Annotated in this window: 40 protein-coding genes (2 of these 40 running past the window's edge); 18 read left to right on the top strand and 22 right to left on the bottom strand. The window is 46.5% G+C overall.

The window, feature by feature from the left end:
* A protein-coding gene (locus BLU98_RS06405) for an efflux RND transporter permease subunit (RefSeq protein ID WP_092723167.1) crosses the window boundary here: on the bottom strand, positions 1–432 show its beginning. It extends 1905 nt beyond the left edge of the window; 432 of the gene's 2337 nt are visible here — the first part of the coding sequence; it begins with the start codon at positions 430–432; its stop codon lies off the left edge, out of view.
* 243 nt (positions 433–675) lie between these two features.
* Between BLU98_RS06405 and BLU98_RS06400 the strand changes: the two genes are divergently transcribed.
* Positions 676–16149: a DUF8696 domain-containing protein gene (locus BLU98_RS06400; RefSeq protein ID WP_092723165.1), complete on the top strand. Its 15474-nt coding sequence runs from the start codon at positions 676–678 to the stop codon at positions 16147–16149.
* Complete coding sequence (locus BLU98_RS06395) at positions 16146–17183, top strand: PorP/SprF family type IX secretion system membrane protein (protein WP_092723163.1); 1038 nt, start codon at positions 16146–16148, stop codon at positions 17181–17183. The genes BLU98_RS06400 and BLU98_RS06395 overlap by 4 nt, the downstream gene beginning before the upstream one ends.
* Before the next feature lie 10 nt (positions 17184–17193).
* Here the strand turns inward: BLU98_RS06395 and BLU98_RS06390 are convergent, their stop codons facing one another.
* The 6 genes from BLU98_RS06390 to BLU98_RS06360 form a co-directional block, all read right to left on the bottom strand.
* The gene (locus BLU98_RS06390) at positions 17194–17847 is read right to left on the bottom strand and encodes a hypothetical protein (RefSeq protein ID WP_092723161.1); all 654 of its coding nucleotides are present in this window, start codon (positions 17845–17847) and stop codon (positions 17194–17196) included.
* Positions 17847–20573, bottom strand: a complete 2727-nt coding sequence (locus BLU98_RS06385) for an OmpA family protein (protein ID WP_092723159.1) — start codon at positions 20571–20573, stop codon at positions 17847–17849. The genes BLU98_RS06390 and BLU98_RS06385 overlap by 1 nt, the downstream gene beginning before the upstream one ends.
* On the bottom strand, positions 20558–21553 hold the full coding sequence (locus tag BLU98_RS06380; RefSeq protein ID WP_092723157.1) for a PorP/SprF family type IX secretion system membrane protein: 996 nt from the start codon (positions 21551–21553) through the stop codon (positions 20558–20560). The genes BLU98_RS06385 and BLU98_RS06380 overlap by 16 nt, the downstream gene beginning before the upstream one ends.
* Positions 21554–21566: 13 nt before the next feature.
* Entirely contained in the window at positions 21567–23909 is a 2343-nt protein-coding gene (locus BLU98_RS06375; RefSeq protein ID WP_139173856.1) for a T9SS type B sorting domain-containing protein, read from the bottom strand.
* A 101-nt stretch (positions 23910–24010) separates the two neighbouring features.
* Positions 24011–25501, bottom strand: a complete 1491-nt coding sequence (rpoN, locus tag BLU98_RS06365; RefSeq protein WP_092723151.1) for an RNA polymerase factor sigma-54 — start codon at positions 25499–25501, stop codon at positions 24011–24013.
* Positions 25502–25586: 85 nt separating this feature from the next.
* A complete protein-coding gene (locus tag BLU98_RS06360; RefSeq protein ID WP_092723149.1) occupies positions 25587–26804 on the bottom strand; it encodes a DegT/DnrJ/EryC1/StrS family aminotransferase in 1218 nt (405 codons plus the stop codon).
* Positions 26805–26859: 55 nt separating this feature from the next.
* Between BLU98_RS06360 and BLU98_RS06355 the strand changes: the two genes are divergently transcribed.
* A complete protein-coding gene (locus BLU98_RS06355) occupies positions 26860–27519 on the top strand; it encodes a DsbA family protein (RefSeq protein WP_092723147.1) in 660 nt (219 codons plus the stop codon).
* A gap of 72 nt (positions 27520–27591) precedes the next feature.
* Positions 27592–28224 (top strand): DUF1579 domain-containing protein, encoded by a 633-nt coding sequence (locus BLU98_RS06350; protein WP_092723145.1) that lies wholly within the window; start codon positions 27592–27594, stop codon positions 28222–28224.
* Positions 28225–28308: 84 nt separating this feature from the next.
* On the opposite strand, the gene BLU98_RS06345 is transcribed toward BLU98_RS06350, so the two are convergent.
* Positions 28309–28866, bottom strand: a complete 558-nt coding sequence (locus BLU98_RS06345; protein WP_257574756.1) for a DinB family protein — start codon at positions 28864–28866, stop codon at positions 28309–28311.
* A 201-nt stretch (positions 28867–29067) separates the two neighbouring features.
* Between BLU98_RS06345 and BLU98_RS06340 the strand changes: the two genes are divergently transcribed.
* From BLU98_RS06340 to BLU98_RS06300, 8 genes are all read left to right on the top strand, one after another.
* Positions 29068–29472 (top strand): DUF5606 family protein, encoded by a 405-nt coding sequence (locus BLU98_RS06340; protein ID WP_257574754.1) that lies wholly within the window; start codon positions 29068–29070, stop codon positions 29470–29472.
* Positions 29473–29606: 134 nt separating this feature from the next.
* Complete coding sequence (locus BLU98_RS06335) at positions 29607–32501, top strand: serine hydrolase domain-containing protein (protein WP_092723272.1); 2895 nt, start codon at positions 29607–29609, stop codon at positions 32499–32501.
* Positions 32502–32552: 51 nt separating this feature from the next.
* The gene (locus BLU98_RS06330; RefSeq protein WP_092723143.1) at positions 32553–34283 is read left to right on the top strand and encodes a DUF4836 family protein; all 1731 of its coding nucleotides are present in this window, start codon (positions 32553–32555) and stop codon (positions 34281–34283) included.
* 30 nt (positions 34284–34313) lie between these two features.
* Positions 34314–34961: an ATP-binding cassette domain-containing protein gene (locus tag BLU98_RS06325; RefSeq protein ID WP_092723141.1), complete on the top strand. Its 648-nt coding sequence runs from the start codon at positions 34314–34316 to the stop codon at positions 34959–34961.
* Positions 34962–36173, top strand: coding sequence for a transporter (locus tag BLU98_RS06320; protein ID WP_092723139.1), 1212 nt, complete (start codon positions 34962–34964; stop codon positions 36171–36173).
* A gap of 280 nt (positions 36174–36453) precedes the next feature.
* Entirely contained in the window at positions 36454–36936 is a 483-nt protein-coding gene (locus BLU98_RS06315; RefSeq protein WP_139173855.1) for a hypothetical protein, read from the top strand.
* A 665-nt stretch (positions 36937–37601) separates the two neighbouring features.
* Positions 37602–38393 (top strand): sensor histidine kinase, encoded by a 792-nt coding sequence (locus tag BLU98_RS06305; RefSeq protein ID WP_092723133.1) that lies wholly within the window; start codon positions 37602–37604, stop codon positions 38391–38393.
* Entirely contained in the window at positions 38390–39037 is a 648-nt protein-coding gene (locus tag BLU98_RS06300) for a response regulator transcription factor (protein ID WP_092723131.1), read from the top strand. Before BLU98_RS06305 ends, BLU98_RS06300 begins: the two co-directional genes overlap by 4 nt.
* Positions 39038–39044: 7 nt before the next feature.
* Here BLU98_RS06300 and BLU98_RS06295 read toward each other — a convergent pair whose 3' ends face one another.
* From BLU98_RS06295 to BLU98_RS06275, 6 genes are all read right to left on the bottom strand, one after another.
* Entirely contained in the window at positions 39045–41192 is a 2148-nt protein-coding gene (locus tag BLU98_RS06295) for a peptidase domain-containing ABC transporter (RefSeq protein ID WP_092723129.1), read from the bottom strand.
* Positions 41189–42235, bottom strand: coding sequence for a beta-barrel domain-containing protein (locus BLU98_RS06290; protein ID WP_139173854.1), 1047 nt, complete (start codon positions 42233–42235; stop codon positions 41189–41191). Before BLU98_RS06290 ends, BLU98_RS06295 begins: the two co-directional genes overlap by 4 nt.
* Positions 42236–42342: 107 nt before the next feature.
* A complete protein-coding gene (locus tag BLU98_RS06285; protein ID WP_257574753.1) occupies positions 42343–42828 on the bottom strand; it encodes a CPBP family intramembrane glutamic endopeptidase in 486 nt (161 codons plus the stop codon).
* 109 nt (positions 42829–42937) lie between these two features.
* Positions 42938–43135: a ComC/BlpC family leader-containing pheromone/bacteriocin gene (locus tag BLU98_RS06280; RefSeq protein ID WP_092723123.1), complete on the bottom strand. Its 198-nt coding sequence runs from the start codon at positions 43133–43135 to the stop codon at positions 42938–42940.
* 11 nt (positions 43136–43146) lie between these two features.
* Positions 43147–43320 (bottom strand): hypothetical protein, encoded by a 174-nt coding sequence (locus BLU98_RS17740; protein ID WP_257574752.1) that lies wholly within the window; start codon positions 43318–43320, stop codon positions 43147–43149.
* A gap of 80 nt (positions 43321–43400) precedes the next feature.
* Positions 43401–43673, bottom strand: a complete 273-nt coding sequence (locus BLU98_RS06275) for a hypothetical protein (protein WP_092723121.1) — start codon at positions 43671–43673, stop codon at positions 43401–43403.
* A 107-nt stretch (positions 43674–43780) separates the two neighbouring features.
* Here BLU98_RS06275 and porZ point away from each other — a divergent pair, with 107 nt between their 5' ends.
* Complete coding sequence (porZ, locus tag BLU98_RS06270) at positions 43781–46069, top strand: type IX secretion system anionic LPS delivery protein PorZ (protein WP_092723119.1); 2289 nt, start codon at positions 43781–43783, stop codon at positions 46067–46069.
* Positions 46070–46077: 8 nt separating this feature from the next.
* On the opposite strand, the gene BLU98_RS06265 is transcribed toward porZ, so the two are convergent.
* The 5 genes from BLU98_RS06265 to BLU98_RS06245 all read right to left on the bottom strand — a co-directional run bounded on the left by BLU98_RS06265 (position 46078) and on the right by BLU98_RS06245 (position 51164).
* Positions 46078–46425 (bottom strand): hypothetical protein, encoded by a 348-nt coding sequence (locus tag BLU98_RS06265; protein ID WP_139173853.1) that lies wholly within the window; start codon positions 46423–46425, stop codon positions 46078–46080.
* A complete protein-coding gene (locus BLU98_RS06260) occupies positions 46391–46915 on the bottom strand; it encodes a YncE family protein (RefSeq protein WP_139173852.1) in 525 nt (174 codons plus the stop codon). Before BLU98_RS06260 ends, BLU98_RS06265 begins: the two co-directional genes overlap by 35 nt.
* Before the next feature lie 11 nt (positions 46916–46926).
* The gene (locus tag BLU98_RS06255; protein ID WP_092723113.1) at positions 46927–47112 is read right to left on the bottom strand and encodes a hypothetical protein; all 186 of its coding nucleotides are present in this window, start codon (positions 47110–47112) and stop codon (positions 46927–46929) included.
* An 88-nt stretch (positions 47113–47200) separates the two neighbouring features.
* The gene (locus BLU98_RS06250; protein WP_092723111.1) at positions 47201–47779 is read right to left on the bottom strand and encodes a hypothetical protein; all 579 of its coding nucleotides are present in this window, start codon (positions 47777–47779) and stop codon (positions 47201–47203) included.
* 37 nt (positions 47780–47816) lie between these two features.
* Positions 47817–51164 (bottom strand): methylmalonyl-CoA mutase family protein, encoded by a 3348-nt coding sequence (locus BLU98_RS06245; RefSeq protein ID WP_092723109.1) that lies wholly within the window; start codon positions 51162–51164, stop codon positions 47817–47819.
* Positions 51165–51284: 120 nt separating this feature from the next.
* Between BLU98_RS06245 and BLU98_RS06240 the strand changes: the two genes are divergently transcribed.
* Complete coding sequence (locus BLU98_RS06240) at positions 51285–52244, top strand: aldose 1-epimerase (RefSeq protein ID WP_092723107.1); 960 nt, start codon at positions 51285–51287, stop codon at positions 52242–52244.
* A gap of 3 nt (positions 52245–52247) precedes the next feature.
* Here BLU98_RS06240 and BLU98_RS06235 read toward each other — a convergent pair whose 3' ends face one another.
* Complete coding sequence (locus tag BLU98_RS06235) at positions 52248–52628, bottom strand: RidA family protein (RefSeq protein ID WP_092723105.1); 381 nt, start codon at positions 52626–52628, stop codon at positions 52248–52250.
* 67 nt (positions 52629–52695) lie between these two features.
* On the opposite strand from BLU98_RS06235, the gene BLU98_RS06230 reads away from it, so the two are divergent.
* The 4 genes from BLU98_RS06230 (at position 52696) to BLU98_RS06215 (ending at position 55877) form a co-directional block, all read left to right on the top strand.
* A complete protein-coding gene (locus tag BLU98_RS06230; RefSeq protein WP_257574751.1) occupies positions 52696–53301 on the top strand; it encodes a 3-hydroxyacyl-CoA dehydrogenase family protein in 606 nt (201 codons plus the stop codon).
* A gap of 1 nt (position 53302) precedes the next feature.
* Entirely contained in the window at positions 53303–54001 is a 699-nt protein-coding gene (gene tsaB / locus BLU98_RS06225) for a tRNA (adenosine(37)-N6)-threonylcarbamoyltransferase complex dimerization subunit type 1 TsaB (protein WP_092723101.1), read from the top strand.
* Between the two features lie 106 nt (positions 54002–54107).
* Positions 54108–54443, top strand: coding sequence for an ArsR/SmtB family transcription factor (locus BLU98_RS06220; protein ID WP_026772724.1), 336 nt, complete (start codon positions 54108–54110; stop codon positions 54441–54443).
* Positions 54444–54461: 18 nt separating this feature from the next.
* Positions 54462–55877: an MBL fold metallo-hydrolase gene (locus BLU98_RS06215; protein WP_092723099.1), complete on the top strand. Its 1416-nt coding sequence runs from the start codon at positions 54462–54464 to the stop codon at positions 55875–55877.
* On the opposite strand, the gene BLU98_RS06210 is transcribed toward BLU98_RS06215, so the two are convergent.
* A complete protein-coding gene (locus BLU98_RS06210; protein WP_092723097.1) occupies positions 55874–56758 on the bottom strand; it encodes a lysophospholipid acyltransferase family protein in 885 nt (294 codons plus the stop codon). The two genes, BLU98_RS06215 and BLU98_RS06210, sit on opposite strands and share 4 nt — an antisense overlap.
* A 9-nt stretch (positions 56759–56767) precedes the next feature.
* A protein-coding gene (gene nadB, locus BLU98_RS06205) for an L-aspartate oxidase (protein ID WP_257574750.1) crosses the window boundary here: on the bottom strand, positions 56768–57671 show its 3' portion. 704 nt of this gene lie beyond the right edge of the window; 904 of the gene's 1608 nt are visible here — the last part of the coding sequence; its start codon lies beyond the right edge, outside the window; its stop codon occupies positions 56768–56770.

Raw genomic sequence — 57671 nt, 5'->3', positions numbered from 1 at the left:
TTCGAAAACCCGCCGGGCGCTGTCGAGCGGAGCTTGGCTGGAGTATGGATAGTTAAATATTTTATATGGCAACAACCGTTTATTTACCGTATCATTTTGCAGATTCACCACCTCTGGTATGCTGGCGATATCGGTTACCCCGGGCACTTTTTTCAGCTCACGGTGCAGTTCACCCACTTTATTAAAAAAATCAGATTTAAAGAAACTATCCGATTGAATTCCAATTACTACAGTAGATCCGTCTCCACCAAATTTCTGTAAAAAAGCCTGATACTCACGGTAGCGCGGGTTGTCGTCGGGGATGGCTTTGGTAAACTCATAACTCAGTTTTACCTGGCTGCCGAAGTAGCCCATAGTGGCTGTGGCAGCCAGTAAAAGAAGCAATAATATCAGTCGGTTTTTCAGGATGAATTGCCCCAGGCGATACCACATAAAAAAGTTAAGAATTTATTAAATAATAATATCTGCAAAAGGCCCTAACAGGCTCAAGTGCAATACTGTTAACTATCATAAAAAGACTACAAAGAAAAGAAGAAAGGACTACATCGCATCACACAATATTGCACGAACATTGGTCGTTGAAATGACCCTTGTTTGACCTGTGCGGTTGATGAATCTTAAAATCCAGCGGATGACCCATTTCTAGTTAATGGTTTACACCCCCAAAAATCCATTATGAGAAACCACAGGCATACATACCTGCTATCCTTGCTCCTGTTGTCATGCCTGTATAGTCAGTTGTCTTTTGCACAAGACGGTACTGGCAATTATGTATACGGAATGTGTACCAGCAGTGCACTGGCGCCTGTTTATAAACAGGACTTCGGCACTGCTGCTTCACCTGGCACCAAGGCCAGGGTTCCATCGGGTTTCATTACAAATTATATTTATGATAATGTTGGAACCGATGGGCATTATATCGTAACTCCATTGGTTCAGAACTCGGGAAAAAACGATTGGGCAGTAGGAGGAGATCATACCGGCAATCCCAATGGCAATATGTTTCTGGTGAATGCCGGAACCGGAGCCAACTTGTTCTTTTCCCAAAGAGTAGACAACCTATGTCCCGGTTCAGTATATAGTTTTTCTGCGTGGCTGGCCAATGTGAATACCATATCGAATACACTGCCGATTTGTGGATCCAATTATGTATACCCCAAAGTAACCTTTAATATCAAAAGCACTTCGGGCACGCTATTGGGAACTTTCACTACCGACACGCTTCCATTAACAAAAGACAGGAAGAGTGGTACTGGTGTGAACTGGAAACAATATGGTTTTCAATTTTCGCTTCCTTCCGGAACCACATCACTGATATTGGAAATGAGTGATTATTGGGGAGGATTGCCTCAATGCGGTAATGACCTTGCACTGGATGACATTCTTTTTTCTGCCTGTACTCCTACCGTTACTGCTACCATCAATTCAGCCAACTCAGCAACCGTCTGTTCCGGCAGCAGTATTACTATGAGCAGCTCGATTGCCAACAGCCCTTTCTCCAATCCTGCTTATCAATGGCAAAAAAGTATCGATGGCGGAATGACCTGGACCAATGTAGGTGCTCCCGGTACCAGTGCATCCGGTTTTACCATTCCAAGTACAGTTGTCAGTGACGGGGGTTTGTATCGTGTGATAGTGGGCCCTGATGTAGCAAGTCTTTCCAGTGCAACCTGCACTACAGCATCTAACAGTGTTACACTTACCATTAATCCTACCCCTGCTGTAACGGTAACCGGTTCCACTCCTATTTGTTCTGGAAATACTTTGTTTTTATCCTCCAATGTTACAGGAGGTACTCCGGCATTTACCTATAACTGGAGTGGTCCGAATGGTTTTGTTGCTACGGTCGGCAACCCCTCTATTACAAACACAACAACAGCGGCCTCCGGCACTTATGCTTTAACAGTTACCGATACCAAGGGTTGCACCGCTAATGCGAGCACTGTCATTACGGTTAATCAAACCCCGGTTGTAGCAGCCATCACCGGTCCCAATGGCGGATGCGCCGGAAGCACCATCCAGTTAAGCAGTTCCACTGCTGGTGGTACCTGGAGCAGCAGTAATACTTCAGTAGCTACTGTTGACAATACAGGACTAGTAACCATTCTTACCGACGGCACCAGCACCATCACTTATACCGTTACCAATAACGGATGCTCCGCTTCGGTAACCAAAAACATCAGCGCAGCCAGTGTGTTTATGAGTCCAAATGTGTTGGAATGTAACGATGGTGTAAGAACTTATGATAGTACAGCAGCCAATCCATACCGTGTCAAATACGATAATCCGGCAACCGGCAGCTTTTTATGGACGGTAACAGACAGTGCCGGTACGGATGTAACAAGTAGTGTTTTTAAAAGCCCTGCTACACCAACAAGTCCTTATCCGAGTTTGCAATTGATAAGGGGTAATTGGTATACCGTAAGGGTATCATACACCAATAATGGTGTTACCTGTGCTGCCAGTCACAAGGTTTACAAGCAGATATATGTAACTGTTGCGATCAATGGGTCCCGCGATACCACTGTCTGTTATAATACCAATCCCGTTCCATTATCAGCGTCTACTTCTACTGTGGTTAACAAACTTTCATGGACCACCAGTGGAACGGGAACTTTTTCTAACAATGGTACTTCGGCTACCACTACCACTTATACTCCCAGCGCAGCAGATAAAGCCAGCGGCATGATAACCATCACAGTAACAGCCAGCACCAGCTTAAATGCAACGGGCATTTGTGGAAATGCGACTGCTACGGACAATATGATCCTGCGTATTTATCCCGACAATACCGGGAAAGATTCCGCCAAAACCATTTGCTCCAATACCACTATCAATTATACACCTGTATCTGTTATAGCAGGCAGCACTTTTTCCTGGACCTCTACCGTTACTTCGGGTAATGTTAGCGGCAACTCTCCGTCAGGTACCGGTAATATCATTGATTCGCTTGTCAACCTGTCGAATACCAACAATGGTGTGGTCAATTATACCATTACGCCTTATGCATTTACGCCTTCCAATATAAGTTGTCCGGGTACGCCTTTTAATTTTAAGGTAACGTTGCAACCTCGCCCTGCCATTACTATCACCAACAATACAGCATCGCTTTGTACCGGTACCACTACGAACATCCAATTCATCAGTTCTATTGCAGGATCTCAATATACCTGGAGCTCATCTGTGATTTCCGGTACGGCTTCCGGTAACTCATCCAACGTTGTACCATCTGGCACCAACACCATCAACGATGTGTTAACCAACAGTTCCACTACTGCCAATGCAACGGTACGTTATATCATCACCGCCACTCCTCCCACCGGTTGTACCAGAACAGATTCTTCCACTACTGTATTGGTATATGCATTGCCTACCAAAGCTGTTGCCGGCAGCGCACAATCGTTGTGCAATGCTACTTCAGCTATGCTCTCCGGTAATACTCCCATTATTGGCACAGGTACCTGGACCCTTGCATCCGGACCTTCCGGCAGCAGCTTCAGCAATCCCAATTCGCCTTCCACTGCTGTAAACGGACTTACCCCTGGTACTTACAAATTCGTTTGGTCTATTGTCAACGGCTCTTGCGCTGCTTCTACCGATACTGTTACCGTAACCAATAGCGCGCAAACAGTAGCTGGCACACTGGCATCACCTGCCACTGTTTGCGCTGGTTCTAATACCGGCACGCTTACACTCTCCGGTTATACAGGAAGCATCCTCAGCTGGCAGTCTTCTACTGATGGTGGTACCACTTGGGCCAATATTGTGAATACCACCAACACTTATACTTATAACAACCTTACCACCAGCACTTTATTCAGGGCTGTTGTACAAAACGGCGCTTGCAACACAGTGAACACACCATCTGTTGCTATTACCGTTACTCCTACTCCCGGCAGCGGCACACTCGCTGCCAATGCCGCTGTTTGTGCTGCCAGCAATAGCGGCACTCTCAACTTGACAGGCTATACCGGTACAGTAATTCGTTGGGAATCTTCTACCGACAATGGTACTACCTGGGCCAGTATCGCCAATACTACCAGCAGTTACAGCTATGCCAATATAACTGCCACAACACTTTACAGGGCTGTTGTACAAAGTGGTAATTGCGGGATCGTTAATTCCAATAATGTTACCATTACCGTAAACCCGCAAACAGTTGCCGGCACACTCGCTGCCGGTAACACTGTTTGTGCTACAGCAAACACCGGCACCCTTACACTCTCCGGCTATACAGGAAGCATCCTCAACTGGCAGTCTTCTACCGATAATGGAGCTACCTGGACCAATATTGCCAACACTACTGCGAACTATACTTACAACAACCTCGCTGCTACCACCCTGTTCAGAGCGCAGGTACAAAGCGGTGTTTGTAATAACATCAGCTCCAACACCGTTACTATTACTGTGATGCAACCTGTAACAGTTGCCAATGCCGGCTCCAACCAAACATTGTGCAATGTTACTTCTACTACCATGGCTGCCAATGCGCCCTTATCCGGCACTGGCACCTGGACACAAGTATCCGGCCCTACTACGGCCAGTTTTACCAATGCGAATAATCCTTTCACCACTGTCAATAATTTAATACCCGGTACTTATCAATTCCAGTGGACCATTACCAACAACCCTTGCACTGCTTCACAAAGCACCGTACAGGTTCATATCGATCCGGCAACAGTTCCCGGTACATTGGCATCGCCTGCCACTGTTTGTGCCGTTTCCAACACTGGTTCCCTTACACTTTCAGGCTATACCTCAACCATTCTGAACTGGCAATCTTCTGTCGACAACGGAACTACCTGGACAAACATTACCAATACTACTGCGAACTATACCTACAATAACCTGACGGCTACTACACTCTTCAGAGCGCAGGTACAGAGCGGCAGTTGTGCAGCCCAGTATTCCAATAATGTAGCCATCACAGTTGCACAGGCAGTAACACCTTCCAATGCCGGTCCTAACCAGGCACTTTGCAATGTTACTTCTACCACCATGGCTGCTACAGCCGCGACTTCAGGTACCGGTACCTGGACGATGGTATCCGGGCCTTCTGCGGCCAGCTTCACCGACAGCCATAATCCTTTTACTACTGTAAACAATTTAACCAGCGGTGTCTACCAATTCCAATGGGCTGTTTCCAACGGTGTTTGCGCTTCTTCACAAAGCACTGTGCAGGTAAGCATCGATCCGCAAACCGTTCCCGGATCACTGGCATCACCCGCCACTGTTTGTGCCACTTCCAATACCGGTATATTGACGCTCTCCGGTTATACGACTACTATATTGAAATGGCAGTCTTCTGTTGACAATGGCACTACCTGGACCGACATTGCCAATACCGCCAATACCTATACTTATAATAACCTTACTGCTACCACTCTCTTCAGGGCTTCGGTAAAAAGTGGTGCCTGCGCAGCGCAAAACTCAAACAATGTTGCCATCACAGTGTTGCAAACGGTAACGCCTTCTGCTGCTGGAAGTGATCAGCAACTCTGTAATGTCACCTCCGCTACGATGGCCGCTAATGCACCTACATCAGGTACCGGAACCTGGAGTATGGTAACCGGACCCACTATCGCCAGCTTCACCGATAGCCACAATCCCAATACTACGGTGAACAACCTTGGCTTCGGAACCTATCAGTTCAAATGGACTATTTCAAATGGATACTGCGCCAGCTCTCAATCTACCGTTAATGTTACCATCAATACACCCAGTGTTCCCGGTACATTAGCCGCCAATGCCACTGTGTGTGCCACCGCCAATAACGGCACATTAACACTCAGCGGCTACAGTACCAATATACTTCGTTGGGAATCTTCTACCGACAACGGCACTACCTGGATCAACATCGCCAATGCCGGCAACAATACTTATACTTATAATAACCTTACTACCACTACACAATACAGGGCATTTGTACAAAATACAGTTTGTCCTGCGGCCTATTCAAATGCAGCCATCATTACCGTGTTCCAGCCGGTTACAGCATCCAATGCAGGACCTGCCCAAACATTGTGTAACGTTAGTTCTGCAACACTCGCAGCCAATGCGCCCACATCGGGTACAGGTACCTGGACAAAGGCTTCCGGTCCTACTGCTGTTAGCTTTACCAACCCCAATGATCCGAATACTACTGTAAGCGGGCTTTCTACGGGTACTTATCAGTTTGTATGGACCATCTCCAATGGTGTTTGCGCTTCTTCTCAAAGTACTGTACAAGTGAAGGTAGATGCGCTCACAGCCCCGGGCACACTCGCTTCACCTGCTACGGTTTGCGCTACTGCCAATGCAGGTACGCTTACGCTTAGCAGTTACAGTACCAATATACTTCATTGGGAATCTTCTACCGACAACGGCAATACATGGACTAACATTGCCAACACAGCCAATACTTATACCTATAACAATATTCCGGTAACAACTCTCTACAGGGTGTTGGTGAAGAATGGTGTATGCGCTTCACAGTATTCCAACAATGTAGCCATTACTGCTTTAGCGGCCGTATCAACTGCCAATGCAGGACCTGATCAGCAACTCTGTAATGTTACTGCTACTACCATGGCTGCTACCCTGCCTACATCGGGCACCGGTACCTGGACACAGGTAAGCGGTCCTTCTACTGCAACTTATACCAACCTGCACGATCCCAATACAACTATCAGCGGACTCAGTTTCGGCGCTTATCAATTCAAATGGACTGTTTCCAACGGATATTGCGCCAATTCAGAAGCTACCGTTAACATTACGGTGAACACGCCCAGCGTCCCTGGAACACTGGCTGCCAATGCTACTGTTTGTGCTACCGCCAATAACGGCACACTGACGCTCACCGGTTACAGCACCAATATCGTTCGTTGGGAATCTTCTGCCGATAATGGCAGCACATGGAGCAATATTGCCAATACTGCCGCTACCTATGCATATACCAACCTGACTGCTACTACCCTGTTCAGGGCCCTGGTACAAAACACTGTTTGTCCTGCACTCTATTCTAACCCGGTAACCGTTACCGTATTCCAACCGGTTACTGTTTCCAATGCAGGGCCTAATCAAATACTTTGTAATGTAACCTCCGCTACACTGGCAGGTAACACGCCCACATCGGGCAGCGGAACCTGGACAAAGGTTTCTGGCCCCACTGCAGTTAGCTTCACAAACCCCAATAGTGCAACCACTACTGTAAGCGGACTTGCAGCCGGTACCTATATACTTCAGTGGACCATTTCCAACGGCGTGTGCGCTTCCAGTCAAAGTACTGTACAGATAGAAGTTGATCCACCCACCATACCTGGTACGCTGGCATCGCCCGCTACTGTTTGCGCTACTGCTAATGCAGGAACACTTACACTATCAGGTTACAGTTCCAGCATACTGCATTGGGAGTCTTCCATAGATAATGGGAATACATGGGGAGCTATTGTTAACACCAGCAATACCTATACATACAACAACTTAACAACTACTACTTTGTTCAGGGCCTCTGTTAAAAGCGGTTCTTGTGCAGCACAATATTCAAATAATGTAGCCGTTACGGTTGCACCTGCGGTTACTACCGCCAATGCCGGCACCAATCAAACACTCTGTAATGTAACGGCCATCACACTGGCAGGAAACATTCCCACATCCGGCACCGGCACCTGGACTAAAATTTCCGGTCCTACTGCGGTTACCTTCACCAATGCCAATGATCCCAATACTACTGTCAACGGATTAACAACCGGCACCTATCAGTTCCAGTGGACCATTTCAAATGGCGTCTGCGCTTCCAGCCAAAGTACCGTACAGGTTCAGATCGATCCGGCAACTGTTACAGGCACACTGGCAACGCCTGCTTCTGTATGTGCCACCAGCAATGCAGGAACGCTTACCTTATCTGGTTATACCTCGTCCATTCTGAAATGGCAGTCTTCTGTGGATAATGGCAACACCTGGTTGGATATAGCCAACACCAATAATACTTATACTTACAATAACCTCACCCAAAGTACATTGTACAGGGCTTCTGTGAAGAGTGGTGTTTGTGCCGCGCAGTATTCCAACAATGTAGCCATTACGGTGTTGCAAGCTGTGACTGCCGCCAATGCCGGTCCCGACCAACAACTCTGTAATGTTACCTCTGCAACACTGGCGGGTAATACACCCAGTTCCGGTACAGGTACATGGTCTTTCGTGAGCGGGCCTTCTGCCGTTACATTCACCAATCCGAATAACCCAACTACTTCGGTATATGGCTTAACAACAGGAAGCTATCAGTTGCGCTGGACTATTTCCAATGGACCTTGTGCAGTTTCACAAAGTGTGATGAACATCACTGTATTTGCACCAAGCGCTCCTGGCACACTGGCTTCCGATGCCACTGTATGTGCTACAGCCAATGGCGGCACGGTTTCTCTCAGTGGTTACAGCACCAATATACTGCGTTGGGAATCTTCTATTGATAATGGCAATACCTGGAGCAATATTGCCAATACAGCCAATACTTATAACTACAGCAATCTTACTACCACTACCAAATACAGGGCATTGGTACAAAATGGCATCTGCCCGGCGTTGTATTCCAATCTGGTTACGGTAAATGTGATTCAGCCGGTATCAGCCGCCAATGCAGGGCCCAATCAAAACATCACTTTTATTTTTGCCAGTGCACAACTGAATGCGGTTCCTCCAACGTCAGGCACCGGTCAATGGTCTCAATTATCTGGTCCAACTAATGTCGGCTTCGTGAATACTGCCGATCCTAAGACTACTATTACAGGACTCACTTATATTGCCGGTCCGCCCGCTTCAAATGGCGTGTATACATTCCGCTGGACTGTATCTAACGGTGTATGTGCTAATTCTTATGCCGATATGACCATTACTGTTGCACCGCCCACCAATCCAGGTGTGATTGGTCCCGACCAGGTGGTTTGCAGAGGTGTAAATCACGGCACACTTACTTTAACCGGATACGATGGAACCATCCTGCAGTGGGAAGATTCAACAAGCACCACAACCTGGCAGCCAATCGCTAGTACGGTTGGCGCTAATACACCTACCTATACATTCAATAACCTGCTTGTAACCACGTACTACAGGGCATTGGTACAAAAATCAGGCGGACAGGCATTGTATTCAGGTGTTTCGGCTACCATTACAGTGGTGCAACCGGTAACCCCTTCCAATGCAGGACCCGATCAGAGCCTTTGCAGTACCAGCACCACAACATTGGCAGGCAACACGCCAACGCAAGGCACCGGTAAATGGACACAGACAGGCGGGTCGCCCGCTACTATTGTAAACCTGCTCGACCCGAATACTGTTGTAAACGGATTGGCCGTAGGTACTTACCAGTTTGCATGGACCATCTCCAATGGCATTTGTGCTGATTCAAAAACCTTTGTGAATGTTACGGTGCATCCGCTCACTGTTCCCGGAAACCTGGTAACGCCTTCTACCGTTTGTGCCAATGTAAACAACGGTAACCTCAGCCTGAGCGGTTATACCGGCAGCATTCTCAAATGGCAGTCTTCTACCGATAATGGTACTACCTGGGCCGATATCGCTAACATCACTGCCGGTTATACTTATAACAATATATCTGCTACTACGGAGTACAGGGTGCTGGTACAGAATAGCCCCTGCCCATCGCTTTATTCTAATATCGTTACCATTCGTGCATTACCTGCTGTTACCACTGCTCATGCAGGACCTGCGCAGGATCTCTGTAATGTAAGCTCTGCTACACTAGCGGGTAACACACCTACATCAGGCACAGGTACCTGGTCATTCGTAAGCGGACCTTCTACGGTTACTTTCAACGATATACATAATCCTACAACCGATGTATACGGATTAGTACAGGGTACTTATAAATTGATGTTTACCATCTCTAATGCGCTGTGTACACCTTCAACAGATGTTGTAACGATCAATGTTCATCCGCCTACTGTGGCAGGTTCACTGGCTGCACCGGCTACCGTGTGTGCCACTTCCAATACCGGCACACTCAATCTCACCGGTTATACAGGTATCATCAACAAATGGCAATCTTCTACCAATAATGGCGCTACCTGGACTGATATCTCCAACACCACTGCCAACTATACTTACAGCAACCTTATTACTAATACACAATTCAGAGCCGAGGTGCAAAACTTGGCTTGTCCTTCACTTGTTTCCAATGTGGTAGCGATTACCGTGATACAACCGGTGACCACTGCTAATGCAGGACCTGATCAACAACTCTGTAATGTAGCTTCCACAACACTCGCTGGTAACAACCCAACTTCCGGTACTGGTATCTGGACACAGGTAAGTGGACCTTCTACCGCCAGCTTCACCAATCCTAATGCTTACAACACCACCGTGAATAGTCTTGTTGTGGGCACTTATGTATTCCAGTGGACCATCTCCAATAATACCTGCGCCAGCTCACAGTCAACTATGAAAGTGACTGTAAATGCCGCTACAGTTGCCGGCACACTGGCTGCACCCGCTACGGCGTGTGCTACCTCCAACACCGGTACACTCAACCTTACCGGTTATGCAGGCACTATCAACAAATGGCAATCTTCTATTGACAATGGTACTACCTGGATAGATATCACTAATACTACCGCTTCTTATAATTATACAAACCTCACTGCCACTACCTTGTTCAGGGCTCAGGTACAGAATGCGGTTTGTCCCGCATTGCCTTCCAACAATGTAACCATTACCATACTCCAACCGGTAACTACTGCCAATGCAGGACCTGATCAACAACTCTGTAATACTACTTCTACCAGTTTGGCTGGTAATGTACCCAGTTCCGGTACTGGTACCTGGTCACAGGTAAGCGGACCTTCTACTGGTTCTTTTGTCAATAATACCGATCCGCATACGGTTGTTAATGGTCTTACTGTGGGCACTTATACATTCCAATGGACCATCTCCAACAGTACTTGTGCCAACTCGCAATCAACTGTAAAAATAACCGTATATCCTGCTACTGTTGCAGGCTCATTGGTTGCACCGGCTACCGTATGTGCTACTTCCAATACCGGTACACTCAATCTCACAGGCAATACTGGCAACATTAACAAATGGCAATCTTCTATCGATAACGGTACTACCTGGACCAATATCACTAATACTGCTGCCAACTATACTTACAACAATCTTACTACTAGTACCCAGTTCAGAGCTGAGGTGCAAAACGCTGTATGTCCCGCACTGGTTTCCAATGTAGTGACCATTACGGTGATACAGCCGGTAACCACTGCTAATGCGGGACCTGATCAGCAACTTTGTAATGTAGCTTCCGCTACACTCGCCGGTAACAATCCGGCTTCCGGTACTGGTACCTGGACACAGATAAGCGGACCTTCTACCGCAAGCTTTACCAATCCGAATGCTTACAATACTACTGTTAGCGGTCTTGCTACCGGTACTTACCAGTTCCAGTGGACCATCTCCAATAATACCTGTGCCAGCTCGCAATCAACCATGAAAGTAACTGTGTATGCTGCTACGGTTGCCGGCACACTCGCTGCACCTGCGACTGTGTGTGCTACTTCCAACAACGGCACGCTCAACCTCACCGGTTATACGGGCACCATCAACAAATGGGAATACTCTATTAATAATGGTTCTACCTGGACAGCTATTGCGAACACCACTGCCAGTTACACTTACAATAACCTTACTGCCAATACGCAGTTCAGGGCAGAAGTACAGAATGCGGTTTGTCCTGCGCTGATTTCTACTGCAGTAACTATTACCGTGCTTCAGCCGGTAACCACTGCCAATGCAGGAAGCGATCAGCAACTCTGTAATGTAAGTTCTGCTAAGCTCAGCGCTAATACACCTACTTCCGGTACAGGTACCTGGAGCATGGTAAGTGGTCCCGCTGCTGTTACCTTTACCAACCCGAACGACCCGGCTACCACCGTGAATGGATTGCAGGCAGGTACTTACCAACTGGCATGGACCATTACCAACGCAGCCTGTGCGCAGTCAACCGCTACCATGAAGATCACCGTGTATGCTGCTACGGTTGCCGGCTCACTCGCTGCACCTGCAACTGTGTGTGCTACCGCCAATACCGGCACACTCAACCTCACTGGTTATACAGGCAACATCAACAAATGGCAATCTTCCGTCGATAATGGTACTACCTGGGCAGATATCGCCAATACCACCGCCAACCTCACTTACAACAACCTGAATACTACCACACAATTCAGGGCACAGGTGCAAAACGGCGCTTGCCTGGTATTGGCTTCAGGTCTGGTTACTATTACCGTACTGCAACCGGTTACCACTGCCAATGCAGGACCCGATCAGCAACTCTGTAATGTAGCTTCCGCCACACTTGCAGGTAACAATCCTACTTCCGGTACAGGTACCTGGACACAGATAAGCGGACCTTCTACCGCAAGCTTTACCAATCCGAATGCTTACAATACTACTGTTAGCGGTCTTGCTACCGGTACTTACCAGTTCCAGTGGACCATCTCCAATAATACCTGTGCCAGTTCACAGTCAACCATGAAAGTAACCGTGTATGCTGCTACGGTTGCCGGCACACTTGCTGCACCCGCTACCGTGTGCGCTACTGCCAACACCGGTACACTTAACCTCACCGGCAATAAAGGCGCTGTTAATAAATGGCAATCTTCTATTGACAACGGCAATACCTGGTCAGATATCGCCAATACCGCTGCCAACTTCACGTACAACAACCTGAACACTACCACTCAATTCAGGGTGCAAGTGCAGAATGTTGTTTGCCCAGCATTGGTTTCCACTGCAGTAACTATTACCGTGCTTCAGCCGGTAACCACTGCTAATGCAGGAAGCGATCAACAACTCTGTAATGTAACTTCGGCTAAGCTCAATGCTAATACACCTGCTTCCGGTACAGGTACCTGGAGCATGGTGAGTGGTCCGGCTGTTATCAGCTTTACCAATCCCAACGACCCGGCTACCACCGTGAATGGATTGCAGGCAGGCACTTACCAATTGGCATGGACCATTTCCAACGCAGCCTGTGCGCAGTCATCTGCTACCATGAAGATCACCGTATATGCTGCTACGGTTGCTGGCTCACTTGCTGCACCCGCAACTGTGTGTGCTACAGCTAATACCGGTAACCTCAACCTCTCAGGTTATACAGGTTCCATCAACAAATGGCAGTCTTCTACTGATAATGGTACTACATGGACAGATATCGCCTTTACCGGCGCCGGTTATACTTACAACAATCTTACAGCTACCACCCAATTCAGGGCACAGGTGCAAAATGGTGTTTGTTTAACACAAACTTCCGGTCTGGTTACCATTACTGTACTGCAGCCTGTTACTACTGCGCATGCGGGTCCTGCGCAGAACCTCTGTAATGTATCTGTTACCCGGCTGGCAGCCAATACGCCTTCTTCCGGAACGGGTACCTGGTCGTTGATCAGCGGTCCGTCTGTTGTGGTATTCTCCAATGTAAATGACGCTGCTGCTACAGTAAGCGGTCTCCAGCCCGGCACATACAAATTCGCCTGGAATATTTCCAACGGATCCTGTGCCGATTCTAAAGATTCCGTAGCCGTTACCGTATTTGCATTGTCTAATGGCGGCAAGCTGGCGCCGGATGCTTTCGCTTGTGTAACAGGAAATGCAGGCAAGCTGCAAGTGGCAGGTTATACCGGCAATATTGTTCGTTGGGAAATTTCAACCGACAGCGGTACCACCTGGAACAGCACCAGCAACGTGGCTGCTACTTACAACTACAACAATCTGTTGACCACCACCCAGTTCAGGGTACTGGTGCAGAATGGTCCTTGCAGCATAGCATACAGCAATATTGCCACCATCAACGTGAGACCGGCTTCTGTGGGCGGTAAATTAAATTCAGCCAGCAGTGCGGTTTGCGCCACAGCCAATATCGACAGCCTCCGCCTAACCGGTTACACAGGCGTGGTACAACATTGGGAATATTCTACTGATAAAGGCGTCAGCTGGACCAGCTTCATCAACAGCGAGGATAAATACACTTATACCAACCTTACTACTACCACCTGGTTCAGGGTGCTGGTACAGAGCAGTGTATGCTCCAGTGCCTATTCAGACACCTTCGTTATACGGGTTGATTCTGCTACAGTAGCGGGTCAACTGGCCAGCGATGCAGTGGTTTGTTATAATGCCAATAATGGTTCCATCAAATTGTCGGGCAGAACCGGATCTGTGCTTCGCTGGGAATTTTCTACCGACAGTACCCATAGCTGGAATGCGCTCAACAAAAATACAAGCGATGTTCAGCAGTATAATAATCTCCTCACCACTACCTGGTACAGAACATGGGTTCAGAACGGCGCTTGCGCCTCCATGCCTACCAATGTGGTTACCATTACCACCATGCAGCCGGTAACCATTGCACATGCAGGTCCCAATCAATTGCTTTGCGATGGCAGCAGCCGTGTAACACTGGCTGCCAACCTTCCCACATCGGGTGTTGGAAAATGGAGCATGGCTTCAGGTCCTTCTACGCCTTCATTCCTGAATGTACTGTCTCCCGCCACAGATGTATCGGGTCTGCAAAAAGGTGTTTATAAATTTGTATGGACCATCGCCAATGATGTATGTAACAGTTCATCCGATACCGTTACCATTACCATCGACAAACTGCAAACCGGATTCAGGTTGAGCGCCATCAATGATTGCGGTAAAACAACTTTCTTCTTTACCGATACTACCAGCACAAGCTTTGGTATCCTGCGCTGGAAATGGTACACACCGGGTGTAGGAGGAGATACCGTTCGAACCAGGAACAACAGTATCGTATACACTGCCGACGGTATGCAGAGCATCGCTCTTACCGTTCAAAGCAATAGTGGATGCGTTAATACCCGTCAGGCAAATTATAAAGTAACCGTGTTCGATTTCCCGCAGGCCAATATCAATGCCGTAACGGAAATATGTAAAACACAGTTCATGAGGGTATCGCCCGATGTGCACTCGAAAGATTCCATTGCTTATTTCTTGTGGAACCTGGGCAACGGTAAAAAATCCCTCGACAGTGTTGTGACTGTGCAATATGTAGAAGATGGCTATTACACTGTTAAGCTCACAGTGGCTACCATCAACCGTTGCTTCGATTCTGCTTTCAAAGCCATCACCGTTCACCCCATCCCTGCTGTTACGATCACCAGCAGCACCAATGTGTGCAAGGGTGATACGGCTACCCTCAAAGCAGATGGTGCTGCCAGTTATATCTGGAGCGATCAGAACAATAATATCCTTTGCAGCAACTGCCAGGTATTGAAGGTACAGCCCGGCTCCAGCTCACAATACAAAGTGGTTGGTGTAAGCCAGTATGGATGTAGTGAGATCCAGACAACTAACCTGCACCTCGTGCAGCCGTTGAAGATGCTGGCGGCTAAAGGAGACACCATCTGTTTCGGCCAGTCGAAACAATTATTCGCCGCCGGTGCCAACTCCTATACCTGGTACCCTGAAACAGCATTGAGTAATAAGAATGCTGCAACACCAGTTGTAAGTCCTGATCAAACCACTACTTATCATGTGATCGGTAAAGACCAGTACGGATGTTTCGCCGATACTGCCGAAGTGAAAATGGTAGTAGGTCGCCCCACAGCCATTCACATTGGAAAAGACACGGTAATGTCGGCAGGTGATGTACTGCAGATCAAAACAGTGACTGAGCGTCCGGATATTGTGAAGTGGGCATGGTATGGTTCATCCAATTTCTCCTGCTACAACTGCGCCACACCGCAACTGAAAGTGGGTGATGATGTATCGCTGATATGCAGGGCCACCAACCGTTACGGATGTATCAGTATAGACACCCTGAACATCAAAACCTTCTGTCCGGGTACCCTGGTATTCATCCCCAACGCCTTCTCTCCCGATGGCGATGGTATCAACGATGTGCTGATGATACAGGGCAAGGGCGTGAAAGTGATCAAGAGCTTCCGCATCTTCAACCGTTGGGGTGAAGTGGTATTTGAAAAAATGAATTTCCAGCCCGGTGATCCTGCTTATGCATGGGATGGCAAAGTGAGGGGTAAGCCGGCAGCACCCGATGTATTCGTATATATATGCGAGGTGATCTGTGATAAAGGCGTTCCATCCTTCTTTAAAGGCAACATAACTATTTTAAAATGATAAAGCAATCTACCCTTCGGATGCTCGTGGCCTGGTGCTTGCTACTGCTTTGCAGTAATAGGGTAGCAGCGCAGGACTACACTTTCTCCCAGTTTTATGAGCAGCCACTGCTCAGGAACCCCGCGCTGGCAGGCATATTCACGGGTGACATACGCTTATCACTCGCACACCGCGATCAATGGGGCAGCGTTACCGTTCCATACAGGACCACCTCTTTCAGTGCGGAATACAAAATACCGGTGGGCACCAAAGACGATATCGTTACCGTGGGAACACAGATGAGTATAGACGGTGCCGGTGATCTCAGGCTCAGGCGAACACAGATTTTGCCCGTGGTAAATTTCCACAAAGCGCTTAGTGAGAACAGCGATACCTATTTGTCAGCCGCATTCATGGGTGGCCCCGTTTCCAGCCAGTTCGATCCATCACAGATGAAAATGGGCGACCAGTTCCGCGGAGGCAGTTTCGATCCATCCAATCCTTCTTCACAACCTATTACTGCCACAGGATATTCTTATTGGGATATGGCAACCGGGCTCTCCTTCAGCAGCGCTTTCAGTAATAAAACCAGGTTCTACGTAGCAGTAGGACTTTCGCATTTCAACAATCCTACCATCACTTCCGTGACCGGTAACGTGGAAAATTTCCTGAGACCCCGCTGGTCTTTTAACCTGGGAGTGAACGCTCCTTCCGGTGAGAGCGGACATGTGATTGCCTTTGTAGATTATTTTGCTCAAAACGGCGGCAGGCAGGTACTGGGCGGTGCGCTTTATGGTGTAAACATCAGGGAGTACGACAACAATGAACCGGATATCATGTATATCGGTAGTTTCCTGCGTTGGGGCGATGCAGCGATCCCTACTGTTAAACTGGAGTTCGCACACTTCAGCATCGGTGTTAGTTATGATATAAACATTTCCAAACTGAAAGTGGCTTCCAATCTCAGGGGCGGATTAGAACTGACAGCTTCTTACCGCGATTTCTTAAAGATCAGGAGTTCTACGCTGGACAAAGTGCGTTGCATTCGTTTCTAATAAGCGTTCATCACATCACAAAAAAATAAGCGCCTACCTGGCACAAAATGCCGGTGAGCAACCCGGTATATACTTCTTTGCTGTTATGATCGCCTAATAACAGACGGCAGGTACATACCAGACCGGCCAGCAAAGTAGCAATGGTGATGGGTAATCCGAGTGGTTGCTGGTAATAAAAAGAAAAAAGGATGATGGCCGTCATGCCACCCCCTGCTCCCATCGCATGCATGCTGATCTTTTGATAGTTGTTCACGATCAGTCCTACCACCGTAGCTGCAAACATGCCCATGAAGAAAAATTTCAACACTTCGGGCTGGTCAGAAAAATTACGGCTGAGGTAATACATCCACCAGTAAAAGAACATGGTAATAACATAAGGAACGATCCTTTCTTTTTGTGTGCGCAGGAAAATGCTTTCGCTGAATTTCAACCGCCACAGCAGGAATACCGAGAAAGCGGGAAAGAAAGCCGTCATCCAGAACAAACCGAATAAACGCATTTTTAACTGCCACTCTGTGATCCCCGCGAACTCATAAGGGAACTGGTAGATCAGGAAAAAGAATACATACGTGGGAATAAACAACGGATGCAATAGGTATGAAACCAGTTTTGCAGGAACGCGTAATACCGGTGTTTCTATCAGGTTCATTTCTTTGCTGCTCATCATTTTTTGTTGACCTTGATGAAGTACACCACTGTATTGTGCTCCAGGTCGCTCGTTACATTCACTTCGGTACGTTTGTTACCATCGGTAATGATCATGAGCGCCGAGTTGGGTGGTGTGATCCCCAAATTCTCTGCAAAGAAAATCAATTCATTCTTAGTTTGATCAGTATTCAGGTTTACATAGAAGGTAATCGGCTTATTGGTCTGTAGCAACTGCTTATACACAACCAATTTTTTATTATATATTACTGAAACCGAATCATAGTCGAACACACCATTATCGTACAGGTCTATTCGTACCGAATCGGAAGTGGAATAGATATCGAGTGGTTTCTGCGGTATGCGTTTGGTCATTTCTTCCACCAGGTCGGCTGATTTGATAGACGGCAGCATATTCACCAGGGAGCTGATATCCATTTTATGCGCCAGCTTTTCAACATCTCTTCTCGCAACGGTTCTATCGAAACCCTCCTTTCGGTTGGTTACAACAGGTTCAGCTCTCTTCGGAATGGCAGTACCCTTATCTTTTGGCTTTTTAAGTTTGAAAGCAGTTGGCTCATCCCCCCTGTCACTTTCTTTTTTCTTCGACGCAGCTACTGCTTTATTCTTTGCAGCTTTGTTGTCATCAGTAATTGCAGACTTATTGGCAATAGATACGTCTTTATTTCCGGTAGTGATGCGTTTGCTCTCACCAGATACCTGCTTATTACCTTTAGCAGAAGCAGTACGCTTGCGCTCGTTAACCGCAGGGTATGCGGTGGAAGCGCCTGCCGCACCAGTTTCTCCGGCATTTTCATTACCATTGATATCCAGTTCTTTTCCGGAAGGGGTCCATTTAGGATGAAGCTCATGTGTCAGGATCAGGTCAGACCGCCTGTTCGCGATCTGCTCTTCAATGTTCACACGTTTGGCTTCATAACATGGTAAGATCAGGTGTTTTTTCCCAAAAAAATCTGTGTTGATGCGTGAGGAAGCAATCCCTTTTTTCTCAAGATATCCTTTTACCGATTCCGACCTCCTCCTGGACAATCTTTCATTGTTCTCTTTGCTACCGATACAATCGGTGAAGGAAGCCACCAATATATTCAGTTTGGGATCTTTTTTCAATTTGCTTACGATCCTATCGAGCGTTGCATGATCTACCCGCCTGATATTTGAGCTGGCAAAATTGTAATTCACATACAACCGCTCCACAGTAGCTGCATTCACAGAATCCATCAACGCTTGTTTGACCCTGTTATCTTCTGCCATGCCGCGTGCGATGGAATCGGCCTGCGCTTGTTTTTCCTTCACCACTTTTGCCCAGTAATTGCTGCTGTCTATCGCAGGGGCGGACTTGGCGGTATCTTTATACAGGATGGGTACGGCTTTGTACAGCTCCAGGCAACACAATGAATTGCGGTCGGAGCTCAGGTATGCGGTATCTGTATACCGGTCTTTACTGAAATAAACATCGTTTTTTACCGAGTTATAGGGATATCCCATGTTGGTCACTTCACCAGACCATTGGTTATTTTCAGGCGTACCATATATCCGGTAAATATCCAATCCACCCATACCGGCTCTTCCATCTGAACTGAAGAAAAGCCGCGAAGAATCAGCATCATAAAAAGGAGAAGCCTCTTCTCCCTCACTGTTGATGACCTTACCCAGGTTGATGGCTGTACCCTGTGGTTTGGCTCCTTCCATATTTATCAGCCACAGGTCGAACTTACCATAGCCGCCGGGTCTGTCGGATGAAAAGAAAAGATGTTTTCCATCGCGTGTACAAAATGGTTGTCTTGTATTATAGCCCGGTACATTCACTGTAGCCGGCAGGGCTACCGGCACAGTCCAGTTACTGTTGGCATTTTCTCTTTGCATATAAAAGATGCCATAATTCGTACCGGAAGACTTATCGCCGTTCCTCCATCCCGTGAAGAAAACAGTTCTTCCGTCTGCCGACATCGAAGAAGCTGCCATATTCATATCCCGTACCGAAACAGCCGCGATCTTTTGCACATTATCGTCATTGAATTTGCCCGAGAAAAGCCGGATAGGGTATTCAATTTCATGTTGCATCGAAGGTTCGTGTTTTGAGCTGCTGAACCAGAAAGTAGAATCATTGATCTTGTCCAATGCAAAAATGGAACCATCACCCGATGGCAGGCTCTTGATCTTTGTTACCACCGCTTTGGGGGGCAATACCCTGTTGGCAATAACAAAGTCGGTGTTAGCGAGCCCAACCTTTGCCATTTGTGCATAGGCGTCTTGGGGCCGGTATTTTTTGAGAAAGTCTTTGAACACCGTAGCGGCTTTCTCAGGTTGGTTATTTGCATTCAGGCAGGTACCATACCACAAAGATGCCAGCGGAAACCGGGTGTCTTTGGTAGCTATGTATTGCTCATAGGGCTTTAAAGCTTCTTTATAATGATAACCCAACCGGTAAGATTCTGCCAGCTGGTACAATACATAAGTCTGCTGCGATGATTTGGCTTTGGAAAAAGCTTTCTGGTTAGATGATTGGTAAGGATATAGGGGTGCAACTTCGTCAAGCGATGCACTATCGTACAAGAGCGACGCATAGAGTTTGGCCGCCGTATAATAGTCTTTCATCTTAAAGCTTGCATCGGCCTTCTTTTCAATTTTCCTGGCATTCTGTGCCTGCACATTTGCAGGCAGGAGGTGACCGAAAAGAACGGTGCACACCATGCAAACCAAACTATGTTTTACAATCTTGACCATATAAACCTTGTGTCTTTCTTTTTCTTTTTGTGAACAAAGCTGAGAGAGAGTTCATACCCGGTGTTGCTCGACGCCACTGTTTTGTATTGCGAAATATTGATATCATAACTCAGTCCCACTGTTAATGTACCGAAACGTAATCCCAGGCTGGGCGCCACCGCATCATTGAGTCGGTATAGCCCTCCCAGTATCAGCTCTTTGTCCTTTTCCAGTTTGAGGTCAAGGCTGAGGCCCGCTACTGTTTCATCTGCATCGCCCTGGCGTATGTATGCTGCATGGGGCGTTAAATCGGCTGTTGTACTCAATTGTATCCGGGCGCCTGCATGTACCAGGTAACGCATAGGTATTTTGCTGTCGTCACTGCCTGTTAAAAAACGGTTCACGGGTTGTGTAGGATGATAAAGACTCGCACCAATGAACGGATTGAATTTTTTCGAAGGGTCGCCATCGAAATACATCAATCCGATACTACCATCTACCGATGTGGCCGAACGATACGCAAATGCTTCATTGCTGGGGATGGAAGGATCATAACCTATAACCGGGTTGAACTGGTTACCGTATTGAAATTTATTCGGATCAACACGCCTGTTGAGCATACCTACCTGGAAGCCTGCACTCAGCATCTTGAACTCCGATAGCCGTGCCAGGTATGAAAGGGAAAGGGCGCCGTTCACATATTGGTAGCCACTGCTCACAGCAGTCTGGTTGATCATGGTCAGCCCCAATCCAAAACCATGGGGCAAAGATGCATCCACAGTAAGTCCCTGTGTGTTATAAGGATCGATGGCAGAAGGCAGTTGCTTGCGGTAATTGCCGGTAATACGCCAATCGCCATCAATAACACCTGTCAATGCCGGGTTGAGCCACAAGGGATAAGCATAATACTGTGTAAAATGCGGATCTATCTGCGCCTGCATTTTAGATACTGCCGCCAGCAAAACAAGAAACAAGAATAAAAATTTACGTACGCTGTTCATGTATATTCTTCTGCTACCTGATTAATGCAAATGTGCCGTTCTTCACCACCCTGGTTCCGTCGATCATGATCGCTTCCATCACATAAGTGTATGCCCCGCCAGGTGCTTTATTGCCTTTATAAGTGCCATCCCAACCTTTCTTCGGATCTCTCGACTCAAATACAAGCGCGCCCCATTGATTATAGACCATCAATCGCAAGGAAGCAATAGCGGTTCCGTATACCAGGAATATATCATTAATGCCATCACCGTTGGGTGTGAAAGCATTTGGTATATAAATACCATTGCCGAAGGGGTTCAGTGCCCTTAATGATAATTGCGAGGTATCGCTGGTTTCACAGGTATATCGACCCAGCGTCTTAACCGTCAGGTTAACCAGGTCATTGGGCTGCAATCCTGTTACTGTATGCGTAAGCCCGAGTAAACCGCTCGAAGGCAATTGATAAGTGTTGCCTTTATCCAAACTCACAGAGTAGCCTGAGGCAGCCGTTATGGGATTCCAGCGGAAGCGAAGCACGGCCAATCCTATCGAATCGGCATATATTGCCGGCTTGGGTAATGACACCCGTACCGCCACTTTTGCGTTAGCAGTCTTGGTGGAACATACCGCGGGGTTGCTGGCGCCGGAAACAGTAAAGCTCACGGCTTTGGCAATACCAGGCGTTTTATAATCCGGTGCCGTATGCAGTATCGTTGAATTACCGCTGATCGTCCACGAATAACTTACGCCGGTTTGTGGTACCGCTACATACATCGAATCGGTTTCACCGGTGCAGATGGAATCTTTGAGCGTTACCACATCAAAATCCTTTACCGGCACGGCAATGAGCAACTTCGTGCTGTCTTGTGTAGTACAGAGATATTTTTTAACGGTTACCTTATAGGTACTACTTTGTTTTCCATAGATCCTTTGCGATGTGGCGCCATTGCTCCACAAATAAGAACTGAAGCCTGCGCCGGCATCGAGCAGGGCGCTGTCGGCACAAATGATCACATTCTTTTGTAAAGCCGTTTTCATACCAGCCAATGTAATGGTCACGCTATCGGAACAAACAACACCGCCTACCGTACGCGTTACTTTGTATTGGGTGGTTTGGGTAGGAGTGACTTTGATAGAATCGGTGGTTTCGCCAGTTGACCACTGCACTTTCACCCTCGTTCCCGCTGAAAGTGTAGAATCTGGATAATAAGCCCAGATGCCATCGTACCGCGCCCAAATCATCCGCTTTCCGATGGGGTCATAATAAGCCATTCCATTGGCTGTGCTATCTGGTAAAGCCGGTGGTATATCTCCCTCTCCCTGGAAGGCTGCAAAACCGTTGTCTATATTACGACGGAAACGATAGGTCTTATTGGTATTAACATGTTTCAGGTTAGTGGCGTAATTGGAATCGGGTTTGAATCCGCCAAAAATGAAGAACCTCGACTTATCGTAATCATATACAGCGGCGCCTTCGTATTGAATGGACTGGCTATTAACCGGCAATATTTTCGTGAAAGTGTAATTGTTCTTTACATCTATTTCCCATAAGTCGCGCAACCAGCACAGTCGTCCGTTCTGTGTGGCCCAGGGACTGCCCAGCGTACAACCATTTGCTTCATTACCGGTATAACTGCCCTGGCCGGAGAACAGGTACAGTTTGCTGCCGTCTGCATTTGCACCAATCAGGTTACCTCCTTTGGGAACGGTATCGATGGGCAGTACATTGGGCCTCTTTTCTATCCAGCCGGCCACCGTATTTTCATAAACCCAGTTTTTCATGGTTCCGTAACCAAATCCGCCATATAAGCCTGCCTGTCCGGTGAAGGGGTTCCAGAAAGAAGAAGCGCCATAGCAGTCATTGTCCGTGAAGCCCACGCTGATCTGCTGCCAGGATCCGCCATTCTCACTCACTGCATATACCGCATCGCGCCCCGCCCGCCAGCACAGCAGGCGTTTATTGGTGTAATCGTAAGTGAATTCAGTATAATCGCCTGGCCAGGCGCCTGTAATGGGTACAGATGTCTGCACGTTATTCTTCAGGTCATAACGCACAATAATCTGGTGATAAATAGTATAGAGGTATTGCTTATCGCGGTTATACCCGAACGGTTTCGGATTAAAAAGAATACTATCAGCCATACCGCTCCGGGTAATCAATTGCTTCCATACACCCGGCATGGAATCAGGTGGTGGAGGCGGCAACAGTTTGAGTGTTAGACTGGTTCCATCACAAATAATAGTATCTCGCTGGATGATAAAAGGCGTACAACCTTGCGGAAAAGGCAGGGAGTCGAATAAAGCTTCCCTTCCCCATGAAAAGATGGGAGCAATAAGGAATAATAAAGAAAGTGTGTATAATTTTCTCTTATTCACTAAGGTTTTTTATAGGTGGACTTTCTCCTGGCCGGAGATATAACGCTAAAATATACAAAATAGTGTGAAATCGCCAGCGTTTCTGGCAATAATCTGCAGTTTTACAGCTCTTTACGCAGGCGGGCCACGGGTATATTCAGCTGTTCGCGGTATTTGGCCACCGTTCTGCGGGCAATATTGTACCCTTTCTCCCGGAGCATATCGGTGAGCAGCTCATCGCTGAGGGGTTTTCTTTTATCTTCTGCTTCTATCAGGTCGCTCAGGATCTTTTTCACTTCGCGGGTGCTCACTTCCTCCCCGCTATCGGTACTCAAAGATTCACTGAAGAAGAATTTGAGGCGGTAGGTACCGAATTCTGTTTGTACAAATTTGCTGTTGGCCACACGGCTAACGGTAGAGATATCCAAGCCGGTCAGTTCGGCAATATCTTTCAATATCATCGGCTTCATCGTGGTCTCATCGCCTGTAAGAAAGAATTCGCGCTGGTGTTTCATGATAGCGCTCATGGTATTGATCAGTGTTTCCTGTCTTTGTTTGATCATATCAATGAACCACTTGGCAGAATCGATCTTTTGTTTGATGAAGAGTATGGCTTCTTTCTGTCGCTTGTCTTTTTTATTGCCTTTATCGTAATCCTTCAGCATGTCGCGGTACCCTTCGCTGATGCGCAGGTCGGGAGCATTCTTGGCATTCAGCGTGAGCTCCAGCTTACCATTGTTATTGATGATGAAAAAATCGGGAACGATATAACTCTCCGCTTTATTGATCTCGCCAATATGGCCGCCTGGCTTAGGATTGAGCTTGATGATCTGGCTGATCACTTCCCTGATCTGTTCATCGCTGAGATTGAGTCCGCGTTGTATTTTCTCGTAATGCTTCTTGGTAAACTCGTCAAAATACCTGCTCAGTACCTGTATAGCCAGCTCCACACCTATACCTTCCGACAGCTTTCTTTTCAACTGAAGCAACAAACATTCTTTCAGATCACGCGCGCCAATACCTGGCGGATCGAACTGCTGTATCTGATGGATAATGGTTTCTATTTCTTTTTCATCTACCTGCAAGGATTGGCGAAAAGCGAGGTCATCGGCGATGGACGACAGTTCGCGACGCAGGTATCCGTCATCATCGAGACTTCCCACTACCTGCTCTGCTATTTTAAGACTGCGCTCATCCAGTTCCAGCATGCCCAGTTGATCAAGCAGCAGGTCATGGAAACTGGTCTCTACTTTGATGGGGATGATTTTCTGGTCGTCCATCTCAGGATAATTATCATCCTTCAGTTTATAGTCTGCGATCTCTCCGTCATCCTCCATCACATATTCACTGATGTCTACATTCTCATAATCTTCCACACTCCCGTCGGGGTCCAGGTCATCGGCCTCCTGGTTATCAAATTCGTCTTGCAGCTCATCGGTATATTCATCTTCGTGCCTGTCCTCATCCATTTCCAAGGCAGGATTTTCTTCCAGCTCTTCTTTGATGCGCTCTTCCAGGTTGGCCGTAGGCACCTGCAATAGCTTCATCAGCTGTATCTGCTGTGGAGACAGTTTTTGTAATAACTTCTGTTGTAATGACTGGCTTAAAGACATAGGTTTCTAAAACGCAGCAAATTTACACACAAAATGATGCCAGACACGATTTCTGGCATTTCATTTGTGGATTTTGATTTGCCTATCATGCATGCACAGTCGCTTCGCTCAATACTTTTTTGATGATGGCAGCCATTTTTGCCCCTTTCTCTCGCACCTGCTCTTCCGTCCACATAAGACTGATAGCCGTTGAAATACAGCGGCTCATAATGGCATCGCTTGCCGGAAAGTTGGTTGATCGCAGTTTTTGTAAAGCAGACTTTTGTTCTGCGTTGAGGTTATTCAGTGTAGCAATATCTTTTAAGTGGTCCCATTGTTTGATATAATGCCAGTTGTTCGCGTACCAATAAAAATTACCGGGTAATATGCCTTGTACTTTCATTTCCGCAACCACCGCTTTTGCGATGGCTTCGGTTGGCAGGAACCAACTGAGAAAAGTACAGCTATCCCCTTCTGCATCGGGTATTACACGGAAACTCAATTCGGGTACCTGCTCCAGGTAGGAACGCAGCAGGCGCTGATTTTTCCGCTGTACGGCAAGGAATTGATCGAGCTTACGTATCTGCGCGAGTCCAACTGCCGCATGCAGTTCACTGATGCGAAAATTTTGTCCTATGAACGGATGCAGATCGGCGCCCCTGTCTATTCCTTTATGATCGTGTCCATGATCGGTATAGCCATCACATTTCAAATACACTTCTTCATTATTTGTAAGTATCACTCCGCCTTCTCCACAAGTAATGGTTTTAACAAAGTCGAAAGAAAAAGCACCTGCATCGCCAATAGTACCTACTGCTTTCCCTTTATATGTAGCGCCGATACTCTGGCAGGCATCTTCAAGAAAGACCAGTTGATGTTTTTTACATATCTGTTGCAACGCGTCTATATCGGCCATACTGCCACACATGTGCACGGGCATTATGCATTTGGTTCTGGGGGTGATGGCCGCGCGAACCGCATCGGGATTGAGCGTGAGCGTTTCATCCACATCTACCAATACAGGTATGGCGCCTACTCCGAGCACTGCTTCAAAGCTGGCCACGAAAGTAAACGTAGGCATGATCACTTCATCACCTGCACCAATATTCAACACAGTCAATGCTGTTGTAAGCGCCGTAGTACCGCTCGAAGTGAGCTGTGCATATTTCGCGCCGAATACACGGGTAATGGCTTCTTCCAATTCTTTTGCTTTCCAGATGCCCTTACGGGGACCATCAAAACCATAACGCATCAATATGCCTGTTTCCAGCACATCGTTGACTTCTTTTCTTTCTTCATTGCCAAAAAATTCAAAACCGGGCATACGCTTAAAGTTGTTCAACAAAGGTAGAGAAACTTGAGTAGACTATCTTTGTGTAATGGAACCTTCTCTTATTTACTGTTATGATGCTTATTGTGGGTGGTGTTATGGGTTCAGTCCGGTAATAAAAAAAATAGCTGCACATTATCCTCAGTTACCTGTACAGGTATTATCCGGCGGTATGATCTTGCCGAAAGAACCTGTGCATATCGGCGCTACTGCAGGTTATATCCAAGAGGCTTATAAAACCGTTGAAGAATATACAGGCATTCAATTTGGTAATGATTATCTCTGGCATATCAATCATCCGGAGTTGAGCGATTGGTACCCTAATTCTGAAAAACCCGCCATTGCACTGTGTATTTTCAAAACTTTTTATCCCAACAAGCAACTGGAGTTCGCATCTGATCTGCAGCATGCATTGCACTACGAAGGGCGCGACCTGACCGATGACGAAGCTTATCGTCATTTACTGGAAAAATACGGTATTGATGAAAAGGTTTTTTACAGCAAGCTCAAAAGCGAAGAATACAAAGTGCAAGCGCATTATGAATTTTCGCTGGTCAAACAATTGCAGGTAACGGGCTTCCCCTGCCTGCTGTTGCAGGAAACCGACAGCCGTTTTCACCTGCTGTCCAGAGGCTATACCGATTATGAAACGCTCCGGGCCAGGTTAGACGCGGCTTTAAAACAGGTTAGCACGGGCAACCACTCATAAAATAATTCCCTGCTGATCGCTTGACATTGCCGGAAGGGGTTTGTATTTTTCATATCCACTAAAACGGACCTTATGAAAAATATCCATTTGCTGGCTGCTGTGCTACTGCTTGCATCAACCGCCTGCAACAATACCAAAAAAGAAGAAAGCGGCATGGCCAAAGACGGTACGCAACAAGCTTCCTCCTCAACTCCTGATTCTGCCACGATGATGAAGAACTGGCAGGCTTATATGGCACCTGGCGACATGCACAAGATGATGGCATCCTGGGATGGCAACTGGAGTTGCACTGTTAGTACCTGGATGCAGCCAGGTGCGCCACCTATTGCCAGTACAGCCACTGCCGTTAACAAAATGGTCTTGGGCGGACGTTACCAGGCTTCTGCTTTTACCGGCACTTTCAATGGAATGCCTTTTGAAGGAATGGGCACACTGGCTTATGATAATGCCAAAAAACTATTCATCTCCACCTGGATGGACAATATGGGTACCGGTGTGATGAAAATGGAAGGCCCCTGGGACCCAGCCACGAAAACCATGGATCTCAAAGGCTCGATGATAGACCCAAGTACAGGTAAAGAAGTAACCGCACACCAAATGTTCACTGAAAAAGATGCCAATACACAGGTCATGGTCATATTCGCACCCGGGCCTGGCGGAAAAGAATACAAATCGATGGAGATTTTATTTACCCGCGACAAATAAAAGGAACCCGTTATTGCCAATAAAAAAGTTGCCCGTTACAATGGGCAGCTTTTTTATTGTAGTTGATGTTTACAAATTCATGTTTCAGAATAACATTTCCTGTGGAGGCTTGATGCCCTGGGTACGGATATAGATGGTACACTGGCCACGATGGTGTGTCTGGTGTTCAAATACTTTCAACAAAAAAGCATACCGGGAAGCAGAGAAACCAAACAGGGTCACCGGCTCCCATAATTTCGCCATATCCATCTTTTTAATACTGTTGATGGCATAATCATAACTCTCATTCACATAATAATGAACAGAATCCACGCTTTGAGCGCTTTTTGTTTTTTCCAGTGAAAAGAGACGTCCCGGAGGATACAGCATGGCATTACCGGTGGCGTTTGCCATCAGCCCGATATTGGCAGTAGCCAGGTGCAGCATTTGCTGCGCAAAAGTACGGATGCTGTCATTCGGCTTGGCATCATACTTATCGGCCGGCATAACAGCCAGGTACGCATTGGTATACACTTTGGCCCTTTCCCAATCGCGTATCATCTGCGCCCGGACACTGTCTGCCGGAAGATCCTGTGCCCGCAAAGCAGGTGCCGTGACCAACAGCAGCATTAGTAAAGAAAAAAAGGTGAACAGCTTTTTCATGTGTGTTTTTTTTATTGTTTGTAATGCTCACATAAAATTTGCCTGGTACACATAAACATAAAAATGCCATGTACGATAACTCATTTCATGTTGATGATTTTGGAGGGTCAAAATAATAAATCGGTTTTCGAATTCAAAACCGTTCAAATAACTAGTTAGTTATTTTTCCCTTTACTTTGCAACTCTTAACAGTAAGTTTATATGGAGTACAGCAAATTGATTTCGGTAACTGGTATCGCGGGTTTATTTGAGCTGGTGGGCAGCAAGACAGACGGCGCCATTGTACGTTCTCTGGATGATAAAAGCACCAAGTTCGTGAGCAGCCGGGTGCATAATTTCTCTCACCTCGAAAGCATCGAAGTATATACGGTTCGTGAAAATGTAAACCTGGTGGAAGTGTTCCAGGCCATGGATAAAAGCAAAGCTGCCCTGCCGTCTGATAAAGACGATAAGGCTGTAAAAGCTTATTTTCAGAAAGTATACCCCGATATGGATTTCGATCGTGTATATGCCAGCGACATGAAGAAAATGGTCAAATGGTTCAATATACTGAAGGCCAACCAGGTAGAACTGAAGCTGAACGAAGAGCCACCAGCCGAAGCGTAAACCATCAACAGCAAAAGATAAAGCCGGCAGTGCCGGTTTTTTTATGCCCTTGGGTCTGGGTTTAAACGCAGGCTCACTCACAAAAACGCATAAAAACGCACCCGATTCCTTATCTTGTGTCTTCAAGCGCTATTATGAAAAAACTGCTTCTCCCTATTCTCATTCTTATGCTGGGAATGATGACCCAGGCCCAATCGTTCTATGAAAAGACACCCGAAGCAGCGCGTTGGGTGAGAAAAAAGTTTCGCAAACTCTCAAAAGACCAGCGGATTGCCCAATTGATGATCATCAGGGCACATAGTAACCTGGGGCCCGATCATGTAGCGCAGGTGACCGAACTGATCAAAAAATACAATATAGGCGGACTCTGCTTTTTCCAGGGAGGGCCCGTCAGGCAAGCACTCCTCACCAATTATTACCAGTCGATCGCCAAAACACCGTTGATGATAGCGATCGATGGGGAATGGGGACTTGGTATGCGACTCGACAGTGTAACCAGTTTCCCGCGCCAGCTTATGATGGGTGCTGTACCTGATGCACAACTCATTTACCGGTTTGGCAATGCGGTAGGCGAACAATGCAAACGCATGGGCATACAGGTCAATTATGCACCTGTAGTAGATATCAATAACAATCCCCAGAACCCGGTGATCAACGACCGCAGTTTTGGTGAAGACAAATACAAAGTGGCGCTTTACGGCGTACAATACATGAAAGGCATGCAGGACAAGGGCGTGATGGCCTGCGCCAAACATTTCCCGGGTCATGGCGATGTGGCCGTTGACTCGCACAAAGACCTGCCGGTGATCAACAAAACAAAGGCGCAACTCGATGAACTGGAGCTTTATCCGTTCCGTGAGCTCATCAAAGCGGGCGTGGGCAGCATGATGATCGCGCATCTTTCCATTCCTGCCATCGACACCACACCTAACTTGCCCACTTCGCTTTCCGTAAAAAATGTTACCGGCCTGCTGCGCCAGGAGCTGGGTTACCAGGGTATTTCTTTTACCGATGCGCTGGAAATGCAGGGCGTAGCCAAATTCTTTCCCAAAGGAGATGCTTCCGTGCTTTCCCTGATTGCCGGCAATGATATGCTTTGCCTGCCCGGCGATATTCCCGGCAGCATAGCCAAAGTAAAAGAAGCCATCAAAGCAGGGAAACTGAGTTGGGAAACCATCAATGCAAGGGTGAAAAAAGTATTGTTGGCGAAATACCACCTGGGATTGAACCATCTTTCTGCTATCGACACCACGCACCTGGTGGATGAGCTCAATCAACAAACCAACCAGCTCAGGCAAGAGATAGCAACCAATGCGCTTACGCTGCTGCGCAGAAACAATACCACACTCCTGCCCCTTCATGCAACAAAAGTTGCTTATGTGGGTATTGGAATTGCAAAGCCGAATGTATTTGCGGCAAGGCTGCAACAGGATTATCATGCCAACCTGTTTTTCTTCGATGAAAAGAATAATAACACCGCCGATATACTCCAGCAACTTTCGGGCTATGATGCAGTGGTGATGGGTTTGCACAATTACGGCCGCGTGCCCGCCAATGATTTCGGATTGAGCGCTACTGCACGTGATTTCATCAGTCGCCTGCAACAATCCAACACCATCAGTTTTGTATTCGGTAATCCGTATGCACTCAAATACACAGCCAATGCGCAGAACCTCGTAGCCTGCTACGAGAACGACGACATCACACAAAATGCAGCGGCCGATCTGTTGCAAGGGAAGATACAGGCAAAGGGAGAACTGCCCGTTACTGTAGACAGTCAGCTTAAGTTTGGAGACGGTATTGTATATCACAATTATTTTCCGCAGGTAAGTCCGGCTGCTGTTGGCATGCGCCAGGATGCGCTCGACCGGATAGACCGCATTGCCACCGATGCCATTGAAAAAGGCGCGGCACCCGGTTGTGTGGTGCTGGTAGCCAAAGATGGTAAACTGGTTTATTACAAAGCATTCGGTTATACCAGTTCCGATAAGCAAACCCCCATGCGTACAGAAGATGTATTCGACCTGGCTTCGGTAACGAAAATATCGGCCACTACCGTTTCCATCATGAAGTTGTATGAAGAAGGGAAGATCAGCCTGGATAAGACATTGGGCGATTATCTTCCCTGGACAAGGGGTACGAATAAAGCAGGACTGAAGCTCAGTGATGTGTTATTGCACCAGGCCGGACTGGTACCCTTCATTCCATTTTACAGGGAAGTGATTGATACGGTTACCGGTAAACCATTGCCGCAATATTTCAGTATCATCAAAGATGCACTACACCAATATCGCGTAGCAGAAAACCTGTTCCTGCGCAACGATTGGGAGGATACCCTGTATCATCGCATCCTGCAAAGCAAGCTTGGCGCACCGGGCACTTATGTGTACAGCGACAACGATTTTATATTCCTGGGCAAGATCGCAGAGGCCGTTAGCGGTATGCCCCTGGATCAATATGCACGAACACATTTTTATCTGCCGTTGCAGATGAACAGCACCACTTTCAAGCCGAGGGAAAGGATGCCTTTGCAGGTGATTGTGCCCACTGAAGAAGAACATCATTTCCGCATGCAACTGATCCATGGCGATGTACACGATGAAGGAGCTGCTATGTTCGGCGGAGTGGCCGGGCATGCCGGGCTGTTCAGCAATGCCTACGACCTGGCGCAGTTGTACCAAATGTTGCTGAATGGCGGCGAACTCAATGGCACCCGCTTTTTTCAAAAAACAACGGTTGATCACTTCACTGCTTATAATAGTACGGTGAGCCGGAGGGGACTGGGCTTTGACAAGCCCGAAAAAGACAATGCTACCCGCAAAGACCCCTATCCTTCGGCGAGTGTTTCACCGGCTACATTCGGGCATACGGGCTTTACCGGCACCTGCGTTTGGGTAGATCCCAAGTATAACCTGGTATATATTTTCCTGTCCAACAGGGTCAACCCCACACGCAATAACAACAAGCTGAGCCAGTTAAATGTGCGTTCAAACATCCAGGAAGCCATTTATCAAGCAATGATCCAATAAGCAATAGCAAATAGTAACTTCGTATATATCAACCTTTAATCTCTATCCTATATGAAGTTACTTGTCCGCTACGCCGCAGCCGCCGTATTATTGGTGGCCGTTCTTTCGTCTTGCAAGAACCGTGCACCCCAACAAGCCAAGCTAATTCCCAAAACTGCATCTGTTGTTTTGGTACTGGATGCCAAAGCCATGCAGGATAAACTGCAGAAAGGAGGTCTGAGCGTCGATTCTTTATTCGAGAATTTCTTTCGTCGCGATAAAGACGATTCGGCCCACAAAGCCAAGATTAATGATTTGCGCAACAATGCCGGTATCAACTGGAACAGCCAGTTGTATTTTTTTGTCAGCAACAAGCCAGGTAAGAGCGCCCAGGAATCCATCAATGTATTCAATGTAATGGGCAGTCTCAACGACCCTTCCAAATTCGAAGCATTCCTGAAAAGACAGGATGATCTGAAAAACAAAGAGATCAAAAAAGAGAATGGCTATTCTTACGTGCTGGCAGATGACGGAGTTGTGTTATCGTGGAACGACCGGTACCTGATGGCCACCATTTATAACCAAAATGCCAGACCCGTTTACGATTCGGTTTCAGGCAGCTTTAAAAAACCAGAAACAGGTAACATCGCTGAGAATGCAAAAGCAGAAGTCAATAGTTATTATACATTGAAAGAAGAAGAGTCGTTGGCCAGCGTGCCTTTGTTTACCGATCTTTTCAAAGAAAAGGCAGACGGTTATGCTTTCACCAGCTCCAACAGTTACCTGGGTATGCTCAGTATGATGCCCTTTCAGTTGCCCAAGCTGGAAGACTTTGTAAAAGACAACTATTCCGTCTCCACCCTCAATTTTGAAGACGGAAAAATACTGGCGAAAACAACCAGTTACCCCAATGAATTACTCACCGCTTTGTGTAAACAGTTTCCCAGTCCGGCGGTTAACCTTTCACTGATCGATCATTTTCCTTCACAGCACATCAATGGCTTCCTTCTTTTTGCTTTCAACCCGAATATTATCGGAGGGTTGCTGAAGCAGATGGAAGTGGAAGGAATGGCAAATAACCTTTTGCAGAAATCGGGTATCACTACAGAAGATTTTTACAAAGCCATGAAAGGCGATGTGGCCATCGTGCTTTCTGACATTGGCCTGAAGCAACCCGAGCCGCAAAATAAAACCGACGAACTGAGTATGGTACGCAGCAAGCCTACTTACAAAATGATCGTCAATATTCCTGTAGGTAATCAAGTCAACTTTTTCAAGCTCATGGATCAGGCTGCGCAATCGGGCGTGGTTACCAAACAGGGCAATGTATACAAAGGAGGCGGTCTCCTGTCTGCCTTTGGTTTATATATTCAGGGCGATGCAAAGAACCTGATCCTTGCCAGCGATTCATTGACCTATGTACAATACATGGCAGGCACTAGTAAAGCAGCCATCGATCCGGAGGTAACCAGCAGGTTTAAAGACAAAACAAGTTGTTTTTATTTTGATATAGCACGAACCATTGGCGATTTATCTACCAACGATTCATCTTCTAATTACCGCCAGTCGATGAACACAGCGAAAGCAACTTTCAAAGACGTTGTTGTAACTGCTGGTCCTTTCAATGGCAAATCGTCCAACGCTGTTTTTGAGGTTCGCCTGCAGAACGAAAAGCAGAACAGCTTAGTTACGCTTACGAGCCTGCTCACCGATGTAGCAGTAGATATGCGGGCACAAGCTAAAAAGGAAAGAGCGCTGGAGGTTTTTCCCGGAGGTGTACCTGCCATTATTCATACCAATTAATCCCCGCTTTCTAATATCCAAATCGTAGCTATGGACATTGTGATGCAACAGGTGCTTCCGCTTCCGTTGAAAGATAAATTGCTCAAAAAGCCTTCCGATGTCTGGAATACCAGTCGTGTTTTCGGTCAGGGAAAATGGATCAAAATAAAAGCGCCAAGCGGTACGGGCAAAACCACATTGGTGCACATGCTGTACAGGCTTCGCCATGATTATGAGGGGCGCATATCCTGGGGCGATCATTTGCTTACTTCCATTACGGCAGCCGGGCTGGCATCATTGCGCCAACAGAAGATCAGCATTGTTTTCCAGGACCTGCGGCTGTTTCCTCATCTTACTGCACGCGAAAACATAGAACTCAAACGGGTATTGCAAACGCCCTATTACAATACTGAAATGATTGATGAGATGGCAGAAGAATTGGGCATCACGCATATCCTGCACCAACGTGCCGGCCTGTGCAGTTATGGCGAGCAACAACGGGTAGCTATCATCCGGTCATTGATGCAGCCTTTTGAATGGCTGATCATGGATGAACCGTTCAGTCACCTCGATAGAGCCAACACCGCCAAAGCGGTTGCATTGATCGCGAGGGAATGCAGTAAAAGAAAAGCGGGAATGGTCATCACGGATCTCGACGAAGACCAGCATTTCGCTTATACAGATGAACTCACTTTATAAATGACAGGGCATCACATGGACCAGTTGAACCATCTTTTAACCAAACTCATTCGATCTGGTGCAGGCCGTTCCCGTTTTGTGATGGCCATCCTGGGTTTGTCTATCGCCATGGTATTGATACTGGCTGCTGTGCAGATACAGGTGAACTATAACGAGTTGTTGCATGGCAAGCGCAACCAGGACAGTGTGGCTAATTTCCTGGTGGTGAACAAACTGCTCACCGATCGAAATATTGGCGCTACTGCACTTACCGGCGATGAGATCAATGACCTGAAGCGGCAGCCCTTCGTGCAATCAATAGGGTTGTTAACGCCCAGTCGTTTCAAAGCATCTATTCAAAGCAATAGCGAGCGATTTCCTTTCTTTACTGAAATCGCTTTTGAAAGCGTACCCAATGAATTCATTGATGTTACGAATAAAGATTGGCGATGGGATGAAGGATCGAATTTTGTTCCGGTGATTGTGCCCAATATGTTCCTTGATTTTTACAATTTCCAATTTTCATTTTCTCAGAACCTGCCGCAATTGACACGTGAAGTAGTGAAAATGATTGTTTTCAGGATCAATGTTTATGGGCCCAACGGCATCACCACTTTTAACGGAAGGGTGGTAGGGTTCAGCGACCGGGTCTCTTCTTTGTTGGTACCACAGGAATTCATGGACTGGGCAAACCAACGGATGGCCGGCGCGGGGGAAGCTAAACCGTCGAGGGTTATTATCCGAACGGCCGACCCAGGTAATCCGGTGCTTGTGCAATATCTCAGGGAGCACGGACTGAGTACTGATGCAGACAAAACACGTTTCAGCCGTTACCGGCAGGTAGTGGATGTAGTAGTGAACATTTCAGGGATAACTGGACTTGTGATGCTGCTATTCGCATTACTCATATTTACGCTCTTTATACAGCTGACCATCGCTTCCTGCAGCCGGGAAATCATGTTGTTGATCACCCTGGGAGCAGCACCCAGGCAATTAGAACAGTTCCTGATGGGCCGGTTCTTCCCCCAAAATATAGGGATAGTCGTAGCGGCTCTTAGTTTGATAACTGTTTTTCAGCACATTACATATTTGTATTTGAAAAAAATGCATATGTTCATCAGTCCGTGGATTTCGGTGTACACAGCGACAATAGCTCTTATTTTATTGATAATCATTTGGTTAGTGAATCGGAGCAGCATCCGGAAACATATCAGGAAAACAGGTCTTGAATAAATGTGGGGTGGGTTTTCCACAGTTTGGGGATAATTTTGCGGAAAACACGGTTAAAAAAACCGTGAAAACACCGGCAAAATTCGGTGTTTTTAAATTAAAAGGCTGACTATTTCTTCCGAGTTTTGTAGCACCCGTAAATACATCTTGTTGGTTTTAAGTGTCATTGGGCCGTATTTCCGTAAAACTTATTATTCGCTTAATCCAATACCTATATTTAACCGAATAGGTTTTATATACTTTTAATCATCCTTGACATAACCGAAACCTAAAACTTTTTTAGATGAAAAAGATTAACTTAACGAGCGGCTTTTTAATGCTCGCCGTGGTTGCTACACTCTTTGTAGCTTGCCAGAAAGAGCAAAACGGCACTTCTACACAGAACGGGACTGCTGCTTCAAAGGCAAATGAATCTGCTATCGGCGTAGCCGTCAACGGTTCAGATGTAGTAGGTTTCATCAGCGGAGATGCTGCGAAACAAATGCATGATGCCTATGTACAGGCATACCCTAACAGTACTCAGTACGTTGTTTTCAAGATCAAGGACCTGCAAGGCTTCCTTCAGGTATTGAAAAGCAAGTACCAATCCGACAATGTGTATGTAAATTTTGGAGTTTATAATGCACAAACAGCTACCAGCCCTTCCAACGTTGGAAAAACAACCGTTTATTTTTCTGGTGATGATAATAGGGCCAGTAACGGTAACGTACAAAGCAATGCTACTGCTCCAGACGCTTTTTTAAATCACGGTAGTATTTGGCCATAAGCTGTCTTAAAACAAGGTTGTAGAGGGGGTCATCGTTATATGTTTCAGGCTACATTACACATTTACATACAGGCTATTAGTCTGCTCATAGCGATATTCCTTTACAGGAGAATTAAATCAACGAGTTTAGTATATTTTATCCCTTTTCTATCCATCACTGTCCTGGTTGAAATCATCGGATATTGGTGTATAGTAAAAGGGATAAAAAATTATTGGATATACAACATCTTTACAACCCTTGAGTTCTGCTTTTATTCCTATATCTTTTATCAAAATCTTCGGAAAAAGCTATTCAAACAAATAGTTGCCTGGTTTGTGCCACTTTACACGATTGCAGTAGCAGCTAACCTGATCTTCCTGCAAGGCACTCAGAGTTTTCATACTTATACATTCCTGCTTGGGTCTTTTTTTATCGTTGTATTTTGCTGTTTCTTCTTTTTTGAAACCATTCAGCCGGAAACCATCAGTTTAAAGCTTTCACAACAACCTTTCTTTTGGGTATGCACTGGGCTTTTGGTTTACTACCTTGGTTCGGTTATTATTAATGCATTGTTTGAGTATCTTCGGTCTAATGATCTGCAACAGGAGGGCAAGAAAATTTATGGCACCATTAACCGGAGTTTAATCCTAATTTTGTACACTTCATTCAGTGTCTCATTTTTTCTATGCCGAAACAACAGGAAGACATACTCATCACCATCGTAATTGCTTCCGTATTCCTGGTATTGATCGGTTTTTTCCTTTTACTCATTGTGTTCATCTTCTTGCGTCGCCAGCGAAAATTCCAGCAGGAGCGGGATGAAATGAAAAACCGTTTTGATCAGACCATTCTGAAAACCCAATTGGAAATACAGGAGCAGACTTTCAGCCATATCAGTCAGGAGATACACGATAACATTGGTCAGGTATTGAGCCTGGTAAGATTGAATCTCAGTACCTTCATGGAAGAGGTTTCTGAAGAGAAATTCGAACATACCGACCAGCTACTGGGAAAAGCCATCAAAGACCTCCGCGATCTGAGTCATAACCTGCAGTCCAACAGGATCAACGATATCGGAATTCTGGAGTCTATTCGCCAATTAATGGCTACCTTGCAGAAGACGGGTCGCTATACTACCAGCCTGGAAATTGCCGATAGCTTTGCAGGAGTAAACAAGGACACTGACCTGATCCTGTTCAGGATGATACAGGAAATCATCAACAACATCATCAAGCACGCTTCTGCTTCGGCTATTGATATCAAGATTGAAAGCGATCCCAGCAATATAAAGATAGTGGTCACAGACAATGGAACGGGATTTGACACGGAAAAGTTGAAAAAAACGGGGCATGGTATTGGTTTACAGAATATTTTTAACAGAGCAAAGATGATTCACGCAACCGTTGATATCCAAAGTAACCTGGGTCACGGCACTGCCATTACCTTACAGATTAAACCCAATAGGCCTTCATTATGACGCTTGTTGCATTAGTAGACGATCACGAATTGCTCCGATCAGGGCTTGCGGCCATCATTAATTCATTTGATGGCTATAAGGTGATAATGCAAGCGGGCAATGGTAAAGAATTCATTGACCAGTTGAACTATGAAGCCCCGCCCGATATTGTACTGCTCGATATCACCATGCCTGTCATGGATGGCTTTGAAACCGCCGAATGGATCAAGAAAAGCCTCTCTTCCACACGCGTACTTGTATTGAGCATGCTTGAAAACGATATCGCCATTATTCGTATGATGAAAAATGGCGCGAGGGGTTACTTGCTAAAAGACAGTAAGCCCAAAATATTCAAACAGGCTCTTGATAATATCCGGGACACCGGCTATTTCATCAATGAACTGATCAGTGATAAACTGATGAACTATATCAGCAATGGCAATTCATTTGCCGTTAATGCACCCTTTGGCTCTCTCTCAGACAATGAAGTACATTTTCTGCGACTCATCTGTTCAGATAAAACCTATAAAGAAATCGCCGAAGAGATGTGTGTAAGCCCCAGAACGATTGACAGCTATCGCGACAACCTGTTCAAAAAATTAGACATCAAGACAAGGGTGGGCCTGGCTATTTTTGCCATGAAGCACAACCTGGTTGAAATGTGATCATCCGTCAGGGCTGCCACAAACGCACATAAGCGCCGTTCTGTTGCATCAACTGATCGTGCGTTCCTGTTTCCAGTAATTTCCCTTTATGCAAAACGTGAATGCAATCGCAATTCCTGATCGTTGCCAGGCGATGTGCAATCACGATCACCGTCTTCCCCCTGCTCCTGAACCATTGTAACGCTTCTTGCACTTTCTGTTCACTTTGGCTATCCAATGAGGCTGTTGCTTCATCCAGCACCAGTATCTCCGGGTCGCGATACAAAGCACGGGCAATGGACAATCGCTGTTTTTGTCCGCCCGATAAATTATTTCCCTGTTCCTGCACCTGGCTATTGTACCCGGCCGGCAACTGCTCGATGAAAGCATCCAGCCCCAGCAGCCGGGAAAGAAACAAGATTTTCCGGTTATCCGGATGCTCATCCCCAATACCTATATTCTCTGCAATAGTACCTGCAAACAGGTCTGTTTCCTGTGGTACCGGCGCTATTAGTTTCCGCAGGCTCTCTCGGCTGACCAGGGTAATATCGATCCCACCAATGTATATTTTGCCCTTTGATAAAGGATACAATTGTTGCAATAAAGCAAGGAGGGTAGATTTTCCACTACCGCTCTCTCCTACGATCGCCGTACAGCTTCCTTTACGTATACAGAGGTTAAGGCCTTCAAAGACCTGTTCCCTGGTTCCATACCTGAAATGCACATCCTGAAAAACAATATCCCCCATATGAACTGGTTCCAGTAGTATTTTCCCGGCCTTCGTTCCCTCTTCCGTTTCTAGATCGATGATCTCGAATAACCGGTCTGCCGCAATGAGCGCTTCGCGGATATCTTTGTTCGATCCGATCAGTGCTGCTGCAGGTGTAGTAAAGTATTCCGCGAGGGCATAAAAAGAAACCAGTTCACCAGGCGTTAGTTCTTTTCTGATCACAAAATATCCGCCGGTCCATAAAATAATGATCCCCAACAGCCGCGTAAATAAAGCGGAAGCCGTTCCGCTGTATAAACCCTTTTTACTACTGAAATAAACAGACCTGAGTAGTGCAATGAACCGGTGCTCGGTTTTAACACCAGCCTGGTATTCCAGTCCAAACTGTTTAATCGTTGCTGCTGCATTCAGGCTTTCTACCAGCTGGCTTTCCAGCGATGCCGCATTTTCCATTAGCCTGCGTTGCCATACACGATTGATGTTGTCTGTGATTTTGTACAGCAACAGGTAGCAGGGTAAAACAGCCAGCACAATAACCGCCAGTTTCCAGTAATAGAAGAACATCACCATGAAAGAGAACAATAACATGCTCAGGTTCACGATCGTGTTAAGCGCAACTTCATTTACGAAATGACGGATCTTCACCGCATCATTTACCCTGCTGATGATTTCTCCTACCCGCATCGTATCAAAGAACCGCTGTGGCAACCGCAACAAATGCTTATAATAACCGAGCAGTAATTGTACATCTATATGCTGTCCTACTTGCAATCCCAGCAAAGCCTTGAACATTCCTATGAATAACTGGAACAACAATAAACCCACCATCAGTATGCTCATCAGGTTGAGCAGTTTGATATTGTCTTCTACCAGTACCACATCGATGACCTTCTGCATGTACACAGAAGTAGATAAACTCAACAAGGTAACCACAAGCGCCCCGGTAAGTGCCAGCAGCATCGAATACCGGTGCGGGGCAACCAGTTGCCAGAACCTGGCTACAGGTGTTGCCACAGCCTGCCGTGGACGGAACGCCACGGCAGGCGCCAGTAGTACCAACACGCCTGTCCACTCTTTGGCAAAGGCAGCCTGTTTGTATCGATGTATCCGTCCATCAGCCGGGTCCATGATATTGATAAAACGTTTCTTCACCCGGCAGATCACCACATAATGTTGCAAACCATTTTTCAGCACCATATGTGCAATAGCAGGTAAGGGAATACGAGGAAGGCTCTCGATGCCTGCTTTGCCGGCTTTGGCATCCATTCCCATTTGGCCGGCGGCTTCGAGCAGCCCGCCAACAGAAGTACCATTTTTATCTGTACCTGCATATTGCCGGATGCGGCTGACCGGCCATTGCAGTCCATGATAAGCAGCTATGGAAGCCAGGCAAGCAGCACCACAGTCGGTGATATCCCTTTGCCTGATACGCATTGCTCTTCTCATACCGAAGGGTTTAACCAGTCATCCAAATGATCCAGCAGCAGTTGCCACAAGCTCCTTTCCGTTACTTTGAATCGTGCCTGGAATCCAAGTCCCTTCTTCAAAGCCGCTTCATATCCTTTTTTTAAGCCCAAACGGGTGGTCTGAAAAGAACAGCGTACCCGGAATACCGGCCTGCCGTTAACCAGGCTGAAATCGTCATCGATAGCTATCACTTTACCTCTTACAGTACCGAAATACCGTTGTTCAAAAGCATCAAAGCTGCAGATCACGTTCATTGAGTCCTTGATCAATCCTATATCTTTAGACGGCACATAACATTCACCCATCAGGGTATCGGTTGGAGAAACCAGGCAAGCTGCTTCTCCGGCAGTTGCAAAAGCTCCGGCATGCCACTGACTGATGCCCTGCACAAAGCCTTTTACAGGCGAATGTACCAGCAGCAAAGCTTCATAAGCCGCGAGTTGTACTGCTTGTTCTTCGTATTGTTCCAGTTCCATCCTGTTCCGCTCGAGCGCTTCCTGCCAATAGCCCAACTGTTCATTCCTGGCCAACCGGTACGCTGCTTCTTTTTCTTTCAGTTGAAGCTGTATTTCATAAAAAACATTTGGCGCCGTGATCCGCTCTTTCACCAGTGAACTATGGCTTTGCAACTCATGTGCTGCCTGGTTAACAGCCAGTTCCTGAATAACCAGCCGGTTCCTGAACCGGTTGTATTGCTCCCGGTACAACGGTAAATACAATTGCTGTTGAAGACAAGCCGAATCAACTTCCAGTGCCGTCAGTAATAACAGGTCTTGTATATGTTGTTGCCGTTTATGCATTTCAAATTGGTTCCGAATTTTTTTAGACTGAATCGCTGAATCTTTCAGGCGCATCAGTACAGTTCCTTTTTCAACCAGATCACCTTCGCGGCACCTGATCTCGGCAATGATGCCCGTAGCGGGTATCTTCACTTCCGCACGCGCTGTTGCCGGCCGGACCATTCCTTGTGCTTTAACCGTAATGTCTACCTTAACCAGCGGAAGTACAGCAATCGTTACCACAAATAGGACTAAGAAGAGGACGTACAATCCCCTGTACCGGGGTCGTACATGATTAAGCCATAGTGCCGCATCATAACCCTGGCATGATATATTGTGGATTGGTTGCACTAAAAAACGTGTTCAATACAAAACCCTGTCAGGTTGTGTAATGCATGTGTCAGTGTGATGTAAACAAATGGATCCTTTCCCCGGAGCGCTAAAACGACATAAATGATGCCGTATACAATTCCTGACAGGAAAGTCAATATCATATAAGGAACAGAATACGTATGCGAGGCACCGAAAATGATGGCACTGGCCAATACTGCTATCCAATAAATACCTGTCCATTTATGGACGTTTTTGATTACGAGGTATTGTATCAAATAGGTTTCCAGCAACGGGGCAAATATCACCCCTATCCAAAATGCTTCTTTAACGGTGAAATTCAGTATGGCAGAAGCTGACTGCTGTTCGGGGAAGAGCAAATACCCAAACAAAAAATTCAATCCAATTGTCACAACGTATCCACCTGCCACCAATTGCCAGGCCGATCTTTTCATCATCCATACCTGCATACCAGTCCAAGAAGCTTTCGGTTTATTTAATAACATAGGCTTTAAATTTTGTTCATCAAACATACGCCTCTACACATTACGCACCTGCTTTCCTGATAAATCATAGTAAAGAGTGGCCTGTTTCAGCCACTCCGGGTTTTCATTTTCATTTTTTCAAACTTGGCGGCAATGAAGCCTGGAACTCACTGGCAGTTCTTGCAAATTCCCAGATACACCTTGCAGTTGCTCCTGCAGCATAAGCCAGATCACCCCAGAAACTACCACCATTCACCGTTTTCAATTCATCCCTATCCAACTCACTGAATCCCTCCAGTGCATGGATGTTCAATTGGTTCTGTTTCATAAAATCAGGTTTTACTGTTTGTTAGGAAAATTCCATCCGTCCGAAAGCCCTTTTTTGATCTCGTCCCAATGGCTGATCACCTGTTGTCCCAGCCAGACCCATGGAAAAGAGCCTCCGTTTGTTTCCATGAGTTCCTCATCCGATAAAGGACGCAATCCTTCTACATTCCAATCATTCTTCTTCATCGCATTTGTTTTGACTTAATGTCTCGTCTTGGGAACCTGCGCAGGAACCGGGCATACAGACAATCCTCCCATTCATTGGCCTATGAATCTTTATCTATTTCAAAACACTTCTCAGCTTCTTTTTCAAGAAACTTCACGCAAAAACTTCCCTCACATGCATAATAATACGACTTACGCGCCCGCTCGTAACGGATAGGCGCCCCGAGTTCCTTCATAAATGCCAGGTACTCGAAAAGTGTGGTTTCCGATACCCCTATCCGCTCTGCAAAGAGCGACGGATTCCCCGTTGCTTTCAGCCTGATCATGAAATCAATCCGGTTCAACTTATGAATGAACATGCGTCCTAATCCCATAACAACTCTTTTTCTACAATCGAAATTAAGCCGGACTGGCACCGGTACGATCAGGTATAAGTACCCGTTTTTTGAATAGAACAACATGAATTCAGTTAACTTAGCTCATGCGCTTTGCTATCATCATCCTTGGCTCATGCCTTATGCTGGCAAGCCCATCGAAAGCCCAGGCGCCACCCATCGGGCAGTGGCGCGAACACCTCAATTACCGGCCGGCCATACAAGTCATCAAAGCCGATCAGATTTATTGCGCTACAGCTACTAACCTGTTTGCCGTTGATGCGCAGGATGAAATGCAACGCTTCAGTAAAATGACCGGCCTCAGTGATATAGGCGTCAGCTGTATCGGTTGGGATGACCTCAGCTCCCAACTTGTTATTGCGTATAACAACAGCAATATCGATGTACTCAAAAAGCAATCCGTTACCAATATCGGCGATATCAAACGAAGCAGTATTGCGGGCAATAAATCCATCCATCATATTTTTTGCAGGAACGGGCTCGCATACCTTTCCAGCGGACTCGGGATCATCGTAGTCAATCTTATCAAATACGAAATCAAAGACACCTGGTTCATTGGCGCCAATGGAGGGCCAGTGAATGTTCACAGCATGACTGCCGACGCTGATTTCTTTTATGCCGCTACAGATGAAGGATTGAAAAAAGCATCCCGCCTCACCGATCTCTCCGATTACCGCAACTGGACCACACTCAGTGGCTTACCCGCCGGTAATATCAGCGCTGTAACAGTTGCAGCCAACCAAGTAATCGCTCAAAAAAACGATTCTCTTTTCATTGCATCGGGCAATAACTGGAACCTCTTATATACAGATACTGCATGGTCTTTGAATAACATCACTGCATCGGGAAATAAAATCCTGGTCTGCCAGCAAAACAATACCGGTACAGCTCGTGTATTTCAATTGGCAACCAATGGCAACATAGAAAAAATCATTACCAATCCAGCACTGCTCTCCCATCCATTATCAGCCATTATCGATGCCGATAAAATATGGGTGGCCGACAACGTCAATGGTCTTTCAAGGTTCACAGCAACAGGCGCTGACCGTTTCATTCCGAATGGGCCACCCGGTACAGCAACCGGTGAAATGATGAGTGATGGAAAACAACTTTTTGCAGCAGCCGGCAGTATCAACAACAGTTGGCAGCCGCAATACAACCGGAATGGAATATTCCAATTGACGAACAATGAATGGAATTTTTACCGGTATGATAATACGCCGGCACTCAGCAATGCTTATGACTTCATTACGGTAGCCATCGACCCTATTGATCAAACGCTTTGGGCCGGCAGTTTTGGAAGTGGCTTAGCACATTTCAAAAACAATAACATTTCAATCTATCAAGCCAATAACAGCGCATTGCAGGCTGCTGTGAACAATCCGGGCAGTTACCAGGTAGGCGGACTGGCATTCGACCAAAACAACCATCTCTGGATAAGCAACTACGGTGCTGCGAAAGAGCTGGTGGTACGGAAAGCCGACAGTTCATGGAAAGCATTTACCATACCGTTTCCACATACAGAAAACGCAGTGGGGCAGGTATTGATCGATGATGCCGACCAGGTATGGATCATCAGTCCAAAAGGCAACGGCATCTTCTGTTACAACCATGGCGCTTCCATTGACAACACCAATGATGATCAATGGAAGTTTTACCAACAGGGAAACGGCAAAGGAAATTTGCCCAGCAACAATGTATTGTGTATGGCAAAAGACAAGAACGGTTTTATCTGGATAGGCACCGATAAAGGCATTGGTATTGTTCAGTGTGCCGGCAATGTGTTTAGTCCGCAAGGATGCGATGCCCTGCTGCCCGTAGTACAGCAGGATCGTTTTGCAGGGTTATTGTTCCGCGATGAGATGGTGCAATGCATAGCAGTAGACGGTGCAAACCGCAAATGGGTAGGAACGAAAAATGGCCTCTGGTTGCTTTCACAAGACGGCACTTCGATCGTGTACAGGTTTACCAGCGATAACAGTCCGCTGTTGAACAACGATATCCGGAAACTGACTATCGACCCGCATACCGGTGAAGTATTCATTGCAACGGCTATGGGCATCTGCAGTTTCAGAAGCACCGCCACCGAAGGAGCCCCATCCAACCAGAATGTATTGGTATTTCCAAACCCCGTACCACCGGGCTACAATGGAACCATCGCCATCAAGGGTCTTACCAATAATGCCCTCGTAAAAATAGCCGAATTGAATGGCCGGCTCGTTTATCAAACCCGCGCCCTGGGTGGTCAGGCCATATGGGATGGACGAACTTACCTCGGCAATAAAGTTGCAAGCGGCATTTACCTCGTTATCGTACGCAGCGATTCAGGCAACGATAAGATCGTCACTAAGATCGCCATCACTTCGGGTCGTTGACAAACAACTTAATCCCTGTCGGCCATTTTTGTTTGTTTGAAGAAAGCAGCGCGGCGTGGTGCAGGGAACGGTACATGATCGCCTTTGAGTCCGTGCCATAATACTTTATTGAATTCAAGGTCCGGCACCGCATCTTCTTTGGCAAGATCAAATTTTTCAGATCTTCTTTGCCATTCGTTCATGGCTGTATTCTTTTCACTCAAGTTGATATTCGCCGGCCTTGCAGTAAATCCTTTTGAATCGGAAGTGGAAGCAAATGAACGCCACATAGGAGTAGCTGCCGCATCATATTGGCTCATGGGCGGAATGCCCAGGATCAATTCAATGGTGCGCAACATAGATGAAGTGGAATACATGGTATGATCTACAATTTTTTTTTTTTACAAAACCACCGGCTACATACGCCGTACTGCGGTGTGCATCTACATAAAAATTATCCAGTAATACAAATTCTTTTGCTAATGCGTGCTGGTTGGGCGTTACATGCTCTCCAAACAGTACCAGCGACTGATCGCCATTGCCTTCTTTCATATCTCCTAGTACCTGATCGTAAGTCCTGTTTTCTTTTATCACATAGAACACATATTTGATAGGGCTTTTCTCTCCTACTTTATGCGGAATGGGATTGCCTTCCTCAGCTTGTGTAAGCATTTCCTTTTCCTTGCTGTAAGATGTATTGCTGTATACCTGGTGCGACCATGCTGTTAGCACCATCTCGTTGGGATTATCTCCAACAGGTATTTCGGCTTTGATGTTTCTTTTTTCCGTATCGAACACATACACTTTATCGCATCCCCAGCAACTGATGTACAACTCTTTTGCATTGGGCGAAAGCTTCTCCACCAAGGGCAAAAGGTTCAGCTATTTTTTTTGTTTTCAGGTCGATGATATACAACGCGTTGTTCTCTTTGGTAACGCCATTTTTTACCCAGTACGATGGTGTCTTTGAAGATGAGTTTTTTATTTTCTACAGCATATTCAGCAATCCAGTTATCATTACCACCGGAAGCATACAATTTTTTTTCATCGCCGCTGAATTTCAATTTAGGGAAGGATAAAATACAAATGCAGTTGCGATATGGGCAACTGCATCGATGAATTAATGCTTTGGTAATATGAAACGGATGTTAGCTATTGTTTTGTGTATTCGTAAGAACGGATGACTTTAAACTTGAGCATGTTCCTTTCACCGGGCACTACGCGGTACAATACCTGCCGCATTTTACCGGTAGGATGAGCGCCAAGGCTATCCGTAACATACAGCGGATACCGGCGCATCAGGGTACCTTCCATCAAATTAAAGTCGTCGAAGCCCCTGTAACCTTCCCGCAGTTTCTGGTCATCCAATACATCGGGAAGAATAATCGGGTTAACCGATTGGTTCTTATCGGAGCTGATGCCTATCACCGTTCCTTTTTGCAGGGAGTCGCCCGGGAAAACATAAAGCACCACATCGGGGAACCCATCGTTGTTAAGATCGTCGATCTCTGCTTTTTTGATCCTGCCCTTGATCTCGATGCTGAATTCACGCGCCTGGTTTTCAAAACCAATCGGATTGATGGTAGCGTCATTCTTTTCGGGATTCCTGTTACTGCAGGTGATCCTGTAACCTACTTTACCAATTTTCAACGTAGTATCTATCCGCCTCGACTGGCCATGCACTGCGAACACGCCGATGCAAAAAACCAGTAATATAAAAAAATGTTTCATCGGTAGCCAAGGTATAAAATATTATCCATTCCGGTGCTTACATATTTCTCCGGTACTGGCCACCCACTTCATACAATGCATGGGTAATCTGGCCGAGGGAACAATACTTGGCCGTTTCCATCAAAACTGCAAACAGGTTCTCGTTTTGCATGGCGGCTTCTTTAAGCCGGCTCAGCTCCCGGGCAGATCGCTGTTCGTTCCTTTTCCAGAAAGCGTGCAGGTTTTGTATTTGTTGTTCTTTTTCTTCCGTGTTAGAGCGGATCACTTCGCCGGGTAAAGTAGTGGGACTTCCATTCTTATTCAGGAATGTATTAACGCCCACCAACGGCAACTCACCGGTATGTTTGAGGGTTTCGTAATGCAAACTTTCCTCCTGTATCTTATTGCGCTGGTACATTCTTTCCATAGCGCCTAATACGCCTCCTCGTTCTGTGATACGGTCAAATTCGGCCAGTACCGCCTCTTCTACCAGGTCGGTCAGTTCTTCAATGGCAAAACTGCCCTGGATAAAATTCTCTGTCTTGGCCGAACCTAATTCGCGGTTAATGATCAGCTGGATGGCCATGGCACGACGCACGCTTTCTTCTGTAGGCGTGGTGATGGCTTCATCATAGGCATTGGTGTGAAGACTGTTGCAATTATCGTATATGGCATACAATGCCTGTAACGTAGTACGTATATCGTTGAAATCTATTTCCTGCGCATGCAAACTGCGGCCACTGGTTTGGATATGATATTTAAGTTTCTGCGAGCGGTCATTGCCTTTGTATTTATTTTTCATGGCCTTCGCCCAGATACGCCTGGCCACACGCCCGATGACACTGTATTCGGGATCCATACCATTACTGAAGAAGAAAGAGAGATTAGGTGCAAAATCATCGATGTGCATTCCTCTGCTCAGGTAATACTCCACATAGGTAAAACCATTTGCCAATGTGAATGCCAGTTGTGTAATAGGATTGGCGCCCGCTTCGGCAATATGGTATCCGCTGATGCTGACGCTGTAAAAATTACGCACTTTATGATCGATGAAATAAGATTGCACATCGCCCATCAGCTTCAATGCAAACTCGGTAGAAAAGATACAGGTATTCTGTGCCTGGTCTTCTTTGAGTATATCGGCCTGCACAGTGCCGCGCACTTGTGACAATGCCTCTGCCTTCAGTTGTTCATACACTTCCCTGGTCAACACTTCATCACCGCTCAATCCCAGCAGCCGCAGCCCAAGGCCGTTGTTACCTTCTGGTAATCGTTCCGGTGAAGCAGGGTTATAATAATGCGGACGGGGAGCACGTTGGTATTTCTTTTCCATTGCTGCTTCCACCAGCGGCCATTGACCATTGGCTTCGATCCATTTTTCACAAAGCTGATCGATCGCTGCATTCATGAAGAATGCCAGCAGTATAGGCGCCGGTCCGTTGATGGTCATACTTACAGAGGTTTTCGGATCGCAGAGATCGAACCCGCTGTATAATTTTTTCGCATCGTCTACTGTTGCAATGCTCACACCGCTGTTACCTACTTTGCCGTAAATATCAGGCCGGCTGGCCGGGTCTTCTCCATACAATGTAACACTGTCAAATGCAGTAGAGAGGCGTATGGCCGGCTGGCCCAGCGATACATAGTGAAACCTTTTGTTGGTCCTTTCGGGTCCGCCTTCACCTGCGAACATACGCGTGGGGTCTTCACCTTGTCGCTTCAGTTCAAAAACACCTGCTGTATAAGGAAATTCACCCGGTACATTTTCCTGGAGCTGCCAGCGCAGGATATCGCCCCAATCCTTGTATTTCGGTAATACAAGCCTGGGTATGCGCGAGCCGCTCAATGAAGTAGTGGTCAATGGTTGTTTGATGATCTTATCGCGTACATGGTATTCAAAAAAATCTGCCTTGTATCGCGCAACCAATCCGGACCATGATTGAATTAGCTTCCTGCAATCCGCATCCAGTTTTGCATCGAATTCATTGTAGATGTTTTCCAGCGCTGCTTTTAGCTCGGATTTCACTTCCTGCATAGCGCCGTGTAACTGGTACAGTTTGGTTGCAATCACAGCCTGATCCTGTACCCATGCGTCGTAAGCCCGGTTATTATCGGCTATTTCAGAGAGATAACGCACTCTTTTGGGGGGAATGATCTGGGAACGCGTAGTGGTCTCGTGGTCATGCGGGTGAATAGCTATCTGCCCGAATGCAACACCTGTTTTTTCCCGTAGGGTCACCATCATTTTTTCAAATAGCTCATTGATGCCGCTATCATTGAACTGTGCAGCAATGGTGCCTATTATCGGCAGTTCTTCATCTTTAGCAGTCCACAGTCCGTGATTCCGTTTGTATTGTTTGCGCACATCATGCAACGCATCGAGTGCGCCGGCCTTATCGAATTTATTGATACAGACAAGATCGGCATAATCAAGCATGTTGATCTTTTCCAGTTGTGAAGCCGCTCCATACTCTGGTGTCATCACATAAAGACTTACATCGCAGTAATCGAGGATCGAAACATCGCTTTGCCCTACACCTGCCGATTCCAGTATGATCAGATCGAAAGCCGCTTTCCTGCAAACATCAATAGCATCCTGCACATAAGCGCTCAACGCCGTATTGTCATCCCTGGTAGCCAGGCTGCGCATATATGCACGCGGATGTGAGATCGAATTCATACGTATCCTGTCGCCCAGCAAAGCGCCGCCTGTTTTTTTCTTAGAAGGATCTACCGAGATCACCGCGAGTGTTTTATCTTCAAACAGGTTGAGGAATCTTCTTACAATCTCATCTGTTACACTGCTCTTGCCTGCACCTCCTGTGCCCGTAATGCCTAATACAGGAATAGCAGGTATCTCACCGTTTACTTTTGTATTTCCTCCACCATTTTCCGCATTCGTGATTTCCCGTGCCAGCTTGCGTATGTCTTTCACTTCGCCCAATGTCATGGCACGCTCATAAATACCATTGCCATTCAGACCAAAATCGCATTGTTTGATCACGTCTTCGATCATGCCTTCCAGTCCCATCCGGCGGCCATCATCCGGACTATATATCCGCGTGATACCATATTGCTGTAATTCCCTGATCTCTTCCGGCAGGATGGTGCCACCGCCACCGCCGAATATTTTGATATGCCCGCAACCATTCTGGTCTAACAGGTCTTTCATGTACTTGAAAAATTCTACGTGTCCTCCCTGGTAACTGGTAATGGCAATACCCTGCACGTCTTCTTCAATGGCACATTCCACAATATCTGCCACGCTGCGGTTATGCCCGAGGTGAATGATCTCTGCTCCTTTTGCCTGTAAGATGCGGCGCATGATATTGATGGCCGCGTCGTGGCCGTCGAAAAGACTGGCCGCTGTTACGATCCTGATCTTATGCCGGGGTTGATAAGACATATTGTATAGTTAGTATAGACGGCAAAATTACAATATTGCATGCAATAGTTAACAACTGTTAGTTTTAACAGTTTCATTTTTGCAAGTCAAAACTTATTATTTTGCCGCTCAAATCGTTTTATGTCTTTTGAGGTGCTCATTGATCGTTCCGCCCAATATCCTGTTATTACGTTGAGAAATAAGGTTTCGGGGGCGGAAGCTGAAGTTTATGGTTTTGGAGGATTGCTGAATGCTTTCCGTTTACCTGTTGACGGCCGGCTGGTGAACGTGGTAGAGGGTTTCGCTTCGGTTGCCGATGCCATAGCCAATATTACCCATGGTTTTAAGAGTGCCAAGCTGAGTCCTTATGTTTGCCGGCTGCACAAGGGCAGTTATGCATTTCAGGACAGATCATTCAAAGTGAATGGTTTTTATATGGGCGATCATGCCATTCATGGCCTTATTTATAACCAGCCTTTCGATATCATCCATACAAATGAAGATGCTACACAGGCAGCCGTAACACTGCAATACCAATACGATGGTGGTGATGCCGGTTATCCTTTTCCATTTACCATGCAGGTTCAGTGGAAACTCAGCGATGGCGGATCTTCGGGCGACCGGCTCACAGTCGTTACCAGTTTTACCAACAGACACTATGATGTGGTTCCTTTGTCGGATGGATGGCACCCGTATTTTACATTGGGAAACAACCTGGACGACTATTCGCTGCAATTCAATTCCGGTATGCAAGTGGCATTCAGTAAAGACCTGCTCCCCACAGGCGATACGTTACCTGATGAACGTTTCCTGCATGGTGCATCGTTGAAAGGGATTGAGCTGGACAATTGCTTTCTGCTCGATACGTCGAAAGCATCTTCACGCTGTATATTGCAGAACGGGCGTCTCCGCCTCACCATCGAACCCAATGCTTCTTATCCTTATTTACAGATCTATACGCCTCCACACCGCAAAAGCATTGCTATTGAAAACCTCAGCAGCGCACCTGATGCGTTCAACAACGGCATTGGTTTGATTGTGGTGAACAGCGGCGAGAAAAAAGAATTTTCTACCAGTTATGTGTTGATGGCTGATGCCTGATGGTTATCCCACCGCTATTACACTGATCTCCACATTTACCCCTTTGGGCAAGCCTTTCACAGCAACTGTTTCACGGGCAGGATAGGCACCTGTAAAATAAGAACCATAGATTTCGTTTACCGATGCAAAGAGGTTCATATCACTGAGGAAAATGGTGGTTTTAACGATATGGGAAAAATCCAGTTTCGCTTCTTCGAGTATGGCCTGGATATTTTTCATCACCTGGTGCGTCTCTGTCTGAATCGTACCGGTTTCAAGTGCTCCTGTTTCAGGAACGATGGCCACCTGGCCACTCACGAATAAAAAGCCATTGGCGCGGATGGCCTGGTTATAAGGTCCGATAGGAGCCGGCGCTTTATCGGTTTGCACAATCTGTTTTGACATCTGGTTTGTTTTGATCCTTTGCAAATTGATGCATTTCTATGATCCTGCCAACCTAAATTTGCGTTCTATGCACATTGCAATACAGGCAAATACACAACAGAAGGAATTGTTGCTGCAAAAAGGTATTCCGGCCGGCATCAGCGTAAGTTGGCTGGTGGAAGGCATGGCATTGCCTGTTGCCGATGCCTACTTCGATTTTTTGGGTACGGATGATGTATTCGCAACCGTAAAAGACCAGCCCGTCTTTATCAATGAAGTATTGCGCACCGGCAGGCAACTTCCGCTGAATTGCATTCGTGTCAATGCCTGGAATAGTTTCCTCGAAAGGCCCGTATTGGAAATAGCGGGAGAACATAACAGGGCTGCAGGAGAAAACATACTCCGGTCATTGAACTGGAAATACCAATGGGTGCCGGATGAACCTGGTTTTATTGCTGCCAGGATAGTATGCATGATCATCAATGAAGCTTATTTTGCACTGGGTCAGGAACTAAGTTCCAAAAATGAGATGGATATCGCTATGAAACTGGGTACCAATTACCCGATGGGACCGTTTGAATGGGCAGAGCAGATCGGTACCAGGAGGGTATATGATTTATTGAAAATACTGGAGCGTGAAGACAAACGCTATACGCCGTCCGGACTGCTCGAAAAAGAAGCGTTGCAATCATAAGATGCCAACCATTTTACATATAGATACAGCTACAGAGCAGGCGGGTGTTTGTATCAGCCGTGATCAAACCGTTCTGCACCTGCTCGAAAGTCCCGACCAGAAAAACCATGCGGCTTTTGTGCAACCCGCTATTCAACAGTTATTGCAAGAGACGGGCATTGCGCTTTCCGGCATTGATGCAGTGGCCGTTGTAGCCGGGCCGGGCAGTTATACCGGGCTGCGGGTGGGACTGGCTTCTGCCAAAGGCATTTGTTATGCCCTCCAAAAACCCCTTATCCTGTTGAACACCCTGAAAGTGATGGCGCAGGCATTGATCAGCAATAGTTCCGCCACACAGGAACCTGTTGTTGGCAACGACCTTGTTTGCCCGCTGATCGACGCCCGCCGGATGGAAGTGTTTACAGCAGTGTACGACACATCATTGCGGGAAACCTGGCCACCGCAAGCATTGATACTGGAAGCGGGTTCTTTCAGCAGTTTGCTCGATAAGGGTCGTGTGCATTTTTGTGGAAGCGGTCTGCAAAAACTGGAGGGATTGATCCATCATGCCCATGCTGTTTTTCACCATTCAGGGCACAGTGTAAGGGATATGATAACGCTTGCGGAAGAAGCCTTTGAGACTCAATCTTTTGCTGATCTTGCCTATAGTGAGCCTTTATATGTCAAAGAGTTTTTTGATAGTTCTAAAGCCGTTAGGTAAAGTATTTTTTTGTATTCACAAAAATTATACTATAAAACCCGAACATTATTGTAGCTTTACAGGTACAATTTGAGTTTCTTAACCCCCCAATATAACTTTTATTGTCATGAGTCAATCATTACAGTCTGTTGTTCTCAACAACGGCAAAACGCAACTAAAAGTTGATTTCTTGCATACCAAGAAAGCAGCTCTTATCCTTCGATCGGTGAATCACAAGCTTCGTCAGCAGATCATCAAATTACTGGATGATCACCAGAAAATGACCGTTACCGAAATCTATGTAAAACTGAGGCTTGAACAATCTGTTGCTTCGCAGCACCTGGCTATTCTGAGAAGGGCCGGCATTGTGAGTACTGCGCGCGATGGAAAATTCATTTTTTATTCTGTCAACTATGCCCGCCTGGCTGAAGTAGTGGGATTTGTTGAAACCTTGGTAGCCTGATATCTAAAATTTGTTGTGATGTTTGTAAAACAATTGTATACGGGCTGTCTCAGTGAAGCCGCTTATTATATTGAGAGTGAGGGAGAAGCCGCAGTAATCGATCCTTTACGAGATATTGAAGAATACCTTCAACTCGCCAGGGAGCGGAATACAACCATCAAATATATTTTCGAGACCCATTTTCATGCCGACTTTGTCAGCGGTCACCTCGACCTCGCAGCGGCAACCGGCGCTACTATTGTGTATGGTCCGGATACCCATACTAACTTTCCTGTGCATGTAGCCAAGGATGGAGAACTGTTTTCCATTGGCAAAATGAAAATGCAGGTACTCCATACACCCGGACATACACTGGAAAGCAGTTGTTACCTGCTCAAGGATGAAGCAGGTAAGGACCAGGCATTATTTACAGGTGATACCTTGTTTGTGGGGGATGTGGGCCGTCCCGACCTGGCACAAAAAGGCGCCACATTAACCATGAACGACCTGGCAGGCATGTTGTATGATAGCCTCCGGAAAAAAATATTGCCTCTGCCAGATCATGTTATCATCTATCCTGCCCATGGAGCGGGCAGCAGTTGCGGCAAGAACCTCGGCACGGAAACATACAGTACCGTAGGTGAACAAAAACAAACGAATTATGCGCTCGCCTCGCAAAGCAAGGAAGATTTCATCAAAGCCGTCACTGAAGGATTAACAACCCCTCCTCAATATTTCCCTATTAATGCACAGATCAATAAGGAGGGGTACGAAAGCCTGGAAGCACTGCTGCAAAAAGGCATGCAGGCCTGGGATGCAGAATCGTTCAGAAAAAAAGCACAGGATGAGAACATCATCTTATTAGACACCCGCAAAGCCACTGTGTTTACACAGGGCTTTGTGCCGGGGTCTGTAAGCATTGGCCTTGAGGGCCGTTTTGCCGAATGGGCAGGCAGCTTGTTACCATTCGATCAACCCCTGCTGCTCATTACTGAGCCAGAGCAGGAAAGAGAAACCATTGTACGATTGGCCAGGGTAGGCTTCGATAAATTCGAAGGACATCTTGCCGGTGGCTTCGAAGCCTGGCTGGCAGCCGGTTTGCCCATTGATATGATCATCGATGTGGAAGCCGATGAATTGGCGATGGACATTCCCTTCGATCCCAACCTGGTGATCGTGGACGTTAGAAAAGTACCCGAATACGCCGATGGCCATGTTAAACAAGCCATCAACATACCCCTTGAAACACTCATGGATCCCGCCAGCATGGCCAATCTCGACGAACATCACAACATCTATGTTCATTGTGCGGGCGGTTATCGCAGTGTTATTGCTTCTTCACTCATCAAAAGACAGGGCATCCACAACCTGCGCAACATAGCGGGTGGATGGGGCAGTATCAAAGAATTGGGTGATAAATTCAAGATTGAAAAAAGTACGGAAGTATTGAATTAATGGATCATCAGGTGTCCGAATTTCTCTTCGTCGTACTGGAATTTCCAGCGGCGATGACTCCACAAATAATTATCGGGAATCTGTTTCACAGATGCTTCTATTTTGTTCACCAGTAATTTGGTCAATGCTCCGTTGGTATAGCTTTTAGGTTCTGTTGTTACCAATTCAAAATCTACGCGGTAATACCCTCGTTTCACTTTGTAAAAATGGGCATACACGATGGCTGTATTGTTCACTTTGGCTCCTTTTTCGGGTCCTCTTACAAAAGGAGTAGGTTTGCCAAAGAAGGGTGTCCAGTAAGCTTTATCGGGGCCGCCCGGGTTCTGGTCGGCTACCAGGATCAAAGCATATTTATCATGAACGTATTTGTGAAAGTCGCGCCTGAACTCTGTAGCAGGCACGAGCAACGTGCCGAATTTTGTTCTGAGCTTGCGCATCAGCCTGTCGAATATTTTATTCGATAGCGGCATGTACACCACTACAAAAGGATATTGACTGTCCAGCGCCACTCCCAGGTTCGCAAATTCCCAGCTGAAATAATGACCGGTGATCACCTGCACGTTTTGTCCGGTTGCATACAACTGGTTCATCACTTCAATATTGCTGGAAAACCGTTTGCGGAATGCCCGCTCACTTACCGAAAGCAGTTTGATGGTTTCAATGAAGAAATCAATGAAATTATGGTAGAATTTTTTTGCAATGCGTTTTCTTTCTTCCTCGCTTTTCTCGGGAAAAGCGATGGCAAGATTACCCATCACCACTTCTTTTCTGTAGCCGAACACATAATACACCAATACATAAATACCATCACTCAAAAAATAAAGCACCCGCCAGGGTAACAACGACAACAAATAAAAAATGCCGTAAACGATATAATACATGCGGGTATTTTAAAGGATGATGTTTTGCAACAATTCGCTTTTTTGTTGATGGTCGGTATTGTAATGCAATCCCCTGCTTTCTTTCCGGAACTGCGCTCCTTTTACGATCAGGTATCCTACGGTAATGAGGTTGCGCAACTCACACAATTGAGGTGATACTTTTGTTGTGCGATACAGTTCTTCTGTTTCTGTAAACAGGAGATCGAGTCGCTTCATGGCCCTTTCCAATCGCACATCGGTTCGCACAATACCTACGTAATCGCTCATGATCTGCTGCAATTCTTTCTGACTCTGTGTGATCAGGATCATCTCGCGCGGATCGGTGGTGCTCAATGCTTTCCAGTCGGGGATGCTTTCTGCAAAAGCAATGGCATCTATCTGTGCATTCGCATCCAGGAAACAACGGTGTCCGAATACCATGGCTTCGAGCAGGCTATTGCTGGCGAGGCGGTTGGCGCCGTGTAAACCGGTACTGGCACATTCTCCGCATGCGTAGAGGTGTTGGATGGAGGTCCTGCCCCATTCATCTGTTTTAATGCCGCCGCAACTGTAATGTGCTGCAGGCGCCACCGGTATCATCTGTTGCATTACATCGATACCTATGCTGAGGCATTTTTCGTAAATATTGGGGAAATGCCGCAGGAATTTTTCCCTGTCTATTTCCCTGCAATCGAGGTACACGTATTCGGTACCGGTACGTTTCATTTCACTATCGATGGCACGCGCTACAATATCACGCGGGGCAAGGTCTTTCCGGGCATCGTATTTTTCCATGAAAGCTTCTTCGTTCCTGTTGCGGAGGATGGCGCCATCGCCTCTCACCGCTTCGGTGATCAAAAAAGAAGGGGAAACACCCGGTTCATATAATGCGGTAGGATGGAATTGTATGAACTCCATGTTTTCAATCCTGCCT

Source organism: Hydrobacter penzbergensis (assembly GCF_900106985.1).
Classification (GTDB): Bacteria; Bacteroidota; Bacteroidia; order Chitinophagales; family Chitinophagaceae; genus Sediminibacterium; species Sediminibacterium magnilacihabitans.
This window is presented reverse-complemented; position numbering and strand designations above follow the sequence as displayed.

Coding starts and splice junctions, on each gene's coding strand:
- BLU98_RS06400 (WP_092723165.1), top strand. CDS start 676: ATGAGAAACCACAGGCATACATACCTGCTATCCTTGCTCCTGTTGTCA.
- BLU98_RS06395 (WP_092723163.1), top strand. CDS start 16,146: ATGATAAAGCAATCTACCCTTCGGATGCTCGTGGCCTGGTGCTTGCTA.
- BLU98_RS06390 (WP_092723161.1), bottom strand. CDS start 17,847: ATGAGCAGCAAAGAAATGAACCTGATAGAAACACCGGTATTACGCGTT.
- BLU98_RS06385 (WP_092723159.1), bottom strand. CDS start 20,573: ATGGTCAAGATTGTAAAACATAGTTTGGTTTGCATGGTGTGCACCGTT.
- BLU98_RS06380 (WP_092723157.1), bottom strand. CDS start 21,553: ATGAACAGCGTACGTAAATTTTTATTCTTGTTTCTTGTTTTGCTGGCG.
- rpoN (WP_092723151.1), bottom strand. CDS start 25,501: ATGTCTTTAAGCCAGTCATTACAACAGAAGTTATTACAAAAACTGTCT.
- BLU98_RS06360 (WP_092723149.1), bottom strand. CDS start 26,804: ATGCCCGGTTTTGAATTTTTTGGCAATGAAGAAAGAAAAGAAGTCAAC.
- BLU98_RS06355 (WP_092723147.1), top strand. CDS start 26,860: ATGGAACCTTCTCTTATTTACTGTTATGATGCTTATTGTGGGTGGTGT.
- BLU98_RS06350 (WP_092723145.1), top strand. CDS start 27,592: ATGAAAAATATCCATTTGCTGGCTGCTGTGCTACTGCTTGCATCAACC.
- BLU98_RS06345 (WP_257574756.1), bottom strand. CDS start 28,866: ATGAAAAAGCTGTTCACCTTTTTTTCTTTACTAATGCTGCTGTTGGTC.
- BLU98_RS06340 (WP_257574754.1), top strand. CDS start 29,068: ATGGAGTACAGCAAATTGATTTCGGTAACTGGTATCGCGGGTTTATTT.
- BLU98_RS06335 (WP_092723272.1), top strand. CDS start 29,607: ATGAAAAAACTGCTTCTCCCTATTCTCATTCTTATGCTGGGAATGATG.
- BLU98_RS06330 (WP_092723143.1), top strand. CDS start 32,553: ATGAAGTTACTTGTCCGCTACGCCGCAGCCGCCGTATTATTGGTGGCC.
- BLU98_RS06325 (WP_092723141.1), top strand. CDS start 34,314: ATGGACATTGTGATGCAACAGGTGCTTCCGCTTCCGTTGAAAGATAAA.
- BLU98_RS06320 (WP_092723139.1), top strand. CDS start 34,962: ATGACAGGGCATCACATGGACCAGTTGAACCATCTTTTAACCAAACTC.
- BLU98_RS06315 (WP_139173855.1), top strand. CDS start 36,454: ATGAAAAAGATTAACTTAACGAGCGGCTTTTTAATGCTCGCCGTGGTT.
- BLU98_RS06305 (WP_092723133.1), top strand. CDS start 37,602: ATGCCGAAACAACAGGAAGACATACTCATCACCATCGTAATTGCTTCC.
- BLU98_RS06300 (WP_092723131.1), top strand. CDS start 38,390: ATGACGCTTGTTGCATTAGTAGACGATCACGAATTGCTCCGATCAGGG.
- BLU98_RS06295 (WP_092723129.1), bottom strand. CDS start 41,192: ATGAGAAGAGCAATGCGTATCAGGCAAAGGGATATCACCGACTGTGGT.
- BLU98_RS06285 (WP_257574753.1), bottom strand. CDS start 42,828: ATGTTATTAAATAAACCGAAAGCTTCTTGGACTGGTATGCAGGTATGG.
- BLU98_RS06280 (WP_092723123.1), bottom strand. CDS start 43,135: ATGAAACAGAACCAATTGAACATCCATGCACTGGAGGGATTCAGTGAG.
- BLU98_RS17740 (WP_257574752.1), bottom strand. CDS start 43,320: ATGAAGAAGAATGATTGGAATGTAGAAGGATTGCGTCCTTTATCGGAT.
- BLU98_RS06275 (WP_092723121.1), bottom strand. CDS start 43,673: ATGGGATTAGGACGCATGTTCATTCATAAGTTGAACCGGATTGATTTC.
- porZ (WP_092723119.1), top strand. CDS start 43,781: ATGCGCTTTGCTATCATCATCCTTGGCTCATGCCTTATGCTGGCAAGC.
- BLU98_RS06265 (WP_139173853.1), bottom strand. CDS start 46,425: ATGTATTCCACTTCATCTATGTTGCGCACCATTGAATTGATCCTGGGC.
- BLU98_RS06250 (WP_092723111.1), bottom strand. CDS start 47,779: ATGAAACATTTTTTTATATTACTGGTTTTTTGCATCGGCGTGTTCGCA.
- BLU98_RS06245 (WP_092723109.1), bottom strand. CDS start 51,164: ATGTCTTATCAACCCCGGCATAAGATCAGGATCGTAACAGCGGCCAGT.
- BLU98_RS06240 (WP_092723107.1), top strand. CDS start 51,285: ATGTCTTTTGAGGTGCTCATTGATCGTTCCGCCCAATATCCTGTTATT.
- BLU98_RS06235 (WP_092723105.1), bottom strand. CDS start 52,628: ATGTCAAAACAGATTGTGCAAACCGATAAAGCGCCGGCTCCTATCGGA.
- BLU98_RS06230 (WP_257574751.1), top strand. CDS start 52,696: ATGCACATTGCAATACAGGCAAATACACAACAGAAGGAATTGTTGCTG.
- tsaB (WP_092723101.1), top strand. CDS start 53,303: ATGCCAACCATTTTACATATAGATACAGCTACAGAGCAGGCGGGTGTT.
- BLU98_RS06220 (WP_026772724.1), top strand. CDS start 54,108: ATGAGTCAATCATTACAGTCTGTTGTTCTCAACAACGGCAAAACGCAA.
- BLU98_RS06215 (WP_092723099.1), top strand. CDS start 54,462: ATGTTTGTAAAACAATTGTATACGGGCTGTCTCAGTGAAGCCGCTTAT.
- BLU98_RS06210 (WP_092723097.1), bottom strand. CDS start 56,758: ATGTATTATATCGTTTACGGCATTTTTTATTTGTTGTCGTTGTTACCC.